This window comes from Hymenobacter oligotrophus (assembly GCF_003574965.1).
GTDB lineage: Bacteria > Bacteroidota > Bacteroidia > Cytophagales > Hymenobacteraceae > Solirubrum > Solirubrum oligotrophum.
Map to the genome: position 1 here is coordinate 2,749,787 of NZ_CP032317.1, position 56,986 is coordinate 2,806,772.

The following is a 56,986-nucleotide window of genomic DNA, read 5'->3' on the forward strand; positions in this document are numbered from 1 at the left end:
AGTTCAGCCTCAACGGCAAAGACAACGAGATGCAGCCTGGCCAGGACCACGTGTTGGTGGCCGTACCCAGGGCCGGCGGTGCCGCGCTCGAAACGCCGGTAATCGTGTTCGGGCAGCAGTACGTGGACAAAATGCCCGTGCCGGCCAACACCTATCTGGCTCCGAACACCCCGCTCAAGATTCGGCTGGACATGCGCCCCGTGCTTGCTTCGTTCCAGAAACAAGGCTATTACCAGCTTTACAACGGCCAGAAGCTTTACAAAGACGACTTAAAGCACGTGCACGTGGCCGGCAACACCACGCCCCTGAGCTGGGACTTCGACAACCTCATCAACAAGCCGCAACTGGAGCTGAAAGACCCCGACGGCGACGGCATTTACGAAACCACGGTGGTGCTGAACGCCCACTCCGACGCCAAAACCACCGCCAAGCAGTGGAAGCAGAGCCTCGACGTGTCGGGGTTTCCGCAGTACCAGTCGGACTACCCGCTCTTTGATGCCGTTTACAACCTGAGCATTGAAGAAGCTAAGCGCGCCGTGGAGCCCGACGGCACTTTCCGCACCGGCCAAGAGTGGGCCGGTGTCTGGACGCGCGACATCAGCTACAGCATCATTCTGTCGCAGGCTTTGCTGCAGCCTGAAGTGGCCAAAACCAGCCTCATGCGCAAGGTTACGCCCGATGGCCGCATCATTCAGGACACCGGTACGGGCGGCGCTTACCCCTGCTCCACCGACCGCATGATTTGGGCCGTGGCTGCCTGGGAAATTTACCTGACCACCGGCGACGAAGCCTGGCTGCGCAAGGTGTACCCCATTATCAAAAAGTCCATCGAAGACGACGTGCCGAACGCCTACGACGCCCAAACCGGCTTGGTGCGCGGCGAGTCGTCGTTCCTGGATTGGCGCGAACAAACCTACCCCAAGTGGATGCAGCCCGCCGACATTTACGAGTCGGAGAACCTAGGCACCAATGCCGTGCACGCGCAAGCCAACACGGTGCTCTCGCACATGGCCCAGCTGCTTAAAGAAGATGGCGACGCTGTGCGCTTCAGCAAGTTGGCCGAGCGCATTCGCGGGGGCATAAACGAGCACCTGTGGCAGGCAGAAAAGGGCTACTACGGCCAGTACCTGTACGGCCGCACCTACAAAACCCTTTCGCCGCGGGCCGAGGCCCTAGGTGCTGCCCTAAGCGTGTTGTTCGATGTGGCGCCGACCGAGCGCCAGGCTACTGCGGTGCAGCGTACTCCCGTAATGGCGTACGGCATTCCGTGCATATACCCACAAATTGCCGGCATTCCGCCGTACCACAACAACGCCGTGTGGCCGTTTGTGCAGAGCTACTGGGGCCTGGCCGCCGCCAAAGCAGGCAACGAAACCGCGTTCATGGAAAGCATAGCGGCCGTAACGCGCCCCGCGGCGCTGTTCGTTACCAACAAGGAGAACTTCGTGGCCTCGAACGGCGACTTTGCCGGCACGCAGGTAAACAGCAGCGTAATGCTCTGGAGCCTCTCGGGCAACCTAGGGTTGGTGTACAAAGGCCTGTTCGGCATGAACTTTCAGGCCGATAAACTGGTGTTCCGGCCATTTGTGCCGCAAGCGCTGCAAGGCACCCGCCGGCTTACCGACTTCAAGTACCGCCAAGCCGTGCTGAACGTGGAGATGACTGGCCATGGCCGCACCATCCGCAGCATTACCATGGATGGCCAGCCGCTGCCCGAAGCCACCGTGCCCGGTACGCTCACGGGTACGCACAACATCCGCATCGAGCTGAGCAACGAAGCCCCCGCTGCCACGGCCCAAAATAAAGTACCGCACCACGTTTCGCCCATGACGCCCGCCGTGAGCTACCGCAACGGGCGCCTCAGCTGGCCAGCCGTGGAGGGTGCCAAGGCCTACCAAGTGCTGCGCAACGGGCAGTTTGCCGCCCGCACCACTGATACCGAGTTTGCCGTACCCGCTCCCACCGCGTACACCGAGTACCAGGTACTAGCCGTGGATGCGGCCGGTTACGAGAGCTTCGCCAGTGAGCCGCTGGTCGTTGAGGCTGACAAGTTTCGCCGTAGCTACGAGCTCGAGGCCTCAGCACCGGCTGCCAAGCTGCCCTACAAAGGCTTCGCAGGCAAAGGCTTTATCGAAATCAGCAAAACCCAGAACCGCCGCGTAACCGTGCGCGTGCAGGTACCTGCCGATGGCCTGTACGCTATCGATTTTCGCTACGCCAACGGCAATGGGCCCATCAACACCAGCAACAAGTGCGCAATTCGCACGCTGCGCAACGGCGTGCGGCAGCTAGGTACCGTGGTGCTGCCGCAGCGCGGGGTTGATGAGTGGTCGGATTGGGGGTACTCTAATCCTGTGATGGCGCAGTTCAGCAAAGGCACGCATACGCTTACGCTCACCTTTGAGCCGGCCAACGAGAACATGAACGGTGAGGTAAACCAAGCCATGCTCGACCAGCTGCGCCTGACGCGGTTATAACGCGGTGCAGCGCCGCACCCGCGCTACGCCGTACTGGGTATCGCGCCAGTAGCTGTAAGGCCACTTTTGCCAATCGGCTACCAGTCCAGCTTTTACGGGATTTTCCAGTACGTACGCAATAACGCGCTGCATCTCGTCGCCATTGCGCACCACGTGGTCGTAGCTTTCGGGTTGCCAGAAGGCGCCTTCCCGGTTGAGCAGCAAATTGGCTTGTCGGCCGCTGTAGCCCTTCAGTCGCTGCAATGTTCGTGTCAGAGGAGGTGCATTTTCAGGCAGCCTTACGAGCATATGCACATGGTTTGGCATCAAGCAATAGCAAATCAGTTCGTATTCGTCGCCATCAAAGTGGTGCAAACTTGCTTTTACCACTTCCGCCACGTCGGGGCGCGACAACCACATGGGGCCGGTAGTTGCCTGGTCGAGCAACTGGTCAAAGTGCCGGAAATAACGCTTGCGCCGGTTGCTCATTTCATCGGCAGCTATTCGACTTTCGGCTTGCTGCACTTGGCGCAACTGAACGCGCAGCTGCTCTACCACGGTGCGCGGCAACGAACTAGCCAAGCGGAAAGTGACGAATATAGATTCGCCTGCGGGCAGCCGGTGGGGCAGGTTGCGTTGGTAATAAGTCAGGTCGGTCACGCAGCATTGAACGCAGTAGCGCGGACTTTGTAGTCCGCGTCCCCGGATAGTAACTTCTAATCGGCTGAACGATGGAGAATACTATCTGCGGACGCGGACTACAGAGTCCGCGCTACACCGCGCTACTGCGGCTGCTCCGTTGGGGCTTGCGTTTCGTTGTCTTCAAACAGCATGCGCACGGCGGGCGTGTAGGTATCGTCGTACTGCTGGCTGCGCACGGCCCACACGAAGGCCAGCAAAAACAGCACGGCAACGGTGAGCGAAATGGTGATGAGGCCGAAGATGATTTCCATGACTCAGGGGAAGAGTTAGAGTTTGCGTTGGTAAGCAGCCAGGCGCACCAGCAGCGTGGCAAAGAGCATCACGCTAAGCGAACTGATGGGCATTAGAATGGCCGACACGATGGGCGTGAACTTGCCCTGCACGGCCAGGCCCAAGCCAATGCCGTTGTAGATAAACGAAAGAACAAACGTGGCCAGCACCACCTGCAGGCAGTCCTGGGTGAATTTGAGAAAGGTGTTGAGCTGCCCGAAGCTGCTGGCGTCGAGAATGGCGTCGCAGGCGGGCGAGAAGTTGCTGAGCGTATGGGTGAGGGCAATGCCGGCATCGGCTTGCTGCAGCGCGCCGGCATCGTTCAGCCCGTCGCCAATCATAATTACCGTGTCGCCCTGGCGCTTGAGCTCGGCAATGTAGTCGAGCTTGTTTTGCGGGGTTTGGCGGAAGCGCAGCTCGGCTTTGGGTCCAAACAGCTCGCGCAGGCGCTCCTGCTCGGTGTCGTTGTCGCCCGAGAGCACGGCCAGGCGGTAGCGTGTGCCGAGGTCGGCGAGTACCTCGCGCAGGTTTTGGCGGTACACGTTCCGGAAAATGTAGCAGCCGCCTAGGTCGTTGTTGAGGCTCACGTACACCCGCGACTGCATGTTGTCGGAAGTTTCGGAGGTGTGCGCCGCCGTGGGCGAGGCGCCCACGAACGCCGCCGCACCCACCTTCACCGACAAGCCATCCACGGTGCCGCGCAGGCCCTGGCCGGGCACTTCCACAAAATCGGCTACGGCAAACGGGCTGTGGGGCAGCTCCTGCGCCAGGCGCTGGCTCAGGGGGTGCGTTGATTGGCGCACCACGGCCGCTACGGCTTGCTGCTCGCGCAGCGTAAGTGCGGGCCCTAGGTACTCCACGGCCGATTGCTTTACGTCGGTAAGGGTACCCGTCTTGTCGAACACAATGGTGGTGGCCCGACCTAGGGTTTCGGCCACGGCCGAGTTTTTCAGGTAGAACTTGCGGCGGCCAAACGCCGTGAGGGCGCTGCCCAGGGCAAACGGCGTAGCCAGCGACAACGCGCACGGGCAAGCAATAACCAGCACCGAGGTAAACGCGCGCCACATCATCTGCTGGTCGCGCGGGAGCCAATAGGCCACGGCACCGGCCGCGATAAGCAGCGTGGCGGCCACAAAGTAGCGCCCCACCTTGTTGGCGTAGGTTTCGAGGGTTTGCTTTTCGGCTTTCTGGAAAGTGGGGTTGTTCCAGAGCTGCGTGAGGTAGCCCTGCGACACCTCGCGCACCACCTCCAGCTCCACGGCCTCGCCCACTTGCCGGCCGCCGGCGTACACCACCTCGCCGGCTACTTTGGCCACCGGCACCGATTCGCCCGACACAAACGAGTAGTCGATTTGCCCGGTGCCGCGCATCAGCATCGCATCGGCCGGAATTACCTCCTGGTTGCGCACCAAAATGCGGTGGCCCACTTGCAGGTCCTTCACCGATACCGACTTCTCGCCATCCTTGGTGAGCAGCGTAACGGCCACCGGGAAGTACGAGGTGAAGTCGCGGTCGAAGCGGAGGGCGTCGTAAGTGCGCTGCTGCACCCACTTGCCGATCAGCATGAAGAACACGAGGCCCGTGAACGAATCAAGGTAGCCGGCGCCGGTGCCCGACAGCACCTCGTAGGTGCTCACGCCGAACAAGGCCGTCAGACCTAGGCTAATCGGAAAGTCCAGGTTGATGTAGCGCTGCCGGATGCCGGCCCAGGCCGAGCGGTAAAAATCCTGCGCGCTGTAGAGCAGCACCGGCACCGACAGCAGCAGGCTGATGTAGCCGAAAAAGCGCCCGAACTCGCGGGCCAGCTCGTCGGTGAAGGACAGGTAATCGGGGAAGGCCAGCAGCATTACGTTGCCGAAGCAGAACCCCGCCAAGCCCAGCTTGTAATAGATGGCGCGCGAGCCGTGGTTGGGCTGCGCGCCCAGCTCGGCCAGCGTAATTTGCGGCTCGTAACCTAGGGCGGCCAGCAGCTTCACCACTTCCTTCAGCGAGGTTTCGGAAGGCACGTAGCTCAGGCTGATTTCCTTGCGCAGGAAATTCACGCGCGACTCCGACACACCGGGGTTGAGCTTGTACAGGTTCTCGAGCAGGTAAATGCACGAAGCGCAGTGCATTTGCGGCAGCGTAAGCGTAAGTCGGGCCAGCTTATCGGAGCGGAAGCTGAGCAGCTGCGCCTGCACCGATTCCTCGTCGAGGTAATCGAAACGGCCGGGCAGTTCTACTTCCTTGATTTTCTGGCCGGGGTGCTCCTCCGAAATCGAGTAGTAGTTGCAGAGGTTGTTGGCCTCGAGCAGCTCGTACACGGCTTTGCAGCCCTGGCAGCAAAACGGCTTGTCGTGCAGCACAATGGGCTGCTCGGGGCAGTCGTCGCCGCAGTGGGTGCAGGCCGTGTGGGTGTGGATATGGGCAGCGGTGATGTTCACGCGGTTGGTCAGCTCTGGTGGCTGCACAAATTTCCCCCGCCTAGGTGCCGTAAAAGATGACGAATGTCAGGCACCTAGGCTGATAGTAGTCAGCGCCTACCCGCGAACCGAGCAGGACTTTTGGGTTGTTGTTCCGGCTGCCTGTAGCGTGGGCTTGGCTACGCCTTCCTGCGGTTCAGCCCGCGTTTGCTCTATAATCTTTGATTCTGCAACGACATCGTGCTGGCTAACGCGGGCTGAAGCCCACGCTACTGGTCAAAGCTTTCTTTCCGCACGCTACTTTTCGTTTTATGCGTCCTTCCCATCATACTTTTTCGCTGCTGCTGGTGCTCTCGCTGTTTGTGTGGGCAGGCATGGTAGCGGCCATTTCTTTTATGGAGGCTCCGCTGAAATTCACCGCGCCCAACATCACCGTGGTGCTGGGCGTGGGCATTGGCCGCATCGTGTTTCACGCCCTTAACAAGGCCGAGCTGGTGCTGAGCGTGGTGGCCTTGCTCTGCGCCGGCGTGCTGGGAGTACCTTCGCGCATTTGGCTGGGGCTGCTTACGCTCGTCGTTATTTTGCTGGCCCAAACGCTGTGGCTGCTGCCCGCCCTCGATGCGCGCGCCGCCGCGCTGCTGGCCGGCTTGCCCAACCCGCCGAACTCCCAGCACCTCACGTATGTAGTGCTGGAGGCCGCCAAACTCATCGGCTTGGTTACCACTGCCAGCATGGCCTTTAGTTGGCTGATGCGCATGGCCCGCCGGCGCGAAGACCACCGCCGCGTTACTGCCTAACTTCCCGTTTCGCTTCGGGCAACGCCCGTATTTGCTTTTTGCTTTATGCCGAGCCCCCCTCCTACTCCGGCCGCTTCGCTTCCCGACATCACCACCGAAGCCGATATCCAAAAGCTGGTTGATACTTTTTACGACAAGGTAAACCAGGATGCACTCCTGGGTCCGGTATTCAACCAAATTGCGCAGGTGCACTGGCCCAAGCACTTGCCCACCATGTACGACTTTTGGAGCTCGGTGCTGTTTGGCACCATGCGCTACAAAGGCCGGCCGTTTCCCAAGCACTTGGCGCTGCCCATCGAAGGCGAACATTTTCAGCGTTGGCTGCAGCTGTTTTACGCCACCGTACAGGAAAACTTCAGCGGCCCTAAAGCCGAGGAAGCCAAAGTGAAGGCGCTCAACATCGCCTCCATGTTCGAGTACAAGATGAAAACGGCCAAGTCGCCGTTGTCCATCCTGTAATTTCCAACGCCTTGCGCTTTCCACCGGCGCAGGGCGTTGTTTTTGGCTGCCGGGTAGCAAGCACCCCCACACCACCTAGGGCCGTTGCCAAACTTGCCGCACTCACGGGCCAAAGCGCCACCGGCAGCTTACTTGCTTTCTTAAAATTTAATTCTGATTATCAGCCTACTACCAAGCTCATGACGTAACGTGCAAACGTTTGCACTAATTTCGCTCAACCTGCGCCCAACCTCCTCCGTATTTCGAGCCCCTAGTCACCTCGTTCTATGAAAACCGCTCCGACTTCTGCCCTTACCGACATCACCCGCGAAGCCGACGTAAAGACGCTCGTAGACTGCTTTTGCGAAAAGGTTGACCACGACGAGGTGCTGAGCCCCGTGTACAACGCCGTAGCGCGCGTGTACTGGCCGCATCACTTGTTTTCGATGTACGATTTCTGGAGCTCCAAACTGCTGGGCTCGAAGCCGGCGCCCGCCACCGAGGCCCCGGTGCAAGAAGCCGGCTTGGCGTTTGCCGGGCCGCACTCGGGCCGTTGGCTGAACTTGTTCAACGCCACGGTGCAGGAGCATTTTGCCGGCCCCAAAGCCGAAGAAGCCAAAGCCACTGCCCGCACCATTGCCCAAAGCGACGAAGCCAGCGCTTAAATGACTGTGCGTGGGTAAACGAACATAAAAGACCGCCAATGCTGAGCTTGTCGGTGGTCGATTACGTAACCTCCCGCCCCTACCGATTTTGTTATAACCCCAACAAAAAAGCCCGGCTGCAAAGACGGGCTTTTTTGTTGGTACGTTGCCTAGGTGCGTTAGCGTTACACCCCCAGCAGCAAACGGGTCGGGTCTTCGAGCAGCTCCTTCACACGCACCAGGAACGACACCGACTCGCGGCCGTCGATAATTCGGTGGTCGTAGCTCAGGGCCAAGTACATCATGGGCCGGATTACCACCTGGCCGTTTTCGGCGATGGGGCGCTGCACGATGTTGTGCATACCCAGGATGGCCGACTGCGGCGCGTTGATAATCGGGGTGCTCATCATGGAGCCGAACACGCCGCCGTTGGTAATGGTGAACGTGCCGCCGGTCATTTGCTCGATGGTGAGCTTGTTGTCGCGGGCCAGCGAAGCCAAACGCACGATTTCCTTCTCAATGCCATCGAACGACAGCTGCTCGGCGTTGCGGATTACAGGCACCACCAAGCCTTTCGGAGCCGATACGGCGATGCTGATGTCGCAGAAATCATTGTACACGATGTCTGTACCGTCGATCTGGGCATTTACGGCCGGCCACTCTTGCAAGGCTACGCAAACCGCCTTGGTGAAGAACGACATGAAGCCGAGGCCCACCGAGTGCTTCTCCTTGAACTTGTCTTTGAACTTGTTGCGCAGGTCCATGATGGGCTGCATGTTCACCTCGTTGAAGGTGGTGAGCATGGCCGTTTCGTTCTTCACGGCTACCAGGCGGCGCGAAACCGTTTTGCGCAGGTTGCTCATCCGCTCGCGGCGCTGGTTGCGGTTGCCGGTAGCAGCCGGAGCAGCAGCTTGGGCCTGCGGTGCAGGGGCAGCTGCGGCCGGAGCGGCAGCCGGAGCAGCGGCTTGCGGCTGCGCTTTCAGGGCGTCCTCTTTGGTGATGCGACCATCGCGGCCGGTGCCTTGCACGTTGGCAGCGTTGATGCCTTTCTCGTCGAGGATTTTGCCAGCAGCCGGCGAAGGCGTACCAGCAGCGTAAGCCGAGCTACCACCTACCGAGGCCGAAGCAGCCGGAGCAGCAGCGGTGGACTGCGGAGCAGCCGCCGGGGCCGCAGCAGCCGAAGCGCCAGCACCCTCGATGCGGGCAATTACCGCCCCGATGCCAATGGTTTCGCCTTCTTTCACGGCGTGGCGCAGCGTGCCGCTAGCCTCCGAAGGCAGCTCAAACGTAGCCTTGTCCGATTCCAGCTCGGCAATTACCTCGTCGCGCGATACTTGCGCCCCATCGGGCTTCAGCCACTTGGCCACGGTTACTTCCGTGATGGACTCGCCCACGGTCGGAATCTTCATTTCTACCGTGCCACCGCCGGCGTTGCCGCCAGCAGTTGCCGGCGCTGCGTTGGTGGGCGTATTAGCCGAGCCAGCCTGCGAACCCCCGTAGCCCGACTGGTTGCTGGCCTGCGGGTTCTGCTCGCCTTGCGTTACCGGGTCGGCTGCACCTAGGGCCGGTGCCGATGCCGTAGCCGAAGCAGCCGCGGGGGCCGTAGCCACGGCACCGTCGCCGCTGATTTCGGCGATAACCGCGCCAATGCCAATGGTTTCGCCTTCGGCCACGCGAATCTTTAGGGTACCGTTGCCCTCGGCGGGCAGCTCAAACGTAGCCTTGTCCGATTCGAGCTCGGCAATTACTTCGTCGCGCTTCACGGCCTCGCCGTCTTTCTTAAGCCACTTGGCGATGGTCACTTCCGTGATGGATTCGCCGACGGCGGGTATTTTAATTTCCAGAGCCATGTACTAGCTGGTGGGAAAGGATGTCGTTGGATATGGGAAAGTAGGAAGCTGCGGCGGATGTAGCGCGAACTTTTAGTTCGTGTTTCGTTGCTAAAGCCCGAACGGCATTGGTCGACGAAAAGCGAACCGAAAGTTCGCGCTACACTCGGCTTAGTCTACGCGCTTAGCCGTGGCGGCCGTGGTCTTGATGTTCTGGTCTTCGACCTCGCTTTGCTTGATGCCGAAGGCCCGGGCCACGATTTGCTTTTGCTCCTGCACGTGCACCTTGTTGTAGCCGGTAGCAGGCGAAGCCGAGGGCTTGCGAGCCACCACATCGGCCAGTTCGCGGCGCATGTAGCGGAGCATGTAGTTCCAGTAGCCCATGTTTTCGGGCTCTTCCTGCACCCAAATCAATTCGGCTTTGGGGTACTTGGCCAGCTCGGCGGCCAGCTGCGTTTGCGGGAAGGGGTGTAGCTGCTCGAGGCGTACAATGGCTACATCCTTATGCTCGCTCTTGGTTTGCTCCTCCAGCAGGTCGTAGTACACTTTGCCCGAGCACAGCAGCACGCGCTTCACTTTTTTGGCGTCGGCGTAGGTATCGCCCAGCACTTCGCGGAAGCCGCCCGAGGTAAACTCCTCTACCGGCGACATGCACAGCGGGTGGCGCAGCAGCGACTTCGGCGACATTACCACGCAGGGCTTGCGGAAATTCCAGGCCAGCTGACGGCGCAGCAAATGGAAGAAGTTGGCCGGCGTGGTGATGTTGGCAACCACCATGTTCAGCTCGGCCGACAGCTGCAGGAAACGCTCGGGACGGGCATTGGAGTGCTCGGGGCCCTGGCCTTCGTAACCGTGAGGCAGTTGCATCACGAGGCCGTTCATGCGCTGCCACTTGCTTTCCGACGACGAGATAAACTGGTCGATCATCGTTTGGGCGCCGTTGGCGAAGTCGCCGAACTGAGCTTCCCAGATAACCAGCGCCGAGGGGTTGGCCATGGCGTAGCCAAATTCGAAGCCCAGCACACCGTACTCGCTTAGCAACGAGTTGTAGATGCGCAGCTCTTCGTGCTCGCCCTCGATGTGGTTGAGCGGCGTATACGGCGCCGAGGTAACGGCATCGTGCAGCACGGCGTGGCGGTGCGAGAAAGTGCCTCGCTGCACATCCTGGCCGCTTACGCGCACAATCTTGTTTTCAAGCATCAGCGAGCCGTACGCCAGCTGTTCGCCGGCCGCCCAGTTGAGCACGCGCGTTTCGTAGAACATCTTGCGGCGCTCTTTCAGCAGATTTTCAATCTGCTTAATGGGCTTAAAGCTCTCCGGAATGGTCGTCAGCGCCTTGGCTACTTTTTCAACCACCGCTTCGCTAATGCCCGTTACCGGCGACTGGTTAAAGTCTTCGGCTTTGGCCCGACCTAGGGTACGCCACTCGTTTTCGAGGGCTTGGTAGTTGTAGGGCAGCGGCTTCTGCTTCACCATGTCGAGGCGGGCTTGCAGCAAGTCGCGGAACTCGCGGTCCATCTGCTCGGCCAGCTTGGCATCCACTTCGCCGCGTTGCACCAACGTTTCGTTGTATACCTCGCGCGGGTTTTTGTGCTTGCTGATAACGTTGTACAGCGAAGGCTGCGTGAACTTCGGCTCGTCCGACTCGTTGTGGCCGTGGCGGCGGTAGCACACCATATCAATAAAGATATCGGCGTGGAACTGCTGACGGTACTCCGTGGCTAGCTGCACGGCAAACACTACGGCTTCGGGGTCGTCGCCGTTCACGTGCAGCACCGGCGCGTCGATGATCTTCGCTAGGTCAGTCGAGTAGATCGACGAACGGGCATCTTCGAAGTCGGTGGTGAAGCCCACCTGGTTGTTGATGACGAAGTGCACCGTGCCGCCAGTCTTGTAGCCCTCCAGCTGCGACATCTGCGTCACCTCAAAGCCGATGCCTTGGCCCGCCACGGCCGCGTCGCCGTGAATCAGAATGGGCAGCACGCGGTTGAAATCGCCTTTGTAGAGCGTATCAAGTTTGGCGCGCACAAAGCCTTCCACCACGGGGTTCACGGCCTCGAGGTGCGAGGGGTTGGGGGCGAGCTTCAGGTGCACTTTCTTGCCGGCGGTGGTATCCACCTCCGACGAGTAGCCCATGTGGTACTTCACGTCGCCGTCGCCCATGGTCAGGTCCGGTACGGCAGTGCCCTCGAATTCCGAGAAGATCTGCTCGTACGTTTTGCCCATGATGTTGGCCAGCACGTTGAGGCGGCCGCGGTGCGCCATGCCCACTACCACTTCCTCCACGCCCAGCTCAGCACCCTTTTGGATGATGGCATCGAGCGCCGGAATGGTGGTTTCGCCCCCTTCGAGCGAAAAGCGCTTCTGACCTAGGAACTTCGTGTGCAGGAAATTTTCGAACACCACCGCCTCGTTCAGCTTGCTCAGGATGCGCTTTTTGTACTCAACGCCGGGGTTAAACGACAGCGAGTCGCGCTCCACTTTGTTGCGGAACCAGTCGAGCACCTGCGGGTCGCGGATGTACATGTACTCGAACCCGATGGTGCGGGTGTAAATCTTCTGCAGGGCATCGATGATGTCGCGCAGCTTGGCACCGCTACCCAGGCCGAGCAGCTCGCCGTTGCGGAACGTGGTGTCCAGGTCGGCTTCGCTCAGGCCGAAGTCCGACAGGCTCAGGCGAGCCTTGCGGTCCTTCCGCTCGCGCACTGGGTTGGTGCGGGCCACCAGGTGGCCGCGGCTCCGGTACGCATGAATGAGGTTCCGCACGGCCGTTTCCTTATCTGCCGACACCGCATCCGACGAGCTAATGGCCGTGGTGCCAATGGTAGAGGCAGCTTTGGTAAGCACGCCGGTGCCTACTTCTTGCCCGTTGGGGCCGTTCTGGCCATCCTCGGGGTAGGCCTGCGAAAAGTCGAAACCTTCGAAAAACTTGCGCCAGCCGAAATCAACCGACTCTGGGTCGTTCTTATAGGCTCGGTACAGTTGGTCGATGTAGTCGCCGTGGGCGTTGGCGATATAGGAGTATGCGTCCATGGAGAACGGCTATGTTGGAAAAGGCAAATGTAAGTAGTACCGAAAGAAGCGCAAATACGTATGCGCATACACAAATACGGCTGATCCACAACAAGCTCAGCTTTTAAACACTGCAGCAATGCTACTTTCTTAAGCACTTCACTCGCTGAAGAAACAAGCGCAGCTATCGGGCTCACACTTAATAATAAACGATTGTAAACGAAAAGGCCTGCTCATGGTTGAGCAGGCCTTTAATAGCCAAGCTGCTGAACTTATTGCGGCAGCGAGGTCTTGAAAATGCGGTAGGGTTGGTCTTTTTTGCTGACGCCTTTGTTCCAAGTAGGCGTTTTGTGAATGGCTGAGGTAGTTACGTACATGGTACCGTCAGGCATCAGGAAGTACGTATCGGGCCATTGCAGACGTGGGTCTTTAATCCATTCGCTCACCTTGCCATCGGGCGTACGGCGCACCAAGGCGTTTTGCTCGAAAGCCGTTAGGTACACATTGCCCGCCTGGTCGATTTCCATACCATCGGTGGCAGTGGTCTTCCCTAGGTTTTCAACCTGCTCGCCAAGCTGGGTTTCGGAAAGAGCAGCGTTGCGCAGGGCTGCGGTAGGGATGCGGTAGAGTGTGCGTCCGGTAAGAGCTTGGTAGTATAGATGCTTATTGTCGCGACTAAGGGCGATGCCATCCGAAGCAATTTTCATGGGCTTGCCTTGCGCGTCGATCATGGGGTTGCCCTCCACGTTTAGCCGAATGTCCTCGGGCTTTACGGAGGGGTGGTTGGTAAGCAGGCGGCGCGCTTTTTGGGTTTTCAGATCAACTACCACAATACCGCCCTGTGCCGATTCGGTGATGTAGGCGTAGTTGTTGTCGGTGTCGATGCGCACGTCGTTGAGGTAGGACTTCTCTGGCGCGGCTTGCTTATCGAACACAATGGTTTGCACCACTTGGTCTGTCTTCGGGTCGATCTTCACCAGCTTGGCGCCGCCGTTCACCACGGTTTTCAGGCCGGGTGCGGCGGGGTCGAGCACCCACAGCATGCCGTTGCGGTCGACGGTGGCGGCCTGCGGGCAAATCCAGTGCTTAGCCGGTTCGTTCTTCACCGAGTCGTTCCACATGCACCAGCTGGCGTTGGGGTACGGCTTCAGGGTGTTGTTGGGGCCTACCTCGGCAATGGGGTTCACGGGGTTGTCGTCCCACCTCGGAAACACGCCGAACACGCGGCCATCGGGCGTGGCGGCCACGCCCACAATTTGCGGCTCCTGAAACTCGGCCACTACCTGTAGCGCCGAGTTAACCGGAACTTTAGCCTCGGCGGCCTGGTTACTACCATCCGCGTTTTGCTGAACGGCGGTTTCGTCGGGTTGCTGACGCGACGAGCAGCCTGCCAGCAGCATTGCTACCAAAGCGGCACCTAGGGAGCGGCGCACCAGCTCAGCCGAGCCGGGTAAGCACAAGTTTTTCATGGTGTTAAGGTTTGGTTTGCGGCAAAAGCCCAAGGGCGGTATCGGGCTGTACTGCACGTACGCAGCCGCTTACCGGTGGTTAAGGCACGCCTCCGTGCAATGGCCACTAATCGCCTGGTTTGCTTCCACCATAACCCTCCGGAGCTACCCTCGTTTAAGCTACCTCTGTGCGCCGTTTACAGACCCAAAACACCTGTTTATATAATTTAACTTACAATTACTTACACTAAACAAATTAAATTATATACCTTAAACACTCTGAACTCTGGCAAGCAAGGCCACATTCGCGCCTTCTTACTCATATGAATTCTGGCCGTGCGTCGGCCGGACCTTAACCTCCCCAGGTGAAAGAGGGAGTGCACGAACCCTAACGAGATGTCTATCGCACTGTTCCTCCTGTATTTGTTTTTCCCCTCCGCCTCCGATTTCGCTCCCCGGAACTTGCCCACTGCGCCCCTGGCACCGCGCGTGGTAAAAGTGAAACCATCGCCAGCCCCGGTAGCTTACCAAGCTCCTCGTAAGCTGCCCACCTACCGCGTAACGGCCACCGTGTACATGGCCGATGCCCGGCAAACCGATTCGGACCCGCTCATCACGGCCGATAACTCCCGCATCCCCCGCCGCGCCACAAGCAAAATCCGCTGGATGGCCTTGTCGCGCGACCTCCTTGACAAGTGGGGCGGCCCGTTCAGCTACGGCGACTCCGTGCAGGTGCGGGGCGTTTCGCCCGAGCTCGACGGGGTTTACGTAATCCACGACACGATGAACCGCCGCTTTAAGCGTGGCATCGACCTGCTCGTGGCCAAGCACGAAGACATTTACGGCCGCTGGGGCAACGTACGCATCAGCCCCGTGCCCAAGCGCCCCGCGGTAATTCCGCAGTGGCAGGCCAGCTAAGCCGCCTGCCCAGCCCAAGCATGCTCGCGCCTACCTAGGCCTGTTGCGTCTTATCGAAGCTTAGCTGCTTCCTATATTCCTGAAGCAGTGCGCGTGTTATTCCGGAAACTGCGCCAGCACCCGCGGGTTGCCCTCTGCATCGTAGAGGTAGCTAAGCGGCTGGTGCGGGTCGCGCAAAATATCGCGCAGCCCTATTTGCCACGGCAGCCACAGCTCCTCGAGCGTTTGGGCGTAAGCCATGGTATCCCAGGGGTTGAACACGGCGCCGGTTACGTCATCCAGGAAAGTGTCCATCACGAGCACTTCGTCGCCGGGCTTTACCGGGCGAGGGAAGTACTCCGGAATGGCACTGATGAGGTAAGCCCCGTAGTACACACGCGCCTTAAACTCGGCCAACTGCACCGGGTGCAGCGGACGCGTTTGCGCATCGGCGTACACGCGTTCCATCACGTCGCGCAGCATGGCATTGTCGAGCAAACAGCTAACCACGGCCACGTTGCCGAGGCGAATGCTGAACACCATGGTAGCCAGGTCGTCGTCGTAGGCAAAGGGAGCGTCGTCGGGCCCTAGGTCCACGTCAAGCAAAAACACCGAGCCAGGCATGAAGTCGTCGTACTGCATGGGTACGCGCAAGGCCTGCAGCACCTGGAAGAAGCAGCGGAAGCGGCTGAACAGCGTGCGGTTTTCGGCCAGCGGGTAGCGCGGCTTAATGAGGGGCTCCAACTCGCGCGCCAGCTCGTTCACGAAGATGCCGTAAAACATCTTGCCCAACCACAAAAACAGGGTTTGCTCATCGAGGGTGCGCAAGCCTTGCGGGCTTTCGGTGGTGGCCTGCTCCACGCGCGCCTCCAAGGCGTTTACGTGCTCGTGCTGGCACTTGGCGCAGCACGGTATGCTGAGCTCGTCAAAATTGCTTGTGCTCTGATCGAGCATTTGAATGGGCTTGCCGCCCAGCTGATACCGCTCGCGCAACCACGGCGCAAACACCGGCACTTTGTCGGTGGCCGGGTCGACGGGGGTGCCGCACAAAAAGCAGTTGGGCGCTACCAACTGCATGCGCACAAAGGGGTCGTAGAGCGTAAGATCGGGCGTAGGAACGGCTGCCATAGGCCGCAAAAATACACTGCCCGCCGCAGCCGGAACGAACCGGCCGTGGCGGGCAGCGCTATTGTGGGCGGATACGCCTGATACCTAGCGCGACAACGACGAGCCGAGCTTGATGAGCAGCTTGCCCAGTTGGGCCAGCGGCGGGCCGTAGCCGCCGGAGGCGTCGTCGGCCACTTTGCTGGTTTCGGCACCTAGGGTAGCCAGCGTTTCGGCCAGGGTGTGCGAGTCGATGCTATCAGAAGTAAGCTGTTCGCGCAGCGTTGTCAGCTCCTGAATGATTTTGGCCAGGCCGGTTTTTTCGCTGGCGCGCAATACCTCCGTCCACCGGTCGATTTCGGTGAGGCCGTACTGATCGGCTTGCGTGGGCACGCCGTTGCCGAGCAGGGCCAGGGTATCGTCGATTAGCGCGGAGTGCTGGCCATCAGTTACTTCGAGCGGCGCCTGAAATTCGGGCGTGTGGGTGGGAGTGGGCGTAAGCGAATCCATAGAACAAGACGGGAAAATCAAACAAACAGAAACGGCAACCGCTTGCGTATACTTTGGCTGTACCCAAAAAGTTGACCGCCCAAGGCCGTCGATTGCTTTTCGTGCCACCAACTTGCGGTGGCTTTCTATGCTGCACGTTTTTCAGTCTGTTACTTTTTCCGATCCGGCCCGGCAAGCCCTGTTCGAAGCCGTGCGCGACGCCCTTCAGGCGTCGGCCCAAACCAGCCAGGCCGATGCGCTGCTGGCCGGCCCGCTGCGCTTGCCCAACAGCTCGGCCGTGGATGCGCTGCTGGTGCGTCCGCACAGCCTTACGCTGCTGGTGCTGCACCCCGGGGCCGGCGAGCTAAGTATTTCGTCGTTTGCGGGCAGCACTTGGCAGCTCAATGGCGTGCCGCTGCCAGCGGGCGGGGCCGTTAACCCCTACGTGGCTTTTCAGGAACAGCGCGAGGCCGTCCTCCAGCTAATTGGGCCGCTGATGCCGCCCGATGCCCTAAACAGCCGCTTCGTAACGGGCCTTTGGGTGCCCACCGGCCCCGTGCGCTTTGGCACCGATGTGGAGGCCAGCATGGCCGAGGCGCCCGAGGCCCGGCAGTTTCAGCTGCTGCCTGAGGTAGCGCGCCTGCCGCGGCGCTTGGCGCAGTTAGCTACGCCAGAAATTGAGCTGACCGCCGCCGACATTCGCCACCTGGCCGAAGCCCTGCCCGGCGCCCTAGGTGCCCCCAACGCCGCGGAGCACAAGAACGGCCCGCGCACCTTTGGCTCGCTGATGCACAACTCGGCCCGCCAGCTCTGGCGCTGGATTGGAGCCGAAGACATCGACTCGCTTTCGCCGGATACCTACGAGCTGGCCGCCCAAACCGAGGACCGCAAGCACGAACTGGAGCAGCAGCAAGCCGCCCTGCAACAGCAGCTGGCCGAGCAAGTGCGCGCCCTCGAAGCCCGCGAGGCCGCCCGCGAACAGAGCATGGCTCAGCTGCGCACCCAACTGGCCCAAGCTCAGGCGCAATCGGCCCCGAACGCGGCCGAGCTGCAGGCCCGGCTGGCGCACGAGAGCCAAGCCAAAGAAGAAGAAGCCGCCGCCCTGCGCCAATCGCAGCAGGAGTGGCAGCAGCGCAACCACGACCTCGACGCCAAAATTCAGGCCCTGGAGCACCTGATTCAGCGGCTGCAAACGGCGCCTCAGCCAGCAACGGCTCCGGCGGCGGGTGAGCAACCCGCTGCGGTTGCGACTTCGGTAGCACCTCCGTTGCCCACCCCGCCGCCTACGCCAACGCCACCTAGGGCCGCGGCCCCAACGATGCAAACCGACAGCAGCGCCCCAACACCATCGGCTTTCGATGTTGCGGCGGTCAAAGCCGGCGCGCAAGAACTCGCCGGCCGGCTTGCGCAGGGCGTAGCGGCGGCGCGGGAGCGGCTAAGCCCGCACCTTACCCCCAACTTGCTGAAGCTGCTGGCCGGCGCCCTAGGTGTGCTGGTGCTGGTGTGGCTTGGCAACAAGCTGTTGGGCAGCAGCGCGCCCGAGCCTTACCAAGCCAACGGCCGCTGGGGCTTTGCCAAGGGCGACGAGCCGGTAATTGAGGCGAAGTACGATGCGGTGCAGCCGTTTCAGGAGGACTTGGCCGTGGTGGAGCGCGACGGAGCTTTCGGGTTTGTGGACACCGACGGCACCGAGGTGGTACCGCCCGCCTACGATGCCCTAAACCCATACGCCGGCGGTTACGCCCGTGTGCGCATCGGCGACTTGTACACTTTTATCGACGAAGAAGGCGCCGAGTTCAGCCACTACTTCTACAACGCCTACGATTTTGCCGAGGGCTACGCGCCCGTGCTCGACGGCCGCGGCTGGTACTACATCAGCGGGCCCGATGCGGGCGTACCCGATCAGCCGCGCCTGTTTCAGGAGGCGTACCCTTTCCGCAACGGGTTGGCGCGGGTGCGCCTCGATGGCGCCTACACGTTCATCACGCCCAAGCACCTAACCGACCCCGAGCGCAGCCTGGAGCCCTTTGGCCGCTACGAGCACGCCACCGACTTTGCCGAGGGCCGGGCGCGCGTGCAGCAAAACGGCCGCACCTTTTTCATCGACGAAGACGGCGACGAAGTGGCCGAATAGCCCGGTAGCTGCCGGGGCTAATCGTCGTCGCCGTCGTGGTACTTTTTTCGTTTACCGTGGCGCTTTAGCCACTTTTTAAGCTGGCCCGGCGACATCCAGCGTTCCTCGGCCGAGCTTGTGGTTTGCACGCTTTTGGGGGCCGAGCGGCCACCGGCCACCGCCCAGCTGCCGTTGGGATGGCGCCGGGCGGCGCGTGGCGTGCCCTGCAAGTCGCAGGCTTGCCCTTCGGCCAGCGGCTGCCGTTGGCCGTTGGGGCCAATTACAAACCCCTCGGGCGTGATGGTACGGCCGTTGGGCAGGCGCACCTCGCGCTGAAGCGGGCGCAGCTGACCGTGGCGCACCACGTAGGTGGTGCCGTTTTGGCGCAGGAAGCCGTCGTCGGTGGCGGCGCCCGACTGCGCTGTGGCGGGCCCGCTCAGCAGGCAGGCCAGCGCTGCCCCTAGGTAAACCGTGTGCCAAATGGCGAGGTGCCGGTGTGGTAACATCAGAAAAGCAAGCACGTAAGCGAAGCCGGTTTTACGCCGCCTGGTTGCCCAACGTTGGTGGGGCGCCGGGTTACCTTTCGACGAATGGGGTATCAAGCTTCGATTTGTCCACCAAAAACAGCCAAACATCATGAAATTCTCCTTCAAAACCCTGCTGGCAGTTGCCGCCTTCGCTGCTTTCGCTACGACCTCGTGCAGCGAGAAAACCCAAGAAAACGCCGAAGCTACGACCGAAAGCGCAGCCAACGATGCGGCCAACGCTACTTCGGATGCGGCTAACGCCACCTCGAACGCTGCCGATGCCGCTGGCAACGCCGCCGCCGATGCCGTAACGCCCGACAACGACGGCCAGAACACCGTAGCTCCCGAAAAGGGCGACACCGCCATGGTGCAAAACAAGCCCGCCGATGGCGTGGTTGACGAAACCCAGAAGAAGTAATCTTTAGCGCTTGAGCGCACGTGTAAGCGCCTGCCCCTGTTATCAGGGGCAGGCGCTTTGCTTTTTCGGCCGGCCTGCGCCGCATTGGCTGTTGCGCGCTCGGCCTACGGGCGCACCTAGGGCCGGGCGCGCAACGGCCCGGGGCCACAACCTCGGCGGCAGCCCGGCGTAGGCTTAGAGTGCTTGGCCCTCGGTGTGCCCGGCTCCGCGGCTTATCGGCGGTTTTTGGTTTTCATACGCAATGCCTTTCCGAACCACTCGCCTTTGCTGCCCACAAGCCCCATGTACCCCGCCCCCGACGATCTGCTGACACTCGGCAACAAAGCCTTGCTGCGTTTGCACAAAACGGCCTTTTTGTGCTCGCGCGATTACCCCAGCGCCATCGAAAAGCCGGTGTATTTGTGGGCGCTGGAGCAGCGCTACGAGGGCACGTGCGTGCTGTCGGGGTTTCACTCGCGGCTCGAGCAGGCGGTGCTGCGCTACTTGCTGCAGGGGCAGTGGCACCCGGTGGTGTACGCGCTTGGGCGGGGCATTCAGCCTAGCACCCGCTTTGAGTACGAAGTGCCGGTGGCCGCCGGGCACTTACTGTTTGTTACGCCCTTTGCCGACGACGTGCACAGCATCACGCCGGATACGGCGGCCATTCGCAACCAGCTCGTGGCCGAGTTGGCCGACTCGTTTTTCATTCCGTACCTCACGCCGGGCGGCAACCTCAACGAGCTGTTGCAGCACCCGGCTTTCGGGGCCAAGCCCATCGTTACGCTCGATTTGCCGGAGAATTACCCGCTTAAAGCCTTAGGCGCCAAAATCTTCCGCTCGGCACTGGCCCTAAGCCACAACCAACAATAAGTTAACCTTTCGGCGCTATAGGTGCGTATGCTAGGTGTTAACCCTTTCATGCGAACTACCATGGCTACCCTAGCTTCTCATATTCCAACGCATCTTCCGGCCTCGCCTTCCGACGGCATCCGCACCCTGGCCCGCCTAGGCTTTGCGGCCAAAGGCATGGTGTACACCGTGCTGGGCGTGCTGGCCGTAATGGCCGCCACCGGCACCGAAGGCGGCCGCACCGCCGACAAAACCCAGGTGCTGCAAACCATTCAGGACATGCCCATGGGCCGCTGGCTGCTGGGCCTGGTGGCCCTGGGCCTGGCCGGCTACGTGCTGTGGCGCTTTGTGCAGGCCATCCGCGACACTGAAGGCCATGGCAACAGCGCCAAAGGCATGGGCAAGCGCCTGTCTTACGCGGCTAGCGCGCTGGGCTACGGCGTGCTGGCGTACATTGCCGGCAAGGCTGCTTTCGAAAATACCTCGGCCGGCAGCGGCAGCGGCAACTCGCGCCAGTCGTTTGTGGCCACGCTGCTCGAGCAATCGTACGGGCAGTGGCTGGTGGGCGCCATCGGCCTCACGGTAATTGGCATTGGCGTGTACCAGCTTATCCGGGCTTACTCGGGTTCGTTTGCCAAGCACGTCAACTCCAGCCAGATTCCGGCCAACCAGCAACGTTTGGTATACCGCATGGGCCAGTTAGGCTACACCGCCCGCGGCATTGTGTGGGGCATTTTGGGTTACTTTTTGGTGCAGGCTGCCATGCAAAGCAATGCCAACGCAGCCCAGGACACCGGAGGCGCCTTTGATTTGTTGGCCAGCATGGGCGCGGGCGTGCTGCTGGTGGTAGCACTGGGCCTGGTGGCCTACGGCCTGTACATGTTTGTGCGAGCCAAGTACCCCATCCTGCGCGGCGTTTAATCGTCCTAGGTGCAAACACAACGAAGCCCGCCCGGCACTGCTGCCGGGCGGGCTTCGTTGTGTTTGCACCTAGGGCAGCGCATTAGTGCACGCTGGCCAAGGTGTTCGCGCTTGCGTAGTCCTGCAGATACTCAAACCGCGGGGCCAGCTGCCCGTGGGCGGCAATGGTAGCCCGCTCGATTACGCGGTCGGGGTCGGGCCCGAACAAATACGGAAACACGTTATCGATGAGCTGCCGGCCGAAGTCGCGCGAGGCGTTGCGGGGCAGCTCGCAGGGCAGGTTATCCACGGCCATGACCGTTATGTTGTTGGGGCGCGCGTACGCCGGCTCCAGCTCGCCGGTGGCGGGGTTGTAGTCGAAGGCCGGATCGGGGATGCTGGTGCTGCGCTTGGTGACGGGGATGGAGCCGTCGACGTCGCAGGTTACGTCGGCAATGGTGTTGATGCGGAAACCGGGGCGGCGCGTGTCGTCTTCCGAAAACAGCCTAGGTGCCGTGGGGTGCCAGTAGGCGCAGGCAACGAGCAGGTCGGTTACGGGCAAAAACTTGTCGAACGTCGACTTGTATTCCTGCGGGTTGCGGTGGAAATCGGGCGTATCCCACACGCGGCCGTCCTGGCGGGCGTTGTAGTCGGAGGAGCGCAGCTGCGTGTACACCGGCTCCGCAAAATCGTGGTACAGGTAATCGTACACGCTTACCTGCCGGATGCCCATGCAATCGAGCACCTCCAGAGCGCCTTTGGCCACGCGGCCCGAGCCCGTTACGGCAATTTTAATGGGCGGCAGGCGCTTCACTTTAAAGTACTCCTCCTGCATGTCGCCTAGGTCGGTGCACTGGTAGGCAGGCTTCAGTTGGTACAGGCCGTGCTTGCGGCCGTAGGTGAGCAGGCCGTTGTAGGCGCCTACAATGCCGGCCCAGCGCCCAAACGCCACAATTCGCTCGCCCTCGGCGTTGGTGAGCATTTCGTAGTCGATGAGCGTAATGTCCTTTTGCAGCACTTGGCGCAGCAACTCCCGGTTGGCGGGCTGCTTTTTCACGGTGTGCGAAAAGAACAAATACGTTTTGTTCGGAATGAGCTGCGCCACGGGCACTTCCTTCACGCCCATCAGGATGTCGCAGTCCGATACATCGGCTTGCACCTCAATGCCTAAGTCGCGGTACTCCTGGTCGGCGTAGCTGCGGATGTCGCTGCTTTGCACCACCACTTTCACGTGCGGCCAGGTTTGTTGCACCTCCACGCACTTTTTGGGCGTAAGCGGCACGCGGCGGTCGACGGGTACTTTGCCTTCGCGAATCAGGCCTAAACGAATGGGTGGCATAGCGGTAACCTAACGGGTGGGTGGTAACGGCAAAGCTATTGTTTTCAGGCATAAGTACTCCGCCAAGCGCTTGCGGCCGGTGCCCCGCTTGCCCCTTGTGGCCCTAGGTGACGGCTGCCGCACAAGCTCAACCACCACCGCCACCTAGGGCAGCTACCCGACGGGGCCAATCCGCTGCCCAGACAAGCAGCTGCTTTTTGCACATTTTCGTCGGCTTTTTGGTTTAAGGGGCAATCCATTTCGAGCTACCTTTGTTAGGGCCTAACGAGGTCCCATTTCCCGCCATCCATCTGTTTCCCTGTATGAAGTTGTCCTTCAAGCCCGCCGACGTGTTCGTTGACCGCCACAACGGTCCTGACGCCGTGGCCGTGGCCGAGATGCTGCAAACCATCGGCGTTGAGTCGGTGGATCAGCTCATCAATGAAACCGTACCGGCCCGCATCCGGCTGAAGCGCGAGCTGAACCTGCCCGCGGCTCTTACCGAGCGCCAGTTTCTGCAGAAGTTCAAGCAGATTGCCGGCCAAAACAAAGTGTTCCGCTCGTTTATCGGCCTGGGTTACCACGACACCCAGCTGCCGCCGGTAATCCTGCGCAACATCATGGAAAACCCCGGCTGGTACACGGCTTACACGCCCTACCAGGCCGAAATTGCGCAAGGCCGCCTCGAAGCCCTCATCAACTACCAAACAATGGTAATTGAGCTGACGGGCCTCGAAATTGCCAACGCTTCGTTGCTCGACGAAGGCACCGCCGCCGCCGAAGCCATGAACATGTTCCATGGCCTCACCAAAAAGAAGAACGCCACCAAGTTCTTTGTGTCGGAGCAGGTGCTGCCCCAAACCATCGACGTGCTGCGCACGCGCGCCACGCCCCTGGGCATCGAGCTGATTGTGGGCGACCACCGCAGCACCGACCTCAGCGACGAAGCCATTTTTGGCGGCCTGGTGCAGTACCCCGCCGCCGACGGCGAGGTGTTCGATTACACCGATTTCATCGCCCAAGCCCACGAGCGCGGCCAGTTTGTGGCCGTAGCTGCCGACCTGCTGGCCCTTACGCTGCTCACCTCGCCCGGCGAGATGGGCGCCGATGCCGTGGTGGGCAACTCGCAACGCTTTGGCGTACCGATGGGCTACGGCGGCCCGCACGCCGGTTTCTTTGCTACCAAGGATGCGTACAAGCGCGTAATTCCGGGCCGCATCATCGGCCAGAGCGTGGACGCCACCGGCAACCGCGCCTACCGCATGGCCCTGCAAACGCGCGAGCAGCACATCCGCCGCGAAAAGGCCACCTCCAACATTTGCACCGCGCAGGTGCTGCTGTCGGTTATTGCCGGCATGTACGCCGTGTACCACGGCCCCGAGCGCCTCAAGCAAATTGCCACCAACGTGCACCTGCTCACGCGCCAGCTGGCCGAGGGCCTGCGCGGCTTAGGCGCCGAGTTGCTGGTGGAGAATTACTTCGATACTGTTTCGCTGAAGCTGGAAAGCGCCGAGCTGCAGCAAGCCCTGAAGCGCGAGCTGGAAGCCGTAGGCATCAACCTGCGCTACTTTGGCGAAAGCAACGTGGGCATTTCGCTGCACCAAAACGCCGAGCCGCAAGACGTAGCCGACATCCTAGGTGCGTTTGGCAAGGTGTTGGGCAAGCAGGCAGCTGGTTCGGTTGCAGTGCCGGCCGATGCCGAGCTGGTGTGGCCCGCTAACCTCATCCGCAAGTCGGAGTTCCTGAAGCACGAGGTGTTCAACACGCACCACTCGGAGCACGAGTTGCTGCGCTACATGAAGCAGCTCGAGAACAAAGACCTCTCGCTGACGCACTCGATGATTTCGCTGGGCTCGTGCACCATGAAGCTCAACGCTACCGCCGAGATGATTCCGGTCACCTGGCCCGAGATTGGCCAGTTGCACCCCTTCGCGCCGCGCGAGCAGGCGCAAGGCTACTCGCAAATCTTCAAAGACCTGGAGGCCTGGCTGTGCGAGGTTACCGGTTTCGATGCCGTTTCGCTGCAGCCCAACTCGGGTGCGCAGGGCGAATACGCCGGCTTGCTCGTAATTAAGGCGTACCACGACGCCCGCGGCGACCACCACCGCAACGTGGCCCTTATTCCGGCCTCGGCCCACGGCACCAACCCGGCTTCGGCGGCCATGGTGGGCATGCAGATTGTGGTAGTGAAAAGCACCGAGCGCGGCGAAATCGACCTCGACGACCTGCGCGCCAAGGCCGAGCAGTACTCCGATAAGCTGAGCTGCCTGATGGTGACCTACCCCAGCACGCACGGCGTGTACGAGGAGAGCATCATCGACATCTGCAACATCATTCACGAGCACGGCGGCCGCGTGTACATGGACGGCGCCAACATGAACGCCCAAGTAGGCCTCACGTCGCCCGCCAACATCGGCGCCGACGTGTGCCACCTGAACCTGCACAAAACCTTCTGCATTCCGCACGGCGGCGGCGGCCCCGGCGTAGGCCCCATCGGCGTAGTAGCCGACCTGGCCCCCTACCTGCCCGGCCACGTGGTGGTAGATGCCGACGGCCGCACCGAAGGCGCTGTTTCGGCCGCTCCGTGGGGCTCGGCCAGCATTCTGCCCATTTCGTACGCCTACATCGCCATGATGGGCGGCGAAGGCCTGAAGGCAGCCACCGAAACGGCTATCCTGAACGCGAACTACATTAAGGCTCGCCTCGAGGAGCACTACCCGGTGCTGTACACGGGCGAAAACGGCCGTTGCGCCCACGAAATGATTCTCGACTGCCGCCAGTTCAAGAAAGCTGGCATTGAGGTGGAGGACATTGCCAAGCGCCTGATGGACTACGGCTACCACGCGCCCACCGTGTCGTTCCCGGTGGCAGGCACGCTTATGGTGGAGCCCACCGAGTCGGAAAGCAAGGAGGAACTGGACCGCTTCTGCGAGGCCATGATCAAGATCCGTGAGGAGATTCGGGCTGTGGAAGAAGGGCGCGCCGATGCCAAAGACAACCTGCTGAAGCACGCGCCGCACACCGCCGCCGTGCTGCTGCAGGAAGAATGGACGCGCCCCTACACCCGCGAGCAGGCCGCTTACCCCACTGACTTCGCCCGTCGCTACAAGTTCTGGCCCACCGTGTCGCGCATCGACTCGGCGTACGGCGACCGGAACCTGATTTGCGCTTGCACGCCCATCGAGGCCTACGCCGACCAGGAGGAGCACCTCGTGCCCACCGACAAAGGTCCGTCGTATTGAGTAGTTAGTACTGAGTACATGATACCAAGTACTCAGTACTAACTACCAAATACAAACAAAAAGGCCCGCTGCCATTTGGCAGCGGGCCTTTTTGTTGCGGGGCACCTAGGGCCTACTTGCCGAAGCAGGAACGGTACATGTAGCCTACCTGCGCTTCGCCGGCGGGGTTGGTAACGCGGGCTTTCACGAAGTACGCATCGATGGTATCCATCACTTGTACTTCCGTGCCCGAGGCCACCGTTGTCAGTTGGGTGGCTTCCTTCTTCATGCCGTCGTAGAGGGCGCATTCTACTACGGTGTTGTGTGCTACGGGTGTGCGGCTGGCCCGAGCTGCCGAGCTGCCATCGTCTTTGGCGGCGCTGCAGGCACCTAGGGCCGCGAGGGAACAGAACAGTAGAGCTTTTTTCATATAGCTGAATTACGTCAGGAAGATAAGGAATTGATTGGGGGCCGAAAAGTGAAATTATCTGTTCGGCTCCGGTTACCTACTTGCCTAGGCAAGCTTTGTACATAAAGCCCGTAAGCGTTTTGCCATTTTTGCTCATGCGCGCCCGCACAAAGTGGGCGTTGCTCGAATCCAGTACCTGGATTTTGGCGCCCACATCAATCATAGCCAGCATTTCGGATTGGGTAGAGGCTTGGCTGTAGAGGCCGCAGGTGGCGCCGGCGGTGCGGTCGATGGCAACGGGCAGCAGCGTCGGGATTTTGGCCACGTCGTCTTTGGCAGTGGCACAGGCGCCGAGCGCCAGCAAGCAGGCAGCAAACAATAGGCGGATCATGGGTAGGATTTTTGGGGAAACAGAGCTGTGCTACAATATCAAACTCGTCAGTATCATATCAAAATATTCCTGTCTTTTTATTCTACTACATTCTTAGGGATATCCTAAAACCGGGAACATACGCCCCTGCCCTAGGTGTTGTGCTAGTGTGCCGGTAAACAGGGCCGATGCGGCAAGCAGCGGCAGCTACTGGAGCATTTCACCATGCCTTTTCCTATGAAATTCATCACGCAAATTTTCACTCGTCCGGCGGCGCTGGCAGCCGTTGGGCTTACCCTGCTGTTGGGCTCGGCCGGTTGTGCCTCGGTGCCGCGTGTAGGCGTCACTTCCGATTTCGACCACGCCGTTAATTTCCGCAACTACAAAACCTGGGCGTGGTACCCCGAGCAGCCCACCGATGCTGAGGGCGGCCCGGCCAAGGGTTACAACTCCTTCTTCGACAAGCGCATGCGCCGCTCGGTGGAAGCCGAAATGGTGCGCAAGGGCATGACGAAGGTGGAGAAAAACCCCGACGTGTACGTGGCCTACTCGGCGCGCGTGGAGGACAAGCAACGCACCAACACGGCGGTGCCGTACGGCCCCTACGGCTGGCACCCCTACTGGGGTTTGGGCTGGAACCGCGGCCTGTACCAGCAACCGGTGGTTGAGTACAAGGCTGGCAACGTCATCATCGACATTGTGGATGCCAAGCGCAAAGAGTTGGTATGGCGCGGCTACGGCCAAAGCCAGGTAGACGAGCAAAACCTGTCGGATGAGGAAGTAAACCGCATCGTGACGGGCGTGTTGGGCACCTACCCGCCCACCGACAACACCGCTCGCCGCTAAGCCCGGCCGTTCTGCGCAAATTCTTCTGTTAAAAAGCCCCGCTTCTCGTCCGAGAAGCGGGGCTTTTTGCCGACGGAACCTAGGGTTGGCCTAGGTCGGCAGTTTTAGATCGGCACGTTTACGTGGCGCTCGGCGTGGTAGCTGGAGCGCACCAGCGGACCGCTCTCCACGTACTTTAGGCCGCGGCGCAGGCCTTCTTCGCGGTAGTGCGCAAACAAATCGGGGTGGATAAACTCGGCTACCTCAATGTGGCGCTTGGTGGGCTGCAGGTACTGACCTAGGGTAAGGATGTCGAGGCCGTTGGCCACAAGGTCGTCCATGGCTTGGTACATCTCGTCCTTGGTTTCGCCCAAGCCCAGCATAATACCCGATTTGGTGCGCTTGCCGGCTTCTTTGGTGCGGCGAATCTGCTCCAGGCTGCGGTCGTACTTGGCCTGCGGGCGCACCAGGCGGTAGAGGCTGCCCACGGTTTCGATGTTGTGCGACACCACCTCCTGGCCACCGGCAATCATGGTCTGCAGCGCATCCCAGTTGGCTTTCACGTCGGGTATGAGCGTTTCGATGGTGGTTTCGGGCGAGAGCTGCTTGGTTTGAACCACCGTTTCGTACCACACGCTGGCGCCGCGGTCTTTCAACTCGTCGCGGTTTACGGAGGTAATTACGGCGTGCTTCACGCCCATCAGCTTAATGGCCTCGGCTACGCGGCGGGGCTCGTCGAGGTCGTACTCGGTGGGGCGGCCCGTAGCCACGGCGCAAAACGAGCACGAGCGCGTGCAAATATTGCCCAAAATCATGAACGTGGCGGTGCCGGCACCCCAGCACTCGCCCATGTTGGGGCAGTTCCCGCTTTCGCAGATGGTATGCAGCTTATGTTCGTCCACGAGGCGGCGCACGTTGGCGTACGATTCGCCTACCGGCAGCTTCACGCGCAGCCAATCGGGCTTGCGGGGCTTGGCCGGGGCAGCCGCTTCGGGTTGTATTACGGGTAAGGTCAGGAGAGTATCCATACCACAAAGGTAGTTGGTATTGGGTAGTTGGTAGTCAGTAACCACCCAACAAAGCGTGGGTTTGGCTGCCGGCTGTATAGCCGCAACCAAACCCACGTAACGGCTGGTTCAAAGCCCTAGGTGCCTATTGCCGCTTCAGCACACAACAGCCAGCACTGCAGCTACTTGCGCTGGCCGATGTACAGCGTCACGTACACCGACGAAAACACGTTGTCGTTGATTTGCCGGTCGGGCGTGTTCAGGGCGCGCAGCACCGTGAGGCGCTTGGTGTAGGCCTCGAGCAGCACGCCCGCTTCGAGGCCCGCCACGGCGTCGCGGTAGCGGCCGTACTCAAACGTGAAAGCCCCGCGCAAGTGGGCCCCAATATTGGGTTTCAGCTCGTTGACGCCGGTAAACAGCGGCGCGCGGTCGTAAATGCGGTTCGGGTCGCTGTGCTTGCCGGGGTCGTATTGCTCCGAGCGGATGTCTTCGCGCGGGCTCGGATTGCTGGGGTCGGGCGCGGGCGTGTAGTCGTAGTAAATGTAGTACGGCATCAGCAGGCCCAACGAGGGGCCGGCCCCCACCAAGCCGTTTACCTGCACGCCCGATTCGGCCGCTTTCCGGAAGATAACGCGCTGCAACCCCACGCTCGGGCGCAACACAAACAGGTAGTTGCTTTTGCCGAGCACGTACACCCCGCCCACGTACGTTTGGGCGCGCTGCTCCTTGCGGTTTTTCACCTCCACGCCCTCAAGCATCCAAAAGCGCGACCAATCGTTGTTGAGCAAGTGCGACGAACGCACGGCCACGCCGCCGATCAGGCCGGCGTTGGAGTTGAGGTTGATGCCGTAGGTAAATTCCTTCTGGTACGAGGGGCCATCTTGCGCTTCTTGCGCGCGGGCAGCCGGCGCAGCCAAGCAAGCAGCCGCGAGCAGCACAGCAAACAAAAGCGGAGTACGCGCAGCGGTAGAAGCGGGCATAAGGAGCAAATGAGAAAGGGCTGTGCCCACGGAGCGGGCCATTCCGAAAGTACGTAAATTTGAACGCATCCGTCTGTAAGTTTTTTAGAATATATGAGCACTGCCACCGCCCGCTACGCCGGCCAGCTGCGCACCGAAGCCCAGCACGTGGCCTCGGGCACTACCATTCATACCGACGCACCGGTAGATAACCACGGACGCGGCGAAGCGTTTTCGCCCACCGATTTGGTAAGCGCGGCGCTGGGCTCGTGCATGATGACCATCATGGGCATCGTGGCGGAGCGCAGCAGCCTCGACCTCACCGGCGTTACGTTCGAGGTAACCAAGCACATGGCTTCGGAGCCCCGGCGCATTGCCGAAATCGAGGTGAGTTTCCGCATGCCGGCCGGCCTTTCGCCCAAAGACCGCACGGTGCTGGAAAACGCCGCCCGCACTTGCCCCGTTGCTCTTAGCCTGAACCCGGAAATCCGTCAGTCGGTTCAGTTCTCGTACGAAGGCTAATTGCCTTCGTTACACCGCCAAAAGGCCGCCTTTTACCGCTTTTCTGGTGCATTGCCCAGAACGGTAAAAGGCGGCCTTTGGTGTGTTGAACCCGGGGCTACCTAGGCGAGCTTTTTCTTTACCTCGCCTAGCTGAATGCTCATGTGCGAAGCATCGTAGCGGCACTCGCCATTGCGGATCAGCAGCAGCTGCGGCGACTCGTGCCGGATGCCAAACTGCTCGGCAATTTGATTGGAAATGGGCCGAAAGCGCAGCAGATCGAGGTAGTAAGGCTTTACCTTCCCTAGGCCCGCATCGGCCCACTGGCGCTCCAGCCGGCTTTTAGCCATGGCACTAATGGAGCAGCTGGTACTGTGCTTGAAAATGACGACGGGGTGTTCGGCCGATTCGCGCACGATGTCGTCGAGCTGCTCGGGCTGGGTAAGCTGATGCCACTGCATTTATTCGGTTGCTTTAATTTTTCGCTTGTTTTTCGACAACCCCAAGCCCACGCGTTGGTCGCTTACGCGCGGCGTACCGGCATTGTCGAACTTGTAACGCTCGCTGCCGTCTTTTGGGTTTCGCAGGCGGCCACTCTCGCCGGGGCGCAGGTCGTGCTTGGTAACGGCTAGGTGGCTTTGGCGCAAATCTTCGGCGGCGGGGTACTTGCGGGCGTCGCGCAGCGAGCGGCGCGCCTCTTTCTTGGGGTTCGGTTCAACAACTGATTGCTGGGCCGAGGCCGCCGTAGCAGCGCCGCACAGCAGGGTAAACACTAATGCGTAACGAAGCAGCATAGAGCGAATGGGTTAATTGCCATCGGGGGTATCGGCCGGTGCGCCTTTGGCCTTGTTGGGGTAATGCCTCGAGCGCGAAGGCACGGTACTGGGCACGCGGCTTTTGTTTTTCTTCTTAAACGAAATCCAAGGCCAGGCGGGCACACGCACGCCCAAGAGGAACTTCTCGCCGGGCTTGGCCAAGCGGCGGCGCTTGTATTTGGGCTTCTTCAGCAGGCCGTTTTTGTCGTAGCCGTTCTTTTGCACCTTGGGCGCCTCGGTGGTGGCAGTACCCGTCGAGCCGTCGGCCATTTCGGTGGCGTTCGGGTCCTTCTTCTTGGTCTTGGTTTTCTTGGTTACCGGGCCCGAGGGGTTGGGCAAGCGGTAGGGCCGGCAGCTTTGTAGCACAGGCCCGGCCAACACAATCAGCACCAGCAACTGCCAGCCCAGCCGGCGCACCCGAAGCAGCTCCATCACAAATGGCAGGGAGTAAGTAAAGTACAATCAGTTCGAAAAATACAAAGGCCGGAGAACATCCCCGGCCTTTGCGCCTAATTTAGTAGGCAAGCAGCTTTTCGAGACACTGGCGCAGGCGGCTTTCGGCCAGGAAATTTTGCTCCAGCGCGGGCGCAAACGGAATGGCCGTGTCAAGGGATGCGACGCGTTGCACGGGAGCATCCAGCGAGGTGAAGCAGTGTTCGGCAATCCAGGCGGCAATTTCGCCGCCGATGCCGCCGGTGAGCGTGTCTTCGTGCAGGATGATGACGCGGCCGGTTTTCTCGACGGTAGCACGCACGGCATCTTCGTCCCAAGGCAGCAGGCTGCGCAGGTCCAGGATGTCGCAATCCAGCTGCATCTCGTTGGCCAGCTTGGTTGCCCAGTGCACACCTAGGCCGTAGGTGATGATGCTTAGGTCGGCACCTTCGCGCGCCAGGCGGGCCTTGCCAATGGGCACGGTGTAGTACTCATCGGGCACCGGCTCGCTTACCGAGCGGTACAGCAGCTTGTGTTCAAAGAAAATAACCGGGTTGGGGTCTTCGATGGCGGCCGCGAGCAGGCCCTTGGCGTCGGAGGGCGTGCTGGGGTACACCACCTTTAGGCCCGGCGTGTGCACAAACCACGCCTCGTTCGACTGCGAGTGAAATGGGCCGGCGGCCGAACCGGCGCCGGTGGGCATGCGCACCACCACGTCGGCGTTCTGGCCCCAGCGGTAATGGCTTTTGGCGAGGTTGTTTACAATTTGGTTGAAGCCGCAGGTTACGAAATCGGCAAACTGCATTTCTACCATGGCCTTCTTGCCCCGGATGCTCAGCCCCAGGCCCGCGCCCACAATGGCCGATTCGCACAAGGGCGTGTTGCGCACGCGGCCTTTGCCGAACTGCTGCACAAAGCCGTCGGTGACTTTAAACACGCCGCCGTACTCGGCAATGTCCTGGCCCATAAGCACCAACTCGGGGTAGCGCTCCATGCTTTGGCGCAGGCCATCGGAAATGGCATCCACGTAGCGCTTTTCGGTAGTGGGCGCACCTAGGGCCGGCGCCTGGTCGGGTGCCGCGAAGGGTCGGTACATATCGGCCACTTCCTCGGCGGTGTCGGCGGTTACTTCGGGCGTGTCGAACACCACACGCCACGCCTCGTCAATTTCGTCTTTAATGGTGCGGCGGTAGCGCTGCTTGGCTTCTTCGTCGAGCACGCCTTGCTCCAGCAAGTAGCGCTCAAAGTTTTCCACCGGGTCTTTCTGGCCCCATTCCTCAAACAGCTCCTGCGGCACGTACTTGGTGCCCGAGGCTTCTTCGTGGCCGCGCATCCGGAAGGTAAGCGCCTCCAGCAGCACGGGGCGCGGGTTCTGGCGCAGGTCTTCGGCCAAGCGGCGCACGGTATCGTACACCTCCAGCACGTTGTTGCCATCTACCTGCACGGCCTCAATTCCGTAGGCCGGGCCCTTGTTGATGAAGTAGCCGTGGCGAAACTGCTCGTTGCTGGGCGTGCTGAGGCCGTAGCCGTTGTTTTCGACGATGAAGATGACCGGCAATTGCCACACGGCGGCTACGTTCAGGCCCTCGTGGAAGTCGCCCTCGGAAGCGCCGCCGTCGCCGGAGTACACCACCGTTACCTTGCCTTCGTTATCGAGCACTGAGGCCAGGGCAATGCCATCGGCCACGGCCAGCTGCGGCCCTAGGTGCGAAATCATGCCCACGATGTGGTGCTCGTTGGTGCCGAAGTGGAACGACCGGTCGCGGCCCTTCGTGAAGCCTGTTTTCTTGCCTTGCCACTGCGCAAACAGCCGATCGAGCGGCAGCTGGCGGCACGTAAACACGCCCAGGTTGCGGTGCAGCGGCAAAATGTACTCGTCGGGGTGCAGGGCCAGGGTGCTACCCACCGAAATGGCCTCTTGCCCAATGCCCGAAAACCACTTGCTTACTTTGCCTTGGCGCAGCAGAATAAGCATTTTCTCTTCGATCATGCGGGGCTTCAGCAAGCCTTCGTACAGGCGGAGCAGCTCGTCGTTCGAGTAGTCTTTGCGGTCGAATGTCATTGGGTGGAGCGAGTTCGGGAAAATGGGTGGCGGCAAAGGTAGAAGGTTGCGGCAAGTGGGCGACGATTGTTTGGCGCAACGCGCGTGCTAGCGACAGCCGACGCCATTACCTTCGTGCCTTGTCGTTTGCACTTTATCCTTTCTATGCCCCGACTTTTACCCGCGTGTGTGTTATTCCTAGGTGCTGCTACTGCACAGGCGCAACAGCCCGATTCGCTGCTTAGCCGCAGCAATTCGGTAGTTCTTCTTGTAACAGATTCTACTGCGGTTATTCCGGCTTTCGTTACCGTTCAGCCTCTGCTCGGCCGGGTGGCGGGCGTGCAGGTAACGCCCTACTCCGGCGCACCCGGCGCCAACGCGGTAGTGCGCGTTCGGGGCGCTTCGGGCGTGGCCAACAACCCGCAGCCTCTGTACTTGCTCGATGGGGTTCCGGTGTTCGAAAGCACGGGCTTTGTGCCGGCTTACAATTTGGGCCCAAACATGCCAAATTTTACAAACTGGGGGCTGAACCCGCTCCTCAGCTTGCCGGCCTCCGACATCGAATCCGTTACGGTGCTGAAAGGAGCACTTGAAACCGCCCGCTACGGGGCGCAGGGCCAGCACGGAGTAATAAGCATCCGAACCCGGCGCGGCCAAGCCGGCGGTCCGCGGTTGCGCTACACGGGTTACGCTGGCGTGCAACAGGCCCGCACCCGTTACGATTTGCTCACGGCCCGGCAATACGCCGAACTCGGCAACGAAGCCCTGCAGAATGAGTCGCGGCCGCCTTGGTACACCCCGGCCGAAGTAGCAGCCCTAGGTGCCGGTACCGATTGGCAGCAGGAGCTGCTACGTACGGCCGCTACGCACGAGCATCAGCTTAGCCTAAGCGGCGGCCTGCCCACGGTGCGCTACTACGCGGCCGCCAGCTACAAAGGGCAGCAGGGCATTTTGCGCAACTCGCACCTGCAAAACTTTACAGGCCGCGCCAATGTGGAGTACCAGCTGAGCAGCAAGCTGACGCTGGAAACGCGCCTGAGCGGCAGCCACACCACAGCAGCTCAATCTACCGAAGAGCTACCTGAGTTCATGCTTCTGGCGCTGCCCACCGAGAAACCATACGGAGCCGATGGCGAGCTTGCCAAGCCGATGTACTACATCGACAACCCGCTGCGTATTAGCCTGCTGCACCAAGTGCGCCCCGAGCAACGGCAGCTACTCGCACTCTTGCGTTTGCGCTACGCCTGGGGCAAGCATGCCACGGTGGCAGCGCTGGTGCAGGGCGAGCAGCAACGGTACAACCGCTCGGAGGATGTGCGTGCTGCCTTGACTACAGCACCGTAAGCACACGCCTGGAAAACGTTAGCAAGCACCGCCAAACTACCTTCGGCGTCGAGGCTAATTTCAACCGAACCTACCTAGGGCAACACGCCCTGCGCCTAAGTGGGCAAGCAACCCTGCAGCAATACGGCAGCAGCTTCGAGCTGAACACTTGGCGGCGCTATGGCACCACTACCGAATTCGGCAATCAATCCTCGGAGTCCGACAACCAATTGCACAGCGTAGGCACCCAAGCTGGCTACACCTACCGCAACCGCTATGCCCTCGAAGGCAGCCTCCGCTTCGACAGCGGCCGCGTGCCTCATGCCCTGCCTGTGTCGCAAAGCGTCGTCAACCCCGCACTCCAAGCCACCTGGCACGCGGGCAACGAAACGTTTTTGGCCACCCGTGGCTGGCTTTCCCAGCTCGATGTGTGGGCAGGCGTAGGCGCTACCTCTAACCTAGGCCGACAGTACGAACAAAGTTATTTACGCTATTCCACCCCTACGGCCAACGGCTACAGCGACTTGCGAATAATCAACTCAAGCCACACCCTACAGCACGACGCGGGCCTGCGTGCTGCGTGGCGGCGGTGGCTTACGCTCGAGGCAAGCGTGTACCAACGCCGCACTACCGAAACGCCGATCAAGGGCTTAATGAGTCGGAATTTTCCTGCTACGGAAGTAACCAACCAAGGACTTGAAGCCAGTTTGTCGGCTACTTGGCCGGGGCATAAACTCACAGGCCGCACCACGTTGGCAGCAGCCTTCCAAAAAAACCGTTTCAGGGTTCCCGAAAACCTACTCTACCGCGCCAACGAGCAGCAATGGCTAATCAATGGGCAGCCCATGTCCGCGTTTTACGGTTACCGTTACCTAGGGCCTGATGCCGCTACAGGTGCCCCAACCTACCTCAGCACCGCCAACAACTCGCTGGCCTACGAAGTGTTGGGCTCGGGTTTGCCTCGGCAATTGTTTAATCTGACCCAAGAGGTAGCTTACGGCCGTTGGCAGCTCCAACTGCAGGCCGACGCCATGGGCGGCTACCAAGTATATAACCAAGCCCTACACAAGCTCGACAGCCCCGACGGTTTTGTTTTCAACGGCAGCCGCCGCATGCTGATGCGTTGGACGCCCAACAACCGCAGCACCGATGTACCGGCGGCCAACACCAGCATGCTCCGCACCTTCAGCTCCTACCAATTGCAACCAGGCGACCACGCGCGCCTCACTGCGCTGATACTGCGTTACAAAGCCTGGAGCAAAGCCGAGCGGGAGATAACCGTATGGGCTGGGGGACACAACCTGCTCGTGCTTTCGCGGTACCGTGGCTTCGACCCCAACGTGAGCAGCGGAGGCTCGGCCGGTACGCAAGCCGGCCTAGACCTAGGCGCCTACCCCGTGCCGCGCACCGTCGTGCTGGGCGTGCAGGCTACGCTGTAACCGCACTCGCAGCGACTTCCGTCCGAACCTGCCACCAATTTCGTAGGTTAAGCTCTTAATCCCTTCGTTCCTACCCGCACCTCCTGCTTATATGATACAATTCCAGGAATTTACCCTCGACAACGGCTTGCGCTGTATTGTGCACGAAGATTTCACGCAGCCCATGGCCGTGCTGAACGTGCTGTACAACGTGGGCTCGCGCGACGAAAGCCCCGAGCACACCGGTTTTGCGCACTTGTTCGAGCACCTGATGTTTTCGGGCTCCGTCAACATTCCGAGCTACGACGAGCCCTTGCAACGTGTGGGCGGCGAAAACAACGCCTTCACCTCGCCCGACATCACCAATTATTACCTCACGGTGCCGGCCCAAAACATTGAAACCGGTTTCTGGCTCGAATCGGACCGCATGTTGAGCCTGGCGTTTTCCGAAAACGGCTTGGAGGTGCAGCGCAAAGTGGTGGTGGAGGAATTCAAGCAGAACTACCTCAACCAGCCCTATGGCGACGTGTGGCTAAAACTACGCCCCTTGGCCTACCAGCACCACCCCTACCAGTGGGCTACCATTGGCAAGGAAATCGGGCACATCGAAAACGCCACCATGCAGTTGGTGCGCGACTTTTTTGCCAAGCACTACTCGCCCGCCAACGCTATTTTGGTGGTGGCCGGCGCCGTAAGCCTCGATGAGGTAAAACGATTGACCGAAAAATGGTTTGGGCCCATTCCGGCCGGCACGCGCTACGAGCGGCAGCTGCCCAAAGAGCCCCGTCAAACCGAAGCCCGCCTGCTTACCGTGGAGGCCGATGTGCCGCTGAGCGCCCTGTACAAAGTGTACCACATGCCCAGCCGTGCCGAAGACGCCTACCACGCCGCCGACCTGCTAAGCGACGTGTTGGGCCGAGGCAAGTCGTCGCGCCTGTACCAGCGTTTGGTTAAGGAGCGGCCGTTGTTCAACTCTATTTCGGCATCGGTAACGGGTTCTCTCGAGCCGGGTTTGTTTGTAATCAGCGGCAAACTTAACGAAGGCGTGAGCCTGGAAGAAGCCGACGCCGCCGTTGCGGAGGTTGTGGAGGAGCTGCGCCAGCAGCCGATAACAGCCGAAGAGCTGGAGAAAGTGAAAAACCAAGCCGAGGCCAGCATTGTCTTCAGCGAGGTGGAGCTGCTGAATCGCGCCATGAACCTAGCCTACTACAAGCTCATCGGCGACGCCAACCTGGTAAACGAGGAAAGCGCCCGCGTGCAGGCCATTACGCCAACCCACGTGCTGGAAGCCGCCCGCGAAATACTGCGCCCCGACAACTGCTCGACCTTGCGATACCAGGCCCGGCCGGCGGCAGCTCACAAAAAAATAGCCGAGGCTGAAACAGCCTCGGCTTAAGTTGGCCACCTAGGGCTACTGCCCAGGTGCCACCCCGCCCCCGGTTGGGGCCCCACCTAGGGGCGCTGGCCGGGGGCTGTGTTTAGCAGGTCGGTTTGTTGGTTGTTGTCGGTGCTGCGCGGGCGCATCGAGGGCTTGGCCTGAATGGGGCGGCCCATGTAGTCGGAGCGGGTGCGGCCCGAGGGCATCAGGGGGCGGCCCGGGGCCACGCTCATGCCTTCGATGCGCTCGGGCGTACGGTCGCCGGCGCCAACGTCGCCAAAACCGCCGTTGGCCGCGTTGCCGGTAGCGCCGGCCGTGCCTTGGCCGCCCATGGCCTGCGAAGCATCGCCCGTGGCGCCGGTGCCGCTGGCCGGGGTGGTTGCCGTGGCGTTGGCGGCTGCAGGCGCCGCAGTCCCGCTGGGGGCAGCTGCGTTAGGCGTGGTCTTAGCGGGAGCGGTAGCCTTGGTAGCGGTTTTGGGCTTGGCAGCGGGCTTGGATGCCGGTGCATCCCAGCCGCTCGAGCTGCCCCAGCCGCTGCCGGAGCTACCCCAGCCATCGTTGCTCTTGCTGGAGGTCTTTTTTTGCTGGGCTTCGGCCGAAACAGCGGCCAGGCCCATGGCTAGTACGAGGAAAGCGAAGCGTTTCATAGCGAGTTAAGGGAGTGCGTGGGGGTGGAAAGGGAATTTACAGTTCTGGCAAGGCAGGTACAAGCCCGACAATCAGTTCATTAGTTTGCTACGCCGGTGGGCGAGTTCATGCGCAACCGCACCCCGTATAAAACAGTTTCATCGCCGCCGCGGCTTTGGAGCAGCTGCTTTGGGCGAGGCAGCTGCGCCGCGGCCCGCGGCCGACATGGAAGAAGCGCCCTGTGCGGGTTTGGGCTTGGGGGCTTTGGGCTTAAGCGGCCGGCCCATGTAGTCGGTAGTAAGGGCCAGGGGCCGGCCCAGGCGCATGCCGGGGGCCAGCTTCACGTCGTCGGAGGAGCGGGGCTGCGTGCGGGCGCGGTAGCCGCGGCCCGTACGGGTTCTGGTTTGGGCTTCGGCGGGCAGCTCGGCCACTACGCCAGCTAGCAACAGGAACAAGGGCAGAAGTAGACGACGGACCATGGCAGCGGGGCGTGGGGCTAAGTGAACAAAACGTACCCGCCTGATACGTACCCGCGCCGCAAAGGGTCGGGCGTTTGGCGCAGCTTGCCGGGCAATTGTGCACCTAGGGGCGCAAAAGCGCACCCGCAACCTATCTTTGCTTTTGTTATGCAGGACACGATTCAACAGCTTCGGGAGGAAATAGAGGGCTACGACGTTTCGACGGCGCAGCAGCTCGATCAGTTTCGCATTGCCTACACCGGCCGCAAAGGCCGCCTGGCCGACCTGTTCGACCAGCTCAAGACGGTAGCGGCCGAAGACCGCCGCGCCGTGGGCCAGCAGCTCAATCAGCTGAAGCAACTAGCGCAAGAGAAATTCGACCAGCGCCGCCAGCAGCTCGAAGACGAAGCCGCCAGCCAACCCGCCGACCCGGGCTACGATTACACCCTGCCGCCCGTGCCGGGTGCCCTAGGTACGCGCCACCCCCTGAGCCTGGTGCGCGACGAAATCGTGCGCATCTTCTCGCGCATCGGCTTCAACGTGGCCGAAGGTCCTGAAATAGAAGACGATTGGCACAACTTCTCGGCTCTCAATTTTGCCGAAAACCACCCGGCCCGCGAAATGCAGGACACGTTCTTCGTGCCCGCAGCCGGCGAAGAAGAGCAGAACCGCCTGCTGCGCACGCACACCAGCACCGTGCAGGTGCGCCTGATGCAAAGCCAAAAGCCGCCCATCCGCAGCATTATGCCGGGCCGTGTGTACCGCAACGAGGCCATTTCGGCCCGGGCACACATGGTGTTTCATCAAATCGAGGGCTTGTACATCGACGAAAACGTGAGCTTCGCCGACCTCAAGCAAACCATTTACTACTTCGCGCAGGAGTTCTACGGCAAGGACGTGAAGATGCGGATGCGCCCCTCGTACTTCCCCTTCACCGAGCCCAGCACCGAGATTGACATTTCGTGCCTGATTTGCAAAGGCCCGGGCTGCAACATCTGCAAATACACCGGCTGGGTGGAGATTATGGGCGCCGGCATGGTCGATCCGAACGTGCTGCGCAACTGCGGCATCGACCCCGAGCGCTACTCCGGCTTTGCCTTTGGTATGGGTTTGGAGCGTCCCACCATGCTCAAGTACCAGATCAAAGACCTGCGCCTGTTCACGCAAAACGACATGCGTTTCCTGCGTCAGTTTGAGGCTATTCACTAAGCCCTAGGTGCACTGGCCTGTTTCGTTGAGGCGAGACGCAATATCTTGCGTCTCGCTTTCTTTTTTAGCCTTGCTATGACGTCTCCTGCTGCTTTCCAAATAATTGCCGTGGTGGGCGCCGGCACCATGGGCGCGGGCATTGCCCAGCTTTGCCTGCAAGCCGGCTACCGCACCTTGCTCTTCGATGTAAGCCAAAACATGCTGCTGCGGGGTCAGCAAGCCATTGAGGCGGGCCTGGGCAAGCTGGTGGAAAAAGGCCGCATGAGTGCCGCCGACCACGACGCGGCCCTAGGTCGCCTTACCCTCACCCACGACCTGGAAAAGGTGCAAGCCGATATCGTGATTGAGGCCGTGGTGGAGAAGATGAGCGTAAAGCACCAACTGTTCGTCGACCTGGCTGCCATCAACAGCACCAGCACCGTGTTGGCCTCCAACACCAGCACGTTTCCCATCACGCAGTTGGCCGCGCCCGTGCCCCACCCCGAGCGCGTAGTGGGCATGCACTTCTTCAACCCGGCTCCGCTAATGCCGCTGGTGGAGATTATTTCGGGCGCGGCTACCGCGCCGGAGGTAAGCGAGCGGGTGCGCGAGCTGGCCGTAGCCCTAGGTAAAAAACCGGTTTTGGCTGCCGATGCCCCCGGTTTTATCGTGAACCGCGTGGCCCGACACTACTATGTTGAGAGCCTAAAGGCCTTGGAGGAAGGCGTGGCGCCGCTCGAAACCATCGACGAGCTGCTGGAGTCGGCGGGCTTCCGCATGGGCCCATTTAAGCTGATGGACCTGATCGGCGTGGATACCAACTTTGCCGTAACCAGCTCGCTGTATCACGCCTTTCACTACGACCCCAAGTTCCGGCCCAGCCGCATACAGCAGCAAAAAGTGGATGCCGGCCACCACGGGCGCAAGTCGGGCCGCGGCTTTTACCAATACTAGCCCACTACCCGAACATAAATCACCTAGGCCCACGTTAGTATCGGCATGAGCACTCTTTTGCGTTTCTGCTTGCCTGCCTCGCTGCTGCTAGCCGCAGGGCTGGCCGCGTGTTCCTCCAATACCGCTGCCGAACCCGGCATACCGTCGGCCGTGGTAAGCGAGCAGCTCAACCTCAGCAACCAACAATACGCAGCCCTGCGCTTCGACAACGGCTATGTGTACCTAGGCGGTGGTGTGCGGGGCATTGTGGTGGTGCGCCAAAACGCGCAGCAGTACCTTGCCTTCGAACGCAACTGCCCCTACGAGCCCTACAACGCCTGCGCCAAGGTCAGCGTCGATAAGTCCGGCTTCTTCATGGCCGACTCCTGCTGCGGCTCCCGTTTCGATATGCGCGGGCAAGTTACCAGCGGCCCGGCCCGCCGACCGCTGCGCCAATACAGCACGGCGCTATCGGGCAACTTGCTGTACGTCACCAACTAATTATTTCCTTTAAAAAAATTGTTGCCGAAGGGTTGCGAGAAATGATAACGCGGCGTAATATTGCACCCGCAATCAGCCACTAAGCAATTGCAAGCCGCTTCCTTAGCTCAGTCGGTTAGAGCATCTGACTGTTAATCAGAGGGTCCCTGGTTCGAGCCCAGGAGGGAGCGCAAAGAAGCCCGGTAATAGACTGACCATCAGTTTGTTACCGGGCTTTCTCTTTGCTGCTGGTACATCTCACGGACGACACTAAAAAATTCCATCAGATCGGCAAGCAATTCTTTCTCGGGTTGCCAGGCCGTAGCCGAAAGGTGCAACTGTGATACTACTGCCAGCCGGAAAGGCTTTCCCAAGGTTGGTGCTGCTCCCACTGCTGGCAGCAGAACGCGGCCAGCTGCACGTAGCCCGGCAGGCTGCCATTTAAAGCCAGAATGGCCGCTAAGTACCCAAGTGCGGCAGCGACACCAGCGCCACGGCGAGAGGCCGTGCAAGCTCCGCTTTGGCTTAGGAATTCTTGCAAAGAAGCCACGCCAGGAACAACCTAGGTGCCAGCGAAGAGTTGCTGGGAAAACTAGTAGGGCGAGGATACAGTAATCCTGCTGATTTAAAGCCCAGCGCTGAGGCAGCAAGCCCTACCGACGGAAGGGGCACCAGCCGACGGCTCCGCGGCCAGTCTTTGTCGCGGTACCTTTGGAGGTTGCGCACCCGCTCACGCCCGGCTTCACAGCGGACACCTTCTTTCTTGCTCGCAGCCTCATACGAAAGGCCGTAGTCCGGGGCAATGCCAAGTCTTCGAGTGCATCACTCCGTACTTCGGCGTAGGCGCACCTGCTAGATTATGGCGCAGGCGCGTCTCGCATTGGCTCCGGCCCCACGCCGGCTCAACTCTTCTCGACTGCGGCCGGAGAGCAGAAGCTTGCGGCAATTGTCCAGGAGATAAACGTAAGGCGCCTAGCACAGGCAGAAAACAATCTCCTACGCGCTGGCTCGGGCAAGTTCTAATCGACTCTAAGCCCCCACTTGCTTTACTGTGCCTTGGCACCAGGCCCGCAGGTTTAGCGTACGACTATCGCACTGTTAACCATTGGGCCCCGGCTACGTTCGTTCAGCTGGAAAATCTCGTTGAACCCTTTGCTACGTTTATTCAACCGCTACCGGAGCCTACCGCAGCACAGGCTGCAACACCAAGCCTGTGCTGCGGTGTTGCTGCTTAATTTATTCCCCGCTCAACGGCGTGCACAAGCCACTAGGGCGCACCTGAGTTCTGGCAGGGACTTAGCACCTGCTCCGCCGGCCCTGCGGCCGCACCTTGCCCCGTTCATGAGTTTGTTGACCATACTGCTGGCCGTCATGGCCGGCGCTTTCGCCGAGCCTGCCTCTGCTGCCGGCCGGCCGCTGCCCGACACTACCCACACTGGGTATACTCGCCGCCGCGTTGTGTTGCCCGAACGGCCGCAGCGCGGCCGCATCTTGGACCGCCACGATTCGGTGCTGGTGGCCACCCGTTCTCAATACTTGTTGCGGCTGCCCCGCCGTCCGCCGATCGACTCCCTAGCCTTGAGCCAGCTACTAGGCTGGAACATGGGCACCTTGCGCCGCCGCGTGGCCGACGCACTGCCTTACCCCGGTGCCCGTGCGGGGTATCCTGTGGAGCTTCGCCTAACGGCGGCAGAAGCAGCACGGGTACGCAAGCAGCAACGCGCTTGGCCCGAGCTAGCCCTTACCGACCGGCGTCGACGCACCTATACGACAGCCGTTGGCGCCCCGGTACTGGGGTATGCAAGTGCCGAAGCAGAAGCGTTCTTGACTCAGGCGCAACGCGCCCGCCGCGGACGTTTCTACCGCCTGCGCAACGGGGGTGTCGAGGCCTATTACAACGGCCTGCTCGCCGGGCACGTGGGCGTACAGCACCCGTTGGTGGATTCGCTGGGCCAGCCGCACGGCCGGTGGGCCCCCGACACGGCGTTCCAACCGGGCCAGGACTTGCACCTGAGCCTGGACGTGAAACTGCAAGCCTACGCCGAACAGCTGCTGGGCAAGCGCAAGGGCTACCTCGTAGCCCTGGATCCGCGCACCGGAGAAGTTTTGGCCTACGTATCGGCGCCCACTTACCGACCGGCCACACTTACCGCACCAGACCAGGCCGGCGTGCGCGCCAAGCTGCTGCAGCACGAAAAGATGCCGTTGCTAAACCGGCCAGCCACGCAAGCTAACCCTCCCGGCTCGGTATTTAAGCTCGTCAACGCGGCGGTGGCCTTGCAGCTGGGCGCCATTAGTCCCGCTACCGGATTTCGCTGCGACCAGACGCTGGTCCGCTGCGTGCACCGCCACCCCGTGCCTAAGGACCTGACCACCGGGCTCAAGTACAGCTGCAATCCGTATTTCTACCGCGTGCTGGAGCGCCTCATCACCCGCGTGCCCGACAGCCTCGCGGCCGACTCGGCGACGCTCATCCGCCACGCCAACCTGGCCCAGTGGCGCCGCTACGCCCGCTCCTTCGGGCTCGACTCGGTATTGGGTGTCGACCTGCCGCGCGAAGCGCCGGGCTTTCTGCCCACCGCGACTTATTACGACAAGGCCCGGGGCACCCGCAACTGGTCGTACCGGTCCGTATACTCGCTCAGCATCGGGCAGGGCGAGATTAACCTGACCGGGTTGCAAATGGCCAACCTGGCGGCCATCATTGCCAACCGCGGATGGTACTATCCGCCCCACTTAGTGCGCAGCATCGGGACCGACGGGCCGCTGCCGCGCTTTGCCGAGCGCCAACGCACCCTCGTCGACAGCGTGCATTTCGCGGCGCTAGTGCCGGGCATGGTTGCGGTGCTGCAGCCCGGCGGCACGGCCGAAACCTCTAGCCTGGGCGACGTGGGCATTACGGTGGCGGGCAAAACCGGCACCGTGGAAAACGACGAGGGCGACGACCACGCGGCCTTTATCGGCTTCGCCCCAGCCGATAACCCGAAAATAGCCGTGGCCGTGTACTTGGAAAACGCCGGCTTCGGGGCCACTGCCGCCGCGCCTTGCGGAGTCCTGGTGATCGAGAAGTACCTACGCGGCTCCATCGCGCCGCGGCGCAAGCGCCTGGAACAACGGGCCCAACACCGGGGCCGGCGCGGCTATTAGCCGCGCTGTTTAGTCTACGGGCTGCCCGGTAACAGCAATGGTAAAGCGGCGCCCGCCTAGCGACACCTTTGCCCGTTCATTTCGAAATACTAGGGCTTCGGGCAACTACTTCACTACCCGGATGCGGCTGTTGCCATCGGTTACATAGGCGTTTCCGTTGCTGTCGCACACCACGCTTCTCGGAGAGTCAAATTGCGCTGCCGTGCCCAGGCCGTCGGCCGAGCCAGCGGTGCCGCCGGCCAGCGTGGTCACGGCGCCGGTAGCGGCCACCACCTTGCGCACGCGGTTGTTGCCAGCATCGGTTACATATACATTGCCGCTGGGGTCGCAGCCCACCCCGATTGGGCCGGAGAACTGTGCCGCCGTGCCGGTGCCGTCGGTCATGCCCTGGCTGCTGCCGGCCAACGTGGTGACCACACCCGTAGCAGCCACAATTTTCCGGATGCGGTGGTTGCCGGCGTCGGCCACGTACACATTGCCACTGGCGTCGCAGGCCACGCCGATCGGGCCGGAGAACTGCGCGGCCGTGCCGGTGCCGTCGGTCATGCCCTGACTGCTGCCGGCCAACGTGGTCACGACGCCGGTTGTGGCGCCGGTTATCTTGCGGATGCGGTTATTGCCCAGATCGGCCACGTAAAGGGTACCGCTGGCGTCGCAGGCCAAGGCAGTGGGAGAGTCAAAACGCGCAAGTGAGCCTAACCCATCCGTACTACCCAAACTGGCGTTCGTACTGCCGGCGTAACTGGTGACCACGCCGGTGGCGGCCGCAATCCGCCGGATGCGGTGAGCGCCGTACTCCGCCACGTACAAGTTGCCGTTGTGGTACGCAATGCCCCTGGGGAGGTAGAACTCGGCGGCCGTGCCCGTGCCGTTTACCGCACCGGCGTTGCCGTTGCCCGCCAGGGTCGTGACTTCGCCGGTTGCCACCACAATTTTGCGAATGCGGTTATTTTCGGAATCCGCTACGTAGAGGTTGGCGCTGCCATCGTAGGCAATACCCCACGGTACAAAAAACCTCGCCGCCGTGCCCGTGCCGTCGGCATAGCCAATGCTGCCGCCCGCCAGCGTGCTGACCACGTTTACGTAAGCTACCGGAGTGCCCGTGGTAAGGTTAACCCAATTGGTGCCGTCGTAATAATACACGCCCACGGTGACGTCGGTCTGAAACACCAGCAAGCCGGCGACGGGGCTGGTAATGCTTTGCCGCTGCACAAACGTCATGCGGGGCAGCAGAAAACCGCTGGTGGTAGAGCTGACCTCCAAAGCGGCCGACGAAGCGGGAGTGGTGGTGCCGATGCCAACGCCTTGCGCGTATGTGGTCTGCGGCAAAGTACAGGCAAACAGCACGGCAGCCAACGAGGGTAAAAAAAGACGCATAAGCGAAAATGTTTGTATTCTGAAGTTGAAGAACCTAATGGACAAGCATCAACCCACGGGGTTACCTAACCAAGCTTACTCGCGCACGAGCTTAAGGCGGGTTTGCTGCCCGGCCTGCTGCACCCATAGGTAGTACACGCCCGGCGGCAGTTGCGCCGCTGCTGGCCAAGCGAGCGAAGTGCTGCCGGCCGGTAGAGCTGCTACTTGGCGGCCGAGCACGGCGCGGCCCAGCGCGTCGTAGACAATAAACTCCGCAGCACCAGCATTGCCCGTCTGCAGCGTCAGCTGCAAGCCAGCAGCCCCAAACGGGTTAGGCCAGGCTTGCGCCGCAAAGCGCGCGGCACCGGCCACTTGCACTGTGCGCACAAGCGAAAGCGTGGCGGTGCCGTTTAAATCAATTTGGCGCAGGCGGTAGTAAAGTTGCGTTACCCCGTAGCGGCTTAGGTTCGCGTCGGTGAACTGGTACTCGTGCCGGGTGCTCGATGTACCCTGCCCGGCCACGGCGCCCAGGCGTTGGAACGCCCTTCCGTCGGGGCTTACCTCGACCTCGAAGCGGGCGTTGTTTTTTTCCTGCGCCGTTGTCCAGCGCAGCAGGGCATCGCCCCCCCGGCGCTCAACCGTAAAGGCTACCAGCTCCACTGGCAGCGGATTGGCTACGTTGCTAACGGTGAACGCGCCCAGCGAGCTGGTGCTGCCGGCGAGGCTGCGGCTGCTGGCATCGGCGCCCGTGGCCAAGGCCGTCCAAGGACCGGCCGCGGTGGCCGCCCGCCAGAGCTGCGCCTGGCTGAAACTGGTTAGTCCGTTGTCGAAATCCGATGTCCATTGAAGCGTGAGCGGAACTGCCCCAGTTGGCCCCACCTCAGATTGGACCTGCCAGACGGCATCGATGCCTTGGTAAGAACCGTTTTGGCCGTAGCTCACGCCCGCCGTTTGCAAGCCGGCCGTTCGTGTCACCGTCACCTGACCTAGACCGGTGCGGTCCAGCGTCAGCCCGTGGCCAAAATCGAGGTTGCCGCTGCCGCTGGCTCGCACCACGCGCAGGTTGCCCTGCACCACGCGGCCCGCGGTTTCGCCTACCAGCGTAGCGCCATCGGGCAAGCTGAGCACGGCGGTACTGGCCGTGCGCACGTTGCCGGCGGTGAGCGTGATGGTGCCGGTGACCGTCACGTCGTTGGGCAGCAGCACCCGGTTTTGCCCGCTAGCCCCGGTGTTGGCTACCGTAAGGCTACCTAGGCTTGTGCCGGCAGGCAAGGTAAGGGTCTGGTCTTGGGTGCCAGTAGCGCGCAGTAACCCGGTGCCACTGAAGGTTCCGGCGCTGGTCAGGTCACCGCTGAGCTCGAGGGTACCGTTGTTTTGCAGCGTGCTGCCAGCCGCGTTTTGCACCGAACCAGACACACAAAGCACTGCCCCGCTTTGCACGGTAAGCGTGCCGCCGTTGTTGGTGAGAGTTTGGGCCGTCGCCGGGAGCACCAGCAGGGAGGCCAGTAAACAAGTGCTCCACACACCCGCGGTACAGGCCAGCCCTGTTGCCAGGGAGAAGAAGTACTTCATAGGAAAGGACTAAAGAAGCCCCAGCGGTATTTACTGGATGATGGTGTTGTAATTCAGCGAAGCCTCGGGCATGAAAGCCGCGCTGGTGATTGTGCAGCCCAACGAGCTTGCGGTTTTTTGTGAAGCAATGCGAAAGCTAGCCGTCAGTTATATCCATGTGCCCGGCAACCCAACTTCCCGCTTTTGCAGGAAACATATGCCGTGTTTTCATCTTCGAGGTGCTGTTAGTGCCCAGCTTGGGTCGGCATCGGGGCTGCTTTCTTCGCCGCGGGTTGGGCGCTAGCGTTGCGCCTGAGCCGAGAGTGTGGTGGCCGCCGGGTTCAGCAGCTGTGCCATTTGTGCCTGCAAGGTCAGCAGGGCGGCGTGGTCGGCATCGGCCTGGGCGTTGCGGCTGCGCAGTTGGGTTTGCAGGGCCGCGTTCTGCGCCTGCATGGCCTCGATCTGCTGCTGCTGCTCCTGCACGGCTTTCACCAGCGGCACCACGAACTGGGAGTAGCCCAGGCCGTAGTAGTCGCGGGCGCCGGCGGGGGTGTGCACGCCGTCGAAGCGGTAGTTCAGGGCCTGGGCGGCCTGCTCTACTTCTTGGGCCAGGAAACCCGTGTGCACGGGCGCCTGCGGGTCGCGGGTAAAGCCGGCCGGCAGCACGCCGGTGCGGGTGAACTGCTGCTGCTTGGCCGCGTCGAGGCGGTAGGTAACCGGGCGCAGGCGGCGGATGAAGGCCAGGCCCGGCACGTCGGCTTGCACGTCGTACTTGAAGCGGGCGTCGGAGGTCGTCGTCACGTCCACCTGGCAGCGCAGGGAGGTGATGTGCGAGTCGCCGAGCTGAATGGTGTTGTTGGTCGTGACGTCGGCGTTGCTGCCCAGGGCCAGGGTGTTGCTGAGGTTGCCGCTGGTGGGGCCGGCCCCGTTACCCACGGCCGTATTGTCGACGCCCCGGGTGTTGTTACTGCCGCTGTAGTAGCCCACAAACACGTTGCCGCTGCCCGAGGTGTTAGCGACTCCGCTGTAGACGCCGGTGAACACGTTGAAGTAGCCGCTGTCGTTGCTGCCGCCACTTTCTTCGCCGCTGAACACGTTCAGGCCCCCGGTGGTGTTGCTGGCCCCGGCCAGGTAACCGACAAACTGGTTGGAGTTACCCGAGGAGTTGCTGGCTCCGGCCTGGTAACCCACAAACAGGTTGCGGCGGCCCGTGTTGTTTTGCCCGGCCTGGTAGCCCAGGTAGATGCTGTTCTGAGTGGTGTTCTGGCCGATGTTCAGGCCGCCGTCGGCCCGCACACCAAGGCCCACACCGCTGATGCTGCTGCCCGAGCCGGTCAGCGCATTGCCTTGTAGGTTAAAGGCCGTGGTGGCGGTGTGGCTGCCTAGGTTGTCGCTGAGGCTGCTGAGGCTGATGGAGTTGCCGCCGCTGATGCTCAGCGTGCCGTTGCCAAAGCCCAGCACCTGCGCGTCGGTAGGAATGCTGGCTGTGCTCAGGTTGCCGCTGTTGTCGGTCGTGACCATGCGCGCGCCGCTGCCGCCCAGGCTCTCCAAGCGCACGTTGCTTGTGCCGCCGGTGCCGGCCACGTGAAAGGTGGTCTGCGGCGAGGTGGTAGCCACGCCCACTCGGCCGGCGCTGTTCCAGTACAAGGCCGTGGTGCGGTTGCCGGCCACGTTGGTGCCCAGCACCCCGCCCGTGTAGCCGTAGAGCACGGGCCCGTCCACGGTCAGCGCTGTGGCTGTGGACGACTGGGCCGTGCCTGCGGTCCAGGTCTTGCCGGCGCCGTAGAAGCCCAGGCCGTGGTTGGTGTCGGTGCTGCCGCGCAGCAGCAGGTCGTGGCTGGTGTTCAGGTTCAGGTTGGTGGTAGCCGTGTGGTCGCCTAGGTTGTCGGCCAAGCTGCTGGTGCTGGTCGTGCTCAGGTTGCCGCTGCCGTCAGCCGTAACCACACGTGTACCGCTACCGCCTAGGCTTTCCAGCCGCACGTTGGCTGTGCCGGCCGTGCCAGCCACGTGAAAAGTGCTCTGGGGGTTGGTAGTAGCAATGCCTACCCGGCCCTGGTTATTCCAATACAGGGCCGTGGTACGGGTGCCCGAAAAGTTGGTACCCAGCACACCGCCGGCGTAGCCGTAGAGCACGGGGCCTTCTACGGCTAGGGAAGAGGTGGTGGCAGTTTGGGCGGTGCCGGCACTCCAGCGTTTGCTCGGGCCGTAGTAGCCTAGGCCGTGGTTGGTATCGAGGAAAGTAGGCGTGGCGCGCAGGTATAGGTCGTTGTCGGCCAGGGCCAGGTTGCTGTCGGTGTACACCACGCCTGTGCTGCCGATGCTTAGGCCCAAGCTGCCGCCGTTGCCCGCCAGCTTGTGGGCACCTAGGTTTAGGTTGGTGGTAGCAGTATGGTTGCCGAGGTTGTCGGCGCTTTGCTGCTGGGTGGCATTGGGCAACAGGCTCCAGCTTGTGCCGCCGTAGATATACAGGCCGGCGGTGTTGTCGGTTTGGTAAATCAGCAGCCCGGCGGCCGGGCTCTGAATGGCCTCGCGCTGCACCTGCGTCAGGCGCGGCAGCAGCAGGCCCTTGTTGGTGGTGCTCAACTCCAGGAGGGCCGAGGCGTCTGGGGCGGTGGTACCGATGCCTACCGAGCCGGTGGTTTGGGCCGCGGCCGGAAGCATCAGGCCTCCGAGCAGCACGGGCACTAGAGCAAGGTAGGAAAGAGACTGTTTCGTAAAAGTTCTCTTCATAGAAAAACTATAAAAGCCGCAGGCTTGGGCTGTGGGCATTAATTGCTAGGCAAAGCGGCTTTCAGGTTAGCGCCAGCGGTCCAGGTAAGCGTCAAAGGCGGCGCGGTACCGCTCGCTGACGGGAATGGACTGCTCGCCAATTTGGATCGTGCCGCGCCCCACGCTGCTGATGTGGTTCAGGCCCACGATATAGGAGCGGTGCACGCGCATAAAGCGTTGAGCGGGCAGCTTTTCTTCCAGCGCCTTAAGCGTGGTGAGCGTGAGCAGGGGCCGCGCATCGGAGCGGCGGTGGATGCTGGCGTAGTCATCCAGCCCCTCTATTAGGGTAATGTCGTCGAGCACCACGCGCACGAGCTGGTAGTCGGCTTTCACATAGAGATAATCGCCGGCCGGGGCTGCGGGTGGCGTGGCGGGGGGCGGGGCCGGCACGGGCCGGCGCAGCAATTGGTAGTAGGCCTGGGCCTTGTGCACGGCGCGCAGGAAGTCCTCGTAGTCGAAGGGCTTGACGAGGTAATCCAGTGCCTCTACCTGGTAACTTTCCAGCGCGAACTGGCTGTAGGCGGTGGTGAACACTACCCGCGGGCCCGGCGCCCCGCCGCGGCTAGCCAGCACGCGGGCCAGCTCCAAGCCGTTCAGGTTGGGCATCTGGATATCAAGAAAGAGCACGTCCACCGGCTGCTCGGCCTGTTGCAAAGCCCGCAGCACTTGCAGCGCGCTGCTGAATTTGCCGGCCAGCGTCAGGCCCGGGGTTTGCGCAATGAACTCGCAGACGGTTTGCAGGGCCAGCGGTTCATCGTCGACGGCGTAACAAGTCAGCATCAGGTTAGCTGCAAAGTGAGGTGGACGCGGTATTCGCCGCCGGGAGCCGCCGGGGGCGCAACCGTCAGCGTGTGCCGGTCGGGGTAAAGCAGTGCCAACCGGCGCTCGGTGTTGGGCAACCCGATGCCGCCCGGCTCCAGATTGGCTGCGGGCGAAGCGGGGCAGGTATTGCGCACCTCGAACGCTAAGGTCTCGGGCGTGGGTTGGCGCAGACCGATGTAGATCCGGCTGGGCGCATCCGTGTCGACGCCGTGCTTGAAGGCGTTTTCCAGGTAAGGCAGCAGCAGCAGCGGAGCCAAGGCCACCTCGCGCAGGGGCGCGGGCCACTCCACCGTCAGCTGCACCTGGTCGGTGAGGCGCAGCTGCATCAGCTCGATGTAGTCCTGCAGAAAGCGCACTTCCTGGCTGAGCAGGGTGGTGCCCGCCTGCGTGTCGTAGAGCACGTAGCGCATCAGGCGCGAGAGGCGGTGGATGGCTGTGCGGGCGCGCTCCACGTCGGAGCGGGTGAGGGCGTAGATGTTGTTGAGCGTATTGAAGAAGAAGTGCGGGTTGAGCTGGGCCTTGAGCAAGGACACCTCCGTGAGCATTTGCACGCGCTCCAGCTCCAGCTGCGCCCGTTCCAGCACGCGGCGCCGGTCTTCTTCCTGCCGGGCCTGGCGCGCCATGCCGAGGCTAGTGCTTACGCTCAGTACCAGCACTGCCACCATCACCGCGCCCGGGTCGAGCAGCACGGGCTGGCGCAGCGGTTGCCCAGGGGGCGGCCCGGGGTTGCCGGCAGAGGCACTTCGGGCGCGCAATCCGGCTAGGTACCGGGGCATGTCCATGGCGCTGGCCAAGCGCTGCCGCACGGTGAGCAAGCCCAGGAACAAGCCCACCTGCAGCAGCACGAAGAGCGCCGCGCGGCGGCGGCTAAGCAGCCGCGGCACGGCCCAGCGTGCGTTTATCGCGTAGGCACCGGCCAGCAGCACCAACACCGTGAGCTGCAGCACCCAAAACGGCCCGGGCGGCGGAATGGGTTGGCCCGGCCGAGGGGCAAACAACAACGCCACGATCACGGCCCAGATGATTCCCTGGAGCAGCAAGACCGAAGCAAGACGAGCGGAAGTTGGCAAAGGCACAGCAGTAGGACTGCCAAATATCTTGCATTTTGGGCAAGCTATTTTGACTTTTCCCTCTTCGCCGTAGGTTTATCGGTAAATAAGTGTTTTTCTCCGGCGAATGGCCCGTTGCAGGGCAAGCGCCTGGGCCCGACTACTTTGTGCCGGAGCAAGCTCCGGTTTGAATTACAAGCTTCTTAGGTTGCGCCGAGGCCGCGTTGCTGGCAGCAGCTGTTGCTAAGGAAACTGTGGAATCTGCGCACGCCCTTGCCTACTGCAGCCCCTTCAGCATCTTGTAAAAAGCTTCGGCGTAAGTGTCGCTGATGGGAATGAGCTGGTCGGCAATCTGAATCCGGTTTTTCTCGATGTGGTCGATTTTGTCGAGAGCAACCAGAAAGGACCGGTGCACGCGGGCAAAATCCTGGGCGGGCAACAGCTCTTCCAGCTTGGCGAAGCTGAGCAGCGTCATGATTTTCTCGGCCGGGGTATGAATCCGCAAGTAGTCTTTCATGCCTTCGACGAAGAGAATGTCGCGGGTGGCTACTTTCTGGATGCGGTGGCCCACCTTCAGAAAAATATACTCCGGCTCATTTTTCGCCTCGGCTCTTTCCTCCGGCTTTTCCGGAGTGTACCTAGGGGCAGGGCCTTGCTCCTGGTAGAGGCGCAGCACGCCTTTGTAAAACCGCTCGAACGTGAACGGCTTCAGCAGGTAATCCTTCACCTCCAAATCGTAAGCTTTCAGGGCGTACTGATCGTAGGCGGTGGTGAGGATAATCAGGGGCTTGGGGTTCAGCATCGGAATGAAACTGAGCCCGTCCAGGTCCGGCATGTTGATGTCCAGGAACAGCAGGTCGGGTTTGTCTTGCTGCAACGGCCCGGCGGCTTCCAAGGGGCTGGCGAAGGTGCCTTTTAGCTCCAGAAACGGCACCTTCCGGATGTACTCCTCCAGGATTTCCTGGGCCAAGTGCTCGTCCTCAATGATGTAGCAGGTGAGCTTTTCGTGCATACGCCGGGGACTGAAGGCCGTGGATGGCGAGCTGGACCGTGAAGGTCTCGCCGGTGTTCTGAATGGTTAATGCGTGCTGATCGGGGTACAACAACGCGAGCCGTTTCCGGACGTTGGGCAGCCCGATGCCGCCGGGTTCTTCCAGCGGGTTGGTTGCCTTCTTCCCGACGGGGTTTTGCACGCTGAAGTGCAGCGTGCCGTCGTGTACCTGCACCCGCACCTTCAGGTCGCCGGGCTCCAGCCGGGCGGGGCTGTGTTTGTAGGCGTTTTCGAGCAGGTGAATGAACAGCAACGGAGCAATGTAGCACGATTCCGTCTCCCCTTCCACCTGCAGCTCCACCACCGGGCTGGGTTTGTAGCGCAGCTGCTGCAAGCTTACGTAATCCCGCAAATAATCCAGTTCGCGCGTCAGCGGCACCGTGGCCGCGTTCGACTCGTAAATCATGTAGCGCATCAGCGACGCTAGGTGCATAACGGCCTCCGGGGCCGCGGGGGCTTGCTTGTACACCAGCGTGTGAATGTTGTTGAGGGTATTGAACAAGAAGTGCGGGTTGATTTGCGACTTGAGGTAGTACAACTCTGCCTCCACGGCTTGCTTTTCCAGCAGCTCTTTTTGAATGGTATTGAGCACCAGGTTTTCGGTAACCCGGGCCAACCACGCCAAGAAGACAAAGATGGGTACGGCGGTAATCAGCATCATGGAATAATGCCCCGTATCGTACGCTTTGGGGTAGAGCAGCAAAAAAGGCAAAGGCCCAGTGAGGGCAATGCCCGCCAAGCAAAGCCAATAATCCCGGTTTCTTTTCTGGCCGGCGGTGCGCGTTAGCAGAGCAAAATGGCCGTAGAAAATGTACAAGCACGTCGCCATAAACCCTGCGGCGGTGCTGCCCCAGCCGGGGCTGCCTTCGCCGCCCAGCTGCAGGGCCACGAGCAAGCCGAACAAGACCCACACGGACAGGTGAATCAGCCAGAAGATGTTTTTGACGCGCTCCATACAGCAAAGTTGGCTTTTCCGGCCGTAGCCCGCGCACTCGCCTCGACCAGCTGCCCGGCCCGCTCTACGAGCCTAGCAAAGCAGCCGGCCGTTGCGTTGGCGGCGGCAAAGCCCGGCTTGGTCGATTGTTTCGCGGCACTTGCATATCCGGTTTCGGGAGCCGTCGCCGGAGCCGTTGTTTCGGCCTGAAACAGGGAACCCAGCACCGCCCTAGGTGCCCGGCTGCCGGCCTGTTGAAAGAGCAACCGAAGCAAATCCGAAATCATGGAAAAGCACCCGAGTGGCCTGCGCATCCGCAACGTATCGAAAAAGTATGCGAATGGCGTGCAGGCGCTGCGTAATGTGTCGCTGGATATCCCGCCGGGCATGTACGGGCTGCTGGGCCCCAACGGCGCCGGCAAGTCAACGCTCATGCGTACGCTTGCCACCTTGCAGGAGCCCGATGCGGGCAGCATCTACCTAGGCCACATCGACGTGCTGAACCACAAGGAAGCGGTGCGCCAAACGCTGGGCTACCTGCCGCAGGAGTTCGGCGTGTACCCCAAGGCCAGCGCCCAGGAGCTGCTCGACTACTTCGCCATTCTGAAAGGCGTTACCGACCGGGCCGTGCGCCAAGCAACCACCGAGGCCTTGCTGCGGCAAACCAACCTGTGGGACAAGCGCAAGCAAAAGCTGGGCGGTTTTTCGGGCGGCATGCGCCAGCGCTTTGGCGTGGCGGTGGCCTTGCTGGGCAACCCTAGGTTGCTGATCGTCGACGAGCCGACGGCCGGCCTCGACCCAGTTGAGCGCGTGCGCTTCCTCAACCTGCTCAGCGAGTTGGGCGAAAACAGCGTGGTCATCCTCTCCACCCACATCGTGGCCGATGTAGCCGAGTTGTGCACGCACATGGCCATCATCAACCAAGGGCAAATACTGCTCGAAGCCCAACCGCTGGAGGCAGTAGCGGCCCTCCGCGGCCGCATTTGGCGCACGCTAACCGATAAACACGCGCTGCCCGCGCTGGAGCAGGCGCACCAAGTGGTATCGGCCAAGCTGCTGAGCGGCCGCACCCTGGTGCACGTGTACAGCCCGGATAGGCCCGGCCCCGGATTCGAGGCGGTAGAGCCGGACCTGGAGGACGTCTATTTCAGCTCCTTGGCGGGCTGCTTCGTGCCGGTTAATCAGCCACTTCAAGCCGTGAGCGTAGCGCTATGAACTTCCGTACGATTTTCGCGCTGGAGTTCCGCTACCAGCTTCGCCAGGTTACCACTTGGCTCTACTTCGCGGCCGTCCTGGTTATTGCTTTTCTGATCGTCGTTGCCAATTACGCCTCCGATGCACGCGACGGGTATATTCTGCTGAATGCGCCCATCGTCATGGCGTCCGTCACGGCGATTTGCAGCGTGAAGTGGCTGGTGATAGGCGCCTCCGTGGCGGGCGACGCAGCCGCGCGCGATGTGCAGACGCGCATGCATTTGCTTACCTACACCGCCCCGCCCAGCAAAGCCGCTTACCTAGGCGGCCGGTTTCTGGCCGCCTTCGTCCTAAGCGGGCTCATTCTGCTTGCCATTCCGGTGGGGCTGCTGCTGGGCATGCACGGCGCCGGAATGGAAGCCGAGATTTTGGGGCCGTTTCGGGTGGCGGGCTATCTCACCACTTTCGCCTTTATTGCCTTGCCCAATGCCTTTTTCGCAACGGCCATTCAGTTTGCGGCGGCGGCGCTCAGCCGCCGGGCCCTGGCCAGTTACCTGGTGGGCGCGGCTTTGTTTGCGGCGGCCTACACCGTTTGGCCACTGCTAGAGAAGGGCAGCGAGTGGGGCAACCTAGCCGACCCCATGAGTTTCGGCCCGGTGCTAAACCACCTGAACAACGACTGGAGCCCGCTCGAGAAGAACACGCGCCTGCTGCTGCTGGAAGGCTCGTTTCTGACCAACCGCCTGCTGTGGTTGGGTATCTCGCTGGGTTTGTTGGCGTTTACCTACGTCCGGTTTCAGCTCGTGCTGCCCGAGGCCAGCCAGAAATCGAAACCCGGCCAACAGCCTGCACCAGCTGCCGCGGCCGGAGAGAAATTCAGCTGGGGCACGGGCAAAGCGCTGCCGCCGGCCAGGGGCATCCATGGTTGGGCTACGCAGCTGCACCAGTTGCGCCTGATGACCTGGAAATCCTTTTTGCAGCTGGCCAAAAGCAAGGCCGGCCTGCCGCTGCTCGCTTGCTTGGCCTTGCTGGTAGGCGCCACCGTACCCGGCAACCTCAAAGGCCGCGGCGTGCCCTTGCTGCCCCGCACCGATTTTGTGCTGGATTACCTAACCGCGCCGCTGACGGACCCCAACTTTTTCTGGATTAGCGTCGGGCTGCTCACCGTTTTCTACGCGGGCGAGTTGGTGTGGCGCGAGCGGGAAACCGGCCTAAGCGAAATTGCCCACGCAGCCCCGGTGCCCGAATGGGTGCTGTTTCTGAGCCGGTACCTGGCGCTGGCGTTGGTGCTGGTGGTGTGGTTGGCCTTCTTGCTCGCGGCCGGTGTGGTAGCGCAAGCCGCCCTAGGCGGCGCCAAGGCCGAAATCGGGTTGTTCGGGCTGGGGCTGTTTGGGTTGCAGCTGGTCGATTGCCTGCTGTTTGCTTTGCTGGTTTTGTGCGTGCACGTGCTGGTAAACCAAAAGTTTGTGGGGCACTTGGTGGCGCTGCTAGCCTACGCGTGCATCGCCTTTGCGGGCACGCTGGGTGCCGAGCACAAGCTGCTGATTTTTGGTGCCAGCCCAAGCTGGACGTATACCGACATAGCCGGCTTTGGGTCGACTCTGGCGCCCTGGCTTTGGTTTAAAGGCTATTGGGCAGCGTGGGCGCTGTTGCTGGCCGTGGTGGCGGTGCTGTTTTGGGTGCGCGGCCGCCAAGCCAGCATTGGTTTCCGGTTACAGTTGGCCCGGCGGCGCTTTACGGGCCCATTGGTTCCGGTGGCGGCGGCAGCCGCGAGCGGCATTCTGGCAATTGGCGGTTTTATTTTCTACAACACCAACGTCCTCAACGCCTACACCAACTCCGCCACCGCCGCTGCGCTGCGCGCCACCTACGAGCAGCGTTTCCGCCGCTACCACAACGCGCCCCAGCCCGTGCTAACCGGCGTAAACCTGCGGGTCGAGATTTACCCCAAGCAGCGCTCGGCAACGGTGCGGGGCACTTACCTGCTCGTGAACAACAGCCCGGTACCCATCGACTCGGTGCACCTCGGCACCGGCGCGGGCCTGGAAACCACGGCCGTCGATTTCGGCCGGCCAGCCAAAGCGGTGCTCGTGGCCGATGAGCTGAGCCACCGCATCTATGCGCTGGCGCAACCCT

General features: G+C 61.4%; 49 protein-coding genes and 1 tRNA gene (2 of these 50 cut by a window edge). 22 read left to right on the top strand and 28 right to left on the bottom strand.

The window, feature by feature from the left end; all coding sequences use genetic code 11:
• Positions 1-2,477: the 3' portion of an alpha-L-rhamnosidase-related protein gene (locus D3Y59_RS11745; protein WP_119446446.1), read on the top strand. The gene continues 271 nt to the left of window position 1, outside the view; only the last 2,477 of its 2,748 coding nucleotides appear in the window; its start codon lies off the left edge, out of view; the stop codon is at positions 2,475-2,477.
• Here the strand turns inward: D3Y59_RS11745 and D3Y59_RS11750 are convergent.
• From D3Y59_RS11750 to D3Y59_RS11760, 3 genes are all read right to left on the bottom strand, one after another.
• Positions 2,472-3,116, bottom strand: a complete 645-nt coding sequence (locus tag D3Y59_RS11750) for an REP-associated tyrosine transposase (RefSeq protein WP_119445226.1) — start codon at positions 3,114-3,116, stop codon at positions 2,472-2,474. The genes D3Y59_RS11745 and D3Y59_RS11750 overlap by 6 nt on opposite strands.
• Before the next feature lie 122 nt (positions 3,117-3,238).
• Complete coding sequence (ccoS, locus tag D3Y59_RS11755) at positions 3,239-3,409, bottom strand: cbb3-type cytochrome oxidase assembly protein CcoS (protein ID WP_119445227.1); 171 nt, start codon at positions 3,407-3,409, stop codon at positions 3,239-3,241.
• A 15-nt stretch (positions 3,410-3,424) separates the two neighbouring features.
• Entirely contained in the window at positions 3,425-5,851 is a 2,427-nt protein-coding gene (locus tag D3Y59_RS11760; RefSeq protein ID WP_240410342.1) for a heavy metal translocating P-type ATPase, read from the bottom strand.
• Positions 5,852-6,141: 290 nt separating this feature from the next.
• On the opposite strand from D3Y59_RS11760, the gene D3Y59_RS11765 reads away from it, so the two are divergent.
• The 3 genes from D3Y59_RS11765 (at position 6,142) to D3Y59_RS11775 (ending at position 7,730) form a co-directional block, all read left to right on the top strand.
• Entirely contained in the window at positions 6,142-6,627 is a 486-nt protein-coding gene (locus tag D3Y59_RS11765; protein ID WP_205590829.1) for a hypothetical protein, read from the top strand.
• 45 nt (positions 6,628-6,672) lie between these two features.
• A complete protein-coding gene (locus tag D3Y59_RS11770) occupies positions 6,673-7,086 on the top strand; it encodes a group III truncated hemoglobin (protein WP_119445228.1) in 414 nt (137 codons plus the stop codon).
• A 266-nt stretch (positions 7,087-7,352) separates the two neighbouring features.
• On the top strand, positions 7,353-7,730 hold the full coding sequence (locus tag D3Y59_RS11775) for a group III truncated hemoglobin (protein WP_119445229.1): 378 nt from the start codon (positions 7,353-7,355) through the stop codon (positions 7,728-7,730).
• A gap of 164 nt (positions 7,731-7,894) precedes the next feature.
• Here D3Y59_RS11775 and odhB read toward each other — a convergent pair whose 3' ends face one another.
• The 3 genes from odhB to D3Y59_RS11790 all read right to left on the bottom strand — a co-directional run bounded on the left by odhB (position 7,895) and on the right by D3Y59_RS11790 (position 14,019).
• Entirely contained in the window at positions 7,895-9,559 is a 1,665-nt protein-coding gene (odhB, locus tag D3Y59_RS11780) for a 2-oxoglutarate dehydrogenase complex dihydrolipoyllysine-residue succinyltransferase (protein WP_119445230.1), read from the bottom strand.
• A gap of 150 nt (positions 9,560-9,709) precedes the next feature.
• Positions 9,710-12,571, bottom strand: coding sequence for a 2-oxoglutarate dehydrogenase E1 component (locus tag D3Y59_RS11785; protein ID WP_119445231.1), 2,862 nt, complete (start codon positions 12,569-12,571; stop codon positions 9,710-9,712).
• A gap of 251 nt (positions 12,572-12,822) precedes the next feature.
• Positions 12,823-14,019: an SMP-30/gluconolactonase/LRE family protein gene (locus D3Y59_RS11790; RefSeq protein WP_119445232.1), complete on the bottom strand. Its 1,197-nt coding sequence runs from the start codon at positions 14,017-14,019 to the stop codon at positions 12,823-12,825.
• A 402-nt stretch (positions 14,020-14,421) separates the two neighbouring features.
• On the opposite strand from D3Y59_RS11790, the gene D3Y59_RS11800 reads away from it, so the two are divergent.
• Positions 14,422-14,916 (top strand): RlpA-like double-psi beta-barrel domain-containing protein, encoded by a 495-nt coding sequence (locus D3Y59_RS11800; protein ID WP_205590830.1) that lies wholly within the window; start codon positions 14,422-14,424, stop codon positions 14,914-14,916.
• Positions 14,917-15,012: 96 nt separating this feature from the next.
• On the opposite strand, the gene D3Y59_RS11805 is transcribed toward D3Y59_RS11800, so the two are convergent.
• Both D3Y59_RS11805 and D3Y59_RS11810 read right to left on the bottom strand, forming a co-directional pair.
• Positions 15,013-16,023, bottom strand: a complete 1,011-nt coding sequence (locus D3Y59_RS11805; RefSeq protein ID WP_119445235.1) for a hypothetical protein — start codon at positions 16,021-16,023, stop codon at positions 15,013-15,015.
• A gap of 84 nt (positions 16,024-16,107) precedes the next feature.
• The gene (locus D3Y59_RS11810) at positions 16,108-16,509 is read right to left on the bottom strand and encodes a hypothetical protein (protein WP_119445236.1); all 402 of its coding nucleotides are present in this window, start codon (positions 16,507-16,509) and stop codon (positions 16,108-16,110) included.
• Between the two features lie 127 nt (positions 16,510-16,636).
• Here D3Y59_RS11810 and D3Y59_RS11815 point away from each other — a divergent pair, with 127 nt between their 5' ends.
• Positions 16,637-18,622 (top strand): WG repeat-containing protein, encoded by a 1,986-nt coding sequence (locus tag D3Y59_RS11815; protein ID WP_119445237.1) that lies wholly within the window; start codon positions 16,637-16,639, stop codon positions 18,620-18,622.
• 17 nt (positions 18,623-18,639) lie between these two features.
• On the opposite strand, the gene D3Y59_RS11820 is transcribed toward D3Y59_RS11815, so the two are convergent.
• On the bottom strand, positions 18,640-19,107 hold the full coding sequence (locus D3Y59_RS11820; RefSeq protein ID WP_119445238.1) for a DUF6799 domain-containing protein: 468 nt from the start codon (positions 19,105-19,107) through the stop codon (positions 18,640-18,642).
• 130 nt (positions 19,108-19,237) lie between these two features.
• Between D3Y59_RS11820 and D3Y59_RS11825 the strand changes: the two genes are divergently transcribed.
• The 3 genes from D3Y59_RS11825 (at position 19,238) to D3Y59_RS11835 (ending at position 21,295) form a co-directional block, all read left to right on the top strand.
• Positions 19,238-19,546 (top strand): hypothetical protein, encoded by a 309-nt coding sequence (locus D3Y59_RS11825; protein ID WP_119445239.1) that lies wholly within the window; start codon positions 19,238-19,240, stop codon positions 19,544-19,546.
• Between the two features lie 264 nt (positions 19,547-19,810).
• Entirely contained in the window at positions 19,811-20,395 is a 585-nt protein-coding gene (locus tag D3Y59_RS11830) for a DNA-binding protein (protein ID WP_162910722.1), read from the top strand.
• A gap of 60 nt (positions 20,396-20,455) precedes the next feature.
• Positions 20,456-21,295, top strand: a complete 840-nt coding sequence (locus D3Y59_RS11835; RefSeq protein WP_162910723.1) for a DUF1206 domain-containing protein — start codon at positions 20,456-20,458, stop codon at positions 21,293-21,295.
• An 82-nt stretch (positions 21,296-21,377) separates the two neighbouring features.
• Here D3Y59_RS11835 and D3Y59_RS11840 read toward each other — a convergent pair whose 3' ends face one another.
• On the bottom strand, positions 21,378-22,613 hold the full coding sequence (locus D3Y59_RS11840) for an NAD(P)-dependent oxidoreductase (protein ID WP_119445242.1): 1,236 nt from the start codon (positions 22,611-22,613) through the stop codon (positions 21,378-21,380).
• 302 nt (positions 22,614-22,915) lie between these two features.
• Between D3Y59_RS11840 and gcvP the strand changes: the two genes are divergently transcribed.
• Positions 22,916-25,834 (top strand): aminomethyl-transferring glycine dehydrogenase, encoded by a 2,919-nt coding sequence (gene gcvP / locus D3Y59_RS11845; RefSeq protein WP_119445243.1) that lies wholly within the window; start codon positions 22,916-22,918, stop codon positions 25,832-25,834.
• 112 nt (positions 25,835-25,946) lie between these two features.
• On the opposite strand, the gene D3Y59_RS11850 is transcribed toward gcvP, so the two are convergent.
• Together D3Y59_RS11850 and D3Y59_RS11855 are read right to left on the bottom strand one after the other, a co-directional pair.
• Entirely contained in the window at positions 25,947-26,243 is a 297-nt protein-coding gene (locus tag D3Y59_RS11850; protein ID WP_119445244.1) for a hypothetical protein, read from the bottom strand.
• Between the two features lie 76 nt (positions 26,244-26,319).
• A complete protein-coding gene (locus tag D3Y59_RS11855; protein ID WP_119445245.1) occupies positions 26,320-26,613 on the bottom strand; it encodes an SH3 domain-containing protein in 294 nt (97 codons plus the stop codon).
• A gap of 216 nt (positions 26,614-26,829) precedes the next feature.
• On the opposite strand from D3Y59_RS11855, the gene D3Y59_RS11860 reads away from it, so the two are divergent.
• Positions 26,830-27,438 carry a DUF4136 domain-containing protein gene (locus D3Y59_RS11860; RefSeq protein ID WP_162910724.1) on the top strand — a complete coding sequence of 203 codons (609 nt, stop codon included), beginning with the start codon at positions 26,830-26,832 and terminating at the stop codon, positions 27,436-27,438.
• Positions 27,439-27,542: 104 nt separating this feature from the next.
• Here the strand turns inward: D3Y59_RS11860 and lipA are convergent, their stop codons facing one another.
• Both lipA and D3Y59_RS11870 read right to left on the bottom strand, forming a co-directional pair.
• Complete coding sequence (gene lipA, locus D3Y59_RS11865; RefSeq protein WP_119445247.1) at positions 27,543-28,445, bottom strand: lipoyl synthase; 903 nt, start codon at positions 28,443-28,445, stop codon at positions 27,543-27,545.
• A 161-nt stretch (positions 28,446-28,606) separates the two neighbouring features.
• Positions 28,607-29,404 carry a hypothetical protein gene (locus D3Y59_RS11870; RefSeq protein WP_119445248.1) on the bottom strand — a complete coding sequence of 266 codons (798 nt, stop codon included), beginning with the start codon at positions 29,402-29,404 and terminating at the stop codon, positions 28,607-28,609.
• 93 nt (positions 29,405-29,497) lie between these two features.
• Here D3Y59_RS11870 and D3Y59_RS11875 point away from each other — a divergent pair, with 93 nt between their 5' ends.
• Positions 29,498-29,905, top strand: a complete 408-nt coding sequence (locus D3Y59_RS11875; RefSeq protein ID WP_059068963.1) for an OsmC family protein — start codon at positions 29,498-29,500, stop codon at positions 29,903-29,905.
• Positions 29,906-30,006: 101 nt separating this feature from the next.
• Here D3Y59_RS11875 and ytxJ read toward each other — a convergent pair whose 3' ends face one another.
• From ytxJ to D3Y59_RS11895, 4 genes are all read right to left on the bottom strand, one after another.
• Positions 30,007-30,345 (bottom strand): bacillithiol system redox-active protein YtxJ, encoded by a 339-nt coding sequence (ytxJ, locus tag D3Y59_RS11880; RefSeq protein ID WP_119445249.1) that lies wholly within the window; start codon positions 30,343-30,345, stop codon positions 30,007-30,009.
• A complete protein-coding gene (locus D3Y59_RS11885; RefSeq protein WP_119445250.1) occupies positions 30,346-30,678 on the bottom strand; it encodes a hypothetical protein in 333 nt (110 codons plus the stop codon).
• Between the two features lie 12 nt (positions 30,679-30,690).
• Positions 30,691-31,134: a hypothetical protein gene (locus D3Y59_RS11890; protein WP_162910725.1), complete on the bottom strand. Its 444-nt coding sequence runs from the start codon at positions 31,132-31,134 to the stop codon at positions 30,691-30,693.
• 79 nt (positions 31,135-31,213) lie between these two features.
• On the bottom strand, positions 31,214-33,193 hold the full coding sequence (locus D3Y59_RS11895; protein WP_119445252.1) for an alpha-ketoacid dehydrogenase subunit alpha/beta: 1,980 nt from the start codon (positions 33,191-33,193) through the stop codon (positions 31,214-31,216).
• A 144-nt stretch (positions 33,194-33,337) separates the two neighbouring features.
• Between D3Y59_RS11895 and D3Y59_RS11900 the strand changes: the two genes are divergently transcribed.
• The 3 genes from D3Y59_RS11900 (at position 33,338) to D3Y59_RS11910 (ending at position 37,309) form a co-directional block, all read left to right on the top strand.
• Entirely contained in the window at positions 33,338-34,516 is a 1,179-nt protein-coding gene (locus D3Y59_RS11900; RefSeq protein WP_119445253.1) for a TonB-dependent receptor plug domain-containing protein, read from the top strand.
• Positions 34,517-34,725: 209 nt separating this feature from the next.
• The gene (locus D3Y59_RS11905) at positions 34,726-35,934 is read left to right on the top strand and encodes a SusC/RagA family TonB-linked outer membrane protein (protein ID WP_119445254.1); all 1,209 of its coding nucleotides are present in this window, start codon (positions 34,726-34,728) and stop codon (positions 35,932-35,934) included.
• A gap of 91 nt (positions 35,935-36,025) precedes the next feature.
• The gene (locus tag D3Y59_RS11910; RefSeq protein ID WP_119445255.1) at positions 36,026-37,309 is read left to right on the top strand and encodes a M16 family metallopeptidase; all 1,284 of its coding nucleotides are present in this window, start codon (positions 36,026-36,028) and stop codon (positions 37,307-37,309) included.
• 56 nt (positions 37,310-37,365) lie between these two features.
• Here D3Y59_RS11910 and D3Y59_RS11915 read toward each other — a convergent pair whose 3' ends face one another.
• Positions 37,366-37,938, bottom strand: a complete 573-nt coding sequence (locus tag D3Y59_RS11915; protein WP_119445256.1) for a hypothetical protein — start codon at positions 37,936-37,938, stop codon at positions 37,366-37,368.
• A 138-nt stretch (positions 37,939-38,076) separates the two neighbouring features.
• Positions 38,077-38,397, bottom strand: coding sequence for a hypothetical protein (locus D3Y59_RS11920; protein WP_162910726.1), 321 nt, complete (start codon positions 38,395-38,397; stop codon positions 38,077-38,079).
• Between the two features lie 147 nt (positions 38,398-38,544).
• Here D3Y59_RS11920 and pheS point away from each other — a divergent pair, with 147 nt between their 5' ends.
• The 5 genes from pheS (at position 38,545) to D3Y59_RS11945 (ending at position 44,124) form a co-directional block, all read left to right on the top strand.
• Positions 38,545-39,585 carry a phenylalanine--tRNA ligase subunit alpha gene (pheS, locus tag D3Y59_RS11925; protein WP_119445258.1) on the top strand — a complete coding sequence of 347 codons (1,041 nt, stop codon included), beginning with the start codon at positions 38,545-38,547 and terminating at the stop codon, positions 39,583-39,585.
• Positions 39,586-39,660: 75 nt separating this feature from the next.
• A complete protein-coding gene (locus D3Y59_RS11930) occupies positions 39,661-40,518 on the top strand; it encodes a 3-hydroxyacyl-CoA dehydrogenase NAD-binding domain-containing protein (RefSeq protein ID WP_119445259.1) in 858 nt (285 codons plus the stop codon).
• Positions 40,519-40,563: 45 nt separating this feature from the next.
• A complete protein-coding gene (locus tag D3Y59_RS11935; protein ID WP_119445260.1) occupies positions 40,564-40,998 on the top strand; it encodes a QcrA and Rieske domain-containing protein in 435 nt (144 codons plus the stop codon).
• A 96-nt stretch (positions 40,999-41,094) separates the two neighbouring features.
• A tRNA-Asn gene (locus D3Y59_RS11940) sits at positions 41,095-41,168 on the top strand.
• A gap of 1,150 nt (positions 41,169-42,318) precedes the next feature.
• The gene (locus D3Y59_RS11945; RefSeq protein WP_119445261.1) at positions 42,319-44,124 is read left to right on the top strand and encodes a peptidoglycan D,D-transpeptidase FtsI family protein; all 1,806 of its coding nucleotides are present in this window, start codon (positions 42,319-42,321) and stop codon (positions 44,122-44,124) included.
• 105 nt (positions 44,125-44,229) lie between these two features.
• Here D3Y59_RS11945 and D3Y59_RS11950 read toward each other — a convergent pair whose 3' ends face one another.
• The 8 genes from D3Y59_RS11950 to D3Y59_RS18440 all read right to left on the bottom strand — a co-directional run bounded on the left by D3Y59_RS11950 (position 44,230) and on the right by D3Y59_RS18440 (position 53,943).
• Positions 44,230-45,501, bottom strand: a complete 1,272-nt coding sequence (locus tag D3Y59_RS11950) for an NHL repeat-containing protein (RefSeq protein ID WP_240410343.1) — start codon at positions 45,499-45,501, stop codon at positions 44,230-44,232.
• Positions 45,502-45,576: 75 nt separating this feature from the next.
• Positions 45,577-47,052, bottom strand: a complete 1,476-nt coding sequence (locus D3Y59_RS11955) for a T9SS type A sorting domain-containing protein (protein ID WP_119445262.1) — start codon at positions 47,050-47,052, stop codon at positions 45,577-45,579.
• Between the two features lie 279 nt (positions 47,053-47,331).
• Positions 47,332-49,716 (bottom strand): tail fiber domain-containing protein, encoded by a 2,385-nt coding sequence (locus D3Y59_RS11960; protein WP_162910727.1) that lies wholly within the window; start codon positions 49,714-49,716, stop codon positions 47,332-47,334.
• A gap of 111 nt (positions 49,717-49,827) precedes the next feature.
• Positions 49,828-50,580, bottom strand: a complete 753-nt coding sequence (locus tag D3Y59_RS11965; protein WP_317127405.1) for a LytR/AlgR family response regulator transcription factor — start codon at positions 50,578-50,580, stop codon at positions 49,828-49,830.
• Positions 50,580-51,662 carry a sensor histidine kinase gene (locus D3Y59_RS11970; RefSeq protein WP_119445264.1) on the bottom strand — a complete coding sequence of 361 codons (1,083 nt, stop codon included), beginning with the start codon at positions 51,660-51,662 and terminating at the stop codon, positions 50,580-50,582. The genes D3Y59_RS11965 and D3Y59_RS11970 overlap by 1 nt, the downstream gene beginning before the upstream one ends.
• Before the next feature lie 286 nt (positions 51,663-51,948).
• The gene (locus D3Y59_RS11975; protein WP_119445265.1) at positions 51,949-52,683 is read right to left on the bottom strand and encodes a LytR/AlgR family response regulator transcription factor; all 735 of its coding nucleotides are present in this window, start codon (positions 52,681-52,683) and stop codon (positions 51,949-51,951) included.
• Positions 52,652-53,677, bottom strand: a complete 1,026-nt coding sequence (locus D3Y59_RS11980) for a sensor histidine kinase (protein ID WP_119445266.1) — start codon at positions 53,675-53,677, stop codon at positions 52,652-52,654. The genes D3Y59_RS11975 and D3Y59_RS11980 overlap by 32 nt, the downstream gene beginning before the upstream one ends.
• A complete protein-coding gene (locus D3Y59_RS18440) occupies positions 53,647-53,943 on the bottom strand; it encodes a hypothetical protein (RefSeq protein WP_119445267.1) in 297 nt (98 codons plus the stop codon). The genes D3Y59_RS11980 and D3Y59_RS18440 overlap by 31 nt, the downstream gene beginning before the upstream one ends.
• Here D3Y59_RS18440 and D3Y59_RS11990 point away from each other — a divergent pair.
• Positions 53,942-54,871, top strand: a complete 930-nt coding sequence (locus D3Y59_RS11990; RefSeq protein WP_119445268.1) for an ABC transporter ATP-binding protein — start codon at positions 53,942-53,944, stop codon at positions 54,869-54,871. The genes D3Y59_RS18440 and D3Y59_RS11990 overlap by 2 nt on opposite strands.
• Positions 54,868-56,986, top strand: the 5' portion of a protein-coding gene (locus tag D3Y59_RS11995) for a M1 family aminopeptidase (RefSeq protein WP_119445269.1). Its footprint extends 1,505 nt past the window's final position; 2,119 of the gene's 3,624 nt are visible here — the first part of the coding sequence; its start codon is at positions 54,868-54,870; its stop codon lies beyond the right edge, outside the window. The genes D3Y59_RS11990 and D3Y59_RS11995 overlap by 4 nt, the downstream gene beginning before the upstream one ends.

Coding starts and splice junctions, on each gene's coding strand:
- ccoS (WP_119445227.1), bottom strand. CDS start 3,409: ATGGAAATCATCTTCGGCCTCATCACCATTTCGCTCACCGTTGCCGTG.
- D3Y59_RS11765 (WP_205590829.1), top strand. CDS start 6,142: ATGCGTCCTTCCCATCATACTTTTTCGCTGCTGCTGGTGCTCTCGCTG.
- D3Y59_RS11770 (WP_119445228.1), top strand. CDS start 6,673: ATGCCGAGCCCCCCTCCTACTCCGGCCGCTTCGCTTCCCGACATCACC.
- D3Y59_RS11775 (WP_119445229.1), top strand. CDS start 7,353: ATGAAAACCGCTCCGACTTCTGCCCTTACCGACATCACCCGCGAAGCC.
- odhB (WP_119445230.1), bottom strand. CDS start 9,559: ATGGCTCTGGAAATTAAAATACCCGCCGTCGGCGAATCCATCACGGAA.
- D3Y59_RS11785 (WP_119445231.1), bottom strand. CDS start 12,571: ATGGACGCATACTCCTATATCGCCAACGCCCACGGCGACTACATCGAC.
- D3Y59_RS11790 (WP_119445232.1), bottom strand. CDS start 14,019: ATGAAAAACTTGTGCTTACCCGGCTCGGCTGAGCTGGTGCGCCGCTCC.
- D3Y59_RS11805 (WP_119445235.1), bottom strand. CDS start 16,023: ATGGCAGCCGTTCCTACGCCCGATCTTACGCTCTACGACCCCTTTGTG.
- D3Y59_RS11810 (WP_119445236.1), bottom strand. CDS start 16,509: ATGGATTCGCTTACGCCCACTCCCACCCACACGCCCGAATTTCAGGCG.
- D3Y59_RS11815 (WP_119445237.1), top strand. CDS start 16,637: ATGCTGCACGTTTTTCAGTCTGTTACTTTTTCCGATCCGGCCCGGCAA.
- D3Y59_RS11820 (WP_119445238.1), bottom strand. CDS start 19,107: ATGTTACCACACCGGCACCTCGCCATTTGGCACACGGTTTACCTAGGG.
- D3Y59_RS11825 (WP_119445239.1), top strand. CDS start 19,238: ATGAAATTCTCCTTCAAAACCCTGCTGGCAGTTGCCGCCTTCGCTGCT.
- D3Y59_RS11835 (WP_162910723.1), top strand. CDS start 20,456: ATGGCTACCCTAGCTTCTCATATTCCAACGCATCTTCCGGCCTCGCCT.
- D3Y59_RS11840 (WP_119445242.1), bottom strand. CDS start 22,613: ATGCCACCCATTCGTTTAGGCCTGATTCGCGAAGGCAAAGTACCCGTC.
- gcvP (WP_119445243.1), top strand. CDS start 22,916: ATGAAGTTGTCCTTCAAGCCCGCCGACGTGTTCGTTGACCGCCACAAC.
- D3Y59_RS11850 (WP_119445244.1), bottom strand. CDS start 26,243: ATGAAAAAAGCTCTACTGTTCTGTTCCCTCGCGGCCCTAGGTGCCTGC.
- D3Y59_RS11855 (WP_119445245.1), bottom strand. CDS start 26,613: ATGATCCGCCTATTGTTTGCTGCCTGCTTGCTGGCGCTCGGCGCCTGT.
- D3Y59_RS11860 (WP_162910724.1), top strand. CDS start 26,830: ATGAAATTCATCACGCAAATTTTCACTCGTCCGGCGGCGCTGGCAGCC.
- lipA (WP_119445247.1), bottom strand. CDS start 28,445: ATGGATACTCTCCTGACCTTACCCGTAATACAACCCGAAGCGGCTGCC.
- D3Y59_RS11870 (WP_119445248.1), bottom strand. CDS start 29,404: ATGCCCGCTTCTACCGCTGCGCGTACTCCGCTTTTGTTTGCTGTGCTG.
- D3Y59_RS11875 (WP_059068963.1), top strand. CDS start 29,498: ATGAGCACTGCCACCGCCCGCTACGCCGGCCAGCTGCGCACCGAAGCC.
- ytxJ (WP_119445249.1), bottom strand. CDS start 30,345: ATGCAGTGGCATCAGCTTACCCAGCCCGAGCAGCTCGACGACATCGTG.
- D3Y59_RS11885 (WP_119445250.1), bottom strand. CDS start 30,678: ATGCTGCTTCGTTACGCATTAGTGTTTACCCTGCTGTGCGGCGCTGCT.
- D3Y59_RS11895 (WP_119445252.1), bottom strand. CDS start 33,193: ATGACATTCGACCGCAAAGACTACTCGAACGACGAGCTGCTCCGCCTG.
- D3Y59_RS11900 (WP_119445253.1), top strand. CDS start 33,338: ATGCCCCGACTTTTACCCGCGTGTGTGTTATTCCTAGGTGCTGCTACT.
- D3Y59_RS11910 (WP_119445255.1), top strand. CDS start 36,026: ATGATACAATTCCAGGAATTTACCCTCGACAACGGCTTGCGCTGTATT.
- D3Y59_RS11915 (WP_119445256.1), bottom strand. CDS start 37,938: ATGAAACGCTTCGCTTTCCTCGTACTAGCCATGGGCCTGGCCGCTGTT.
- D3Y59_RS11920 (WP_162910726.1), bottom strand. CDS start 38,397: ATGGTCCGTCGTCTACTTCTGCCCTTGTTCCTGTTGCTAGCTGGCGTA.
- pheS (WP_119445258.1), top strand. CDS start 38,545: ATGCAGGACACGATTCAACAGCTTCGGGAGGAAATAGAGGGCTACGAC.
- D3Y59_RS11930 (WP_119445259.1), top strand. CDS start 39,661: ATGACGTCTCCTGCTGCTTTCCAAATAATTGCCGTGGTGGGCGCCGGC.
- D3Y59_RS11935 (WP_119445260.1), top strand. CDS start 40,564: ATGAGCACTCTTTTGCGTTTCTGCTTGCCTGCCTCGCTGCTGCTAGCC.
- D3Y59_RS11945 (WP_119445261.1), top strand. CDS start 42,319: ATGAGTTTGTTGACCATACTGCTGGCCGTCATGGCCGGCGCTTTCGCC.
- D3Y59_RS11950 (WP_240410343.1), bottom strand. CDS start 45,501: ATGCGTCTTTTTTTACCCTCGTTGGCTGCCGTGCTGTTTGCCTGTACT.
- D3Y59_RS11955 (WP_119445262.1), bottom strand. CDS start 47,052: ATGAAGTACTTCTTCTCCCTGGCAACAGGGCTGGCCTGTACCGCGGGT.
- D3Y59_RS11965 (WP_317127405.1), bottom strand. CDS start 50,580: ATGCTGACTTGTTACGCCGTCGACGATGAACCGCTGGCCCTGCAAACC.
- D3Y59_RS11975 (WP_119445265.1), bottom strand. CDS start 52,683: ATGCACGAAAAGCTCACCTGCTACATCATTGAGGACGAGCACTTGGCC.
- D3Y59_RS11980 (WP_119445266.1), bottom strand. CDS start 53,677: ATGGAGCGCGTCAAAAACATCTTCTGGCTGATTCACCTGTCCGTGTGG.
- D3Y59_RS11990 (WP_119445268.1), top strand. CDS start 53,942: ATGGAAAAGCACCCGAGTGGCCTGCGCATCCGCAACGTATCGAAAAAG.
- D3Y59_RS18440 (WP_119445267.1), bottom strand. CDS start 53,943: ATGATTTCGGATTTGCTTCGGTTGCTCTTTCAACAGGCCGGCAGCCGG.